Annotated in this window: 57 protein-coding genes (1 of these 57 running past the window's edge); 42 read left to right on the top strand and 15 right to left on the bottom strand. The window is 36.5% G+C overall.

What is annotated here, in order from left to right:
* A protein-coding gene (locus tag MHB65_RS22860; RefSeq protein WP_342441834.1) for a hypothetical protein crosses the window boundary here: on the bottom strand, nt 1-297 show its 5' portion. Its footprint begins 249 nt before the window's first position; only the first 297 of its 546 coding nucleotides appear in the window; it begins with the start codon at nt 295-297; its stop codon lies beyond the left edge, outside the window.
* A 340-nt stretch (nt 298-637) separates the two neighbouring features.
* Between MHB65_RS22860 and MHB65_RS22855 the strand changes: the two genes are divergently transcribed.
* The 8 genes from MHB65_RS22855 to zupT all read left to right on the top strand — a co-directional run bounded on the left by MHB65_RS22855 (nt 638) and on the right by zupT (nt 7,758).
* On the top strand, nt 638-1,540 hold the full coding sequence (locus MHB65_RS22855; RefSeq protein WP_342441833.1) for a polyprenyl synthetase family protein: 903 nt from the start codon (nt 638-640) through the stop codon (nt 1,538-1,540).
* Nucleotides 1,541-1,552: 12 nt separating this feature from the next.
* Nucleotides 1,553-1,711 carry a competence pheromone ComX gene (gene comX, locus MHB65_RS22850; RefSeq protein ID WP_205445934.1) on the top strand — a complete coding sequence of 53 codons (159 nt, stop codon included), beginning with the start codon at nt 1,553-1,555 and terminating at the stop codon, nt 1,709-1,711.
* On the top strand, nt 1,702-4,005 hold the full coding sequence (locus tag MHB65_RS22845) for an ATP-binding protein (protein ID WP_342441832.1): 2,304 nt from the start codon (nt 1,702-1,704) through the stop codon (nt 4,003-4,005). The genes comX and MHB65_RS22845 overlap by 10 nt, the downstream gene beginning before the upstream one ends.
* Nucleotides 3,989-4,600, top strand: a complete 612-nt coding sequence (locus MHB65_RS22840) for a response regulator transcription factor (protein ID WP_225341057.1) — start codon at nt 3,989-3,991, stop codon at nt 4,598-4,600. Before MHB65_RS22845 ends, MHB65_RS22840 begins: the two co-directional genes overlap by 17 nt.
* A 423-nt stretch (nt 4,601-5,023) precedes the next feature.
* Nucleotides 5,024-5,923, top strand: coding sequence for a hypothetical protein (locus MHB65_RS22835; protein WP_342441831.1), 900 nt, complete (start codon nt 5,024-5,026; stop codon nt 5,921-5,923).
* Between the two features lie 39 nt (nt 5,924-5,962).
* Nucleotides 5,963-6,094 (top strand): hypothetical protein, encoded by a 132-nt coding sequence (locus MHB65_RS22830; RefSeq protein WP_279381312.1) that lies wholly within the window; start codon nt 5,963-5,965, stop codon nt 6,092-6,094.
* A gap of 86 nt (nt 6,095-6,180) precedes the next feature.
* A complete protein-coding gene (locus tag MHB65_RS22825) occupies nt 6,181-6,789 on the top strand; it encodes a phosphatase PAP2 family protein (RefSeq protein WP_342441830.1) in 609 nt (202 codons plus the stop codon).
* A gap of 159 nt (nt 6,790-6,948) precedes the next feature.
* Nucleotides 6,949-7,758 carry a zinc transporter ZupT gene (zupT, locus tag MHB65_RS22820; protein WP_205445931.1) on the top strand — a complete coding sequence of 270 codons (810 nt, stop codon included), beginning with the start codon at nt 6,949-6,951 and terminating at the stop codon, nt 7,756-7,758.
* Between the two features lie 57 nt (nt 7,759-7,815).
* On the opposite strand, the gene MHB65_RS22815 is transcribed toward zupT, so the two are convergent.
* From MHB65_RS22815 to thrC, 3 genes are all read right to left on the bottom strand, one after another.
* On the bottom strand, nt 7,816-8,502 hold the full coding sequence (locus MHB65_RS22815) for a 2-hydroxy-3-keto-5-methylthiopentenyl-1-phosphate phosphatase (protein ID WP_342441829.1): 687 nt from the start codon (nt 8,500-8,502) through the stop codon (nt 7,816-7,818).
* Nucleotides 8,503-8,601: 99 nt separating this feature from the next.
* Complete coding sequence (thrB, locus tag MHB65_RS22810; RefSeq protein ID WP_342441828.1) at nt 8,602-9,516, bottom strand: homoserine kinase; 915 nt, start codon at nt 9,514-9,516, stop codon at nt 8,602-8,604.
* Nucleotides 9,513-10,565 carry a threonine synthase gene (gene thrC, locus MHB65_RS22805; RefSeq protein WP_342441827.1) on the bottom strand — a complete coding sequence of 351 codons (1,053 nt, stop codon included), beginning with the start codon at nt 10,563-10,565 and terminating at the stop codon, nt 9,513-9,515. Before thrC ends, thrB begins: the two co-directional genes overlap by 4 nt.
* Nucleotides 10,566-10,769: 204 nt before the next feature.
* Here thrC and MHB65_RS22800 point away from each other — a divergent pair, with 204 nt between their 5' ends.
* Together MHB65_RS22800 and MHB65_RS22795 are read left to right on the top strand one after the other, a co-directional pair.
* Nucleotides 10,770-11,999 (top strand): MFS transporter, encoded by a 1,230-nt coding sequence (locus MHB65_RS22800; RefSeq protein WP_342441826.1) that lies wholly within the window; start codon nt 10,770-10,772, stop codon nt 11,997-11,999.
* A gap of 312 nt (nt 12,000-12,311) precedes the next feature.
* Nucleotides 12,312-13,178 (top strand): MurR/RpiR family transcriptional regulator, encoded by an 867-nt coding sequence (locus MHB65_RS22795; protein ID WP_342441825.1) that lies wholly within the window; start codon nt 12,312-12,314, stop codon nt 13,176-13,178.
* Nucleotides 13,179-13,281: 103 nt separating this feature from the next.
* On the opposite strand, the gene MHB65_RS22790 is transcribed toward MHB65_RS22795, so the two are convergent.
* Nucleotides 13,282-14,085: a GNAT family N-acetyltransferase gene (locus tag MHB65_RS22790; RefSeq protein ID WP_342441824.1), complete on the bottom strand. Its 804-nt coding sequence runs from the start codon at nt 14,083-14,085 to the stop codon at nt 13,282-13,284.
* Nucleotides 14,086-14,552: 467 nt separating this feature from the next.
* On the opposite strand from MHB65_RS22790, the gene MHB65_RS22785 reads away from it, so the two are divergent.
* Complete coding sequence (locus MHB65_RS22785; protein WP_342441823.1) at nt 14,553-15,479, top strand: manganese-dependent inorganic pyrophosphatase; 927 nt, start codon at nt 14,553-14,555, stop codon at nt 15,477-15,479.
* 38 nt (nt 15,480-15,517) lie between these two features.
* Here MHB65_RS22785 and MHB65_RS22780 read toward each other — a convergent pair whose 3' ends face one another.
* The gene (locus MHB65_RS22780; RefSeq protein WP_342441822.1) at nt 15,518-16,897 is read right to left on the bottom strand and encodes an FAD-dependent oxidoreductase; all 1,380 of its coding nucleotides are present in this window, start codon (nt 16,895-16,897) and stop codon (nt 15,518-15,520) included.
* A 125-nt stretch (nt 16,898-17,022) separates the two neighbouring features.
* On the opposite strand from MHB65_RS22780, the gene MHB65_RS22775 reads away from it, so the two are divergent.
* The 3 genes from MHB65_RS22775 (at nt 17,023) to MHB65_RS22765 (ending at nt 21,203) form a co-directional block, all read left to right on the top strand.
* The gene (locus tag MHB65_RS22775; protein ID WP_342441821.1) at nt 17,023-17,730 is read left to right on the top strand and encodes a DsbA family oxidoreductase; all 708 of its coding nucleotides are present in this window, start codon (nt 17,023-17,025) and stop codon (nt 17,728-17,730) included.
* A gap of 182 nt (nt 17,731-17,912) precedes the next feature.
* Nucleotides 17,913-18,539, top strand: a complete 627-nt coding sequence (locus MHB65_RS22770) for an FMN-dependent NADH-azoreductase (RefSeq protein WP_342441820.1) — start codon at nt 17,913-17,915, stop codon at nt 18,537-18,539.
* Nucleotides 18,540-18,842: 303 nt separating this feature from the next.
* Entirely contained in the window at nt 18,843-21,203 is a 2,361-nt protein-coding gene (locus MHB65_RS22765) for a bifunctional 2',3'-cyclic-nucleotide 2'-phosphodiesterase/3'-nucleotidase (protein WP_342441819.1), read from the top strand.
* A gap of 24 nt (nt 21,204-21,227) precedes the next feature.
* Here the strand turns inward: MHB65_RS22765 and MHB65_RS22760 are convergent, their stop codons facing one another.
* A complete protein-coding gene (locus MHB65_RS22760) occupies nt 21,228-21,599 on the bottom strand; it encodes a DUF2500 domain-containing protein (RefSeq protein WP_342441818.1) in 372 nt (123 codons plus the stop codon).
* 36 nt (nt 21,600-21,635) lie between these two features.
* Nucleotides 21,636-22,163 carry a YceI family protein gene (locus MHB65_RS22755; RefSeq protein ID WP_342441817.1) on the bottom strand — a complete coding sequence of 176 codons (528 nt, stop codon included), beginning with the start codon at nt 22,161-22,163 and terminating at the stop codon, nt 21,636-21,638.
* A gap of 359 nt (nt 22,164-22,522) precedes the next feature.
* Here MHB65_RS22755 and MHB65_RS22750 point away from each other — a divergent pair, with 359 nt between their 5' ends.
* The 14 genes from MHB65_RS22750 to MHB65_RS22685 all read left to right on the top strand — a co-directional run bounded on the left by MHB65_RS22750 (nt 22,523) and on the right by MHB65_RS22685 (nt 35,195).
* Entirely contained in the window at nt 22,523-22,828 is a 306-nt protein-coding gene (locus MHB65_RS22750) for a helix-turn-helix domain-containing protein (RefSeq protein WP_036119224.1), read from the top strand.
* A 219-nt stretch (nt 22,829-23,047) separates the two neighbouring features.
* On the top strand, nt 23,048-23,962 hold the full coding sequence (gene murB, locus MHB65_RS22745) for a UDP-N-acetylmuramate dehydrogenase (RefSeq protein ID WP_342441816.1): 915 nt from the start codon (nt 23,048-23,050) through the stop codon (nt 23,960-23,962).
* 52 nt (nt 23,963-24,014) lie between these two features.
* A complete protein-coding gene (locus tag MHB65_RS22740; protein ID WP_342441815.1) occupies nt 24,015-24,770 on the top strand; it encodes an exodeoxyribonuclease III in 756 nt (251 codons plus the stop codon).
* 109 nt (nt 24,771-24,879) lie between these two features.
* On the top strand, nt 24,880-25,065 hold the full coding sequence (locus MHB65_RS22735; RefSeq protein ID WP_342441814.1) for a hypothetical protein: 186 nt from the start codon (nt 24,880-24,882) through the stop codon (nt 25,063-25,065).
* 138 nt (nt 25,066-25,203) lie between these two features.
* Nucleotides 25,204-25,698 carry a hypothetical protein gene (locus MHB65_RS22730; RefSeq protein WP_342441813.1) on the top strand — a complete coding sequence of 165 codons (495 nt, stop codon included), beginning with the start codon at nt 25,204-25,206 and terminating at the stop codon, nt 25,696-25,698.
* Nucleotides 25,699-25,915: 217 nt separating this feature from the next.
* Nucleotides 25,916-28,285, top strand: coding sequence for a penicillin acylase family protein (locus MHB65_RS22725; protein WP_342441812.1), 2,370 nt, complete (start codon nt 25,916-25,918; stop codon nt 28,283-28,285).
* A 143-nt stretch (nt 28,286-28,428) separates the two neighbouring features.
* Nucleotides 28,429-28,800 (top strand): metalloregulator ArsR/SmtB family transcription factor, encoded by a 372-nt coding sequence (locus MHB65_RS22720; protein WP_004231987.1) that lies wholly within the window; start codon nt 28,429-28,431, stop codon nt 28,798-28,800.
* Entirely contained in the window at nt 28,781-30,904 is a 2,124-nt protein-coding gene (locus tag MHB65_RS22715) for a heavy metal translocating P-type ATPase (protein ID WP_342441811.1), read from the top strand. The genes MHB65_RS22720 and MHB65_RS22715 overlap by 20 nt, the downstream gene beginning before the upstream one ends.
* A gap of 164 nt (nt 30,905-31,068) precedes the next feature.
* On the top strand, nt 31,069-31,371 hold the full coding sequence (locus tag MHB65_RS22710) for a late competence development ComFB family protein (RefSeq protein WP_016992717.1): 303 nt from the start codon (nt 31,069-31,071) through the stop codon (nt 31,369-31,371).
* Between the two features lie 122 nt (nt 31,372-31,493).
* Nucleotides 31,494-31,913, top strand: a complete 420-nt coding sequence (mntR, locus tag MHB65_RS22705) for a transcriptional regulator MntR (protein ID WP_036119205.1) — start codon at nt 31,494-31,496, stop codon at nt 31,911-31,913.
* A 29-nt stretch (nt 31,914-31,942) separates the two neighbouring features.
* Nucleotides 31,943-32,800 (top strand): S1-like domain-containing RNA-binding protein, encoded by an 858-nt coding sequence (locus MHB65_RS22700; protein WP_342441810.1) that lies wholly within the window; start codon nt 31,943-31,945, stop codon nt 32,798-32,800.
* Between the two features lie 156 nt (nt 32,801-32,956).
* Nucleotides 32,957-33,871 (top strand): DUF1002 domain-containing protein, encoded by a 915-nt coding sequence (locus MHB65_RS22695; protein ID WP_342441809.1) that lies wholly within the window; start codon nt 32,957-32,959, stop codon nt 33,869-33,871.
* A 235-nt stretch (nt 33,872-34,106) separates the two neighbouring features.
* Entirely contained in the window at nt 34,107-34,388 is a 282-nt protein-coding gene (locus tag MHB65_RS22690) for a GNAT family N-acetyltransferase (RefSeq protein WP_205445909.1), read from the top strand.
* A gap of 498 nt (nt 34,389-34,886) precedes the next feature.
* Entirely contained in the window at nt 34,887-35,195 is a 309-nt protein-coding gene (locus MHB65_RS22685; protein WP_205445908.1) for a hypothetical protein, read from the top strand.
* 17 nt (nt 35,196-35,212) lie between these two features.
* Here MHB65_RS22685 and MHB65_RS22680 read toward each other — a convergent pair whose 3' ends face one another.
* The 3 genes from MHB65_RS22680 to MHB65_RS22670 all read right to left on the bottom strand — a co-directional run bounded on the left by MHB65_RS22680 (nt 35,213) and on the right by MHB65_RS22670 (nt 39,036).
* Nucleotides 35,213-36,379, bottom strand: coding sequence for an MFS transporter (locus MHB65_RS22680; RefSeq protein WP_342443781.1), 1,167 nt, complete (start codon nt 36,377-36,379; stop codon nt 35,213-35,215).
* A gap of 132 nt (nt 36,380-36,511) precedes the next feature.
* Entirely contained in the window at nt 36,512-38,032 is a 1,521-nt protein-coding gene (locus MHB65_RS22675; RefSeq protein ID WP_205445907.1) for a succinate CoA transferase, read from the bottom strand.
* A 353-nt stretch (nt 38,033-38,385) separates the two neighbouring features.
* Nucleotides 38,386-39,036 (bottom strand): LytTR family DNA-binding domain-containing protein, encoded by a 651-nt coding sequence (locus tag MHB65_RS22670; RefSeq protein ID WP_004232004.1) that lies wholly within the window; start codon nt 39,034-39,036, stop codon nt 38,386-38,388.
* Between the two features lie 505 nt (nt 39,037-39,541).
* On the opposite strand from MHB65_RS22670, the gene MHB65_RS22665 reads away from it, so the two are divergent.
* The 4 genes from MHB65_RS22665 (at nt 39,542) to MHB65_RS22650 (ending at nt 42,513) form a co-directional block, all read left to right on the top strand.
* Complete coding sequence (locus MHB65_RS22665; RefSeq protein WP_004232009.1) at nt 39,542-40,336, top strand: helix-turn-helix transcriptional regulator; 795 nt, start codon at nt 39,542-39,544, stop codon at nt 40,334-40,336.
* A 177-nt stretch (nt 40,337-40,513) separates the two neighbouring features.
* Nucleotides 40,514-41,275: a membrane protein insertase YidC gene (yidC, locus tag MHB65_RS22660; protein ID WP_205445906.1), complete on the top strand. Its 762-nt coding sequence runs from the start codon at nt 40,514-40,516 to the stop codon at nt 41,273-41,275.
* Nucleotides 41,276-41,330: 55 nt separating this feature from the next.
* A complete protein-coding gene (locus MHB65_RS22655) occupies nt 41,331-41,579 on the top strand; it encodes a hypothetical protein (RefSeq protein WP_342441808.1) in 249 nt (82 codons plus the stop codon).
* Between the two features lie 154 nt (nt 41,580-41,733).
* Complete coding sequence (locus tag MHB65_RS22650; RefSeq protein ID WP_342441807.1) at nt 41,734-42,513, top strand: M15 family metallopeptidase; 780 nt, start codon at nt 41,734-41,736, stop codon at nt 42,511-42,513.
* Between the two features lie 52 nt (nt 42,514-42,565).
* Here MHB65_RS22650 and cls read toward each other — a convergent pair whose 3' ends face one another.
* Both cls and MHB65_RS22640 read right to left on the bottom strand, forming a co-directional pair.
* Nucleotides 42,566-44,023, bottom strand: a complete 1,458-nt coding sequence (gene cls / locus MHB65_RS22645; RefSeq protein ID WP_342443780.1) for a cardiolipin synthase — start codon at nt 44,021-44,023, stop codon at nt 42,566-42,568.
* A gap of 342 nt (nt 44,024-44,365) precedes the next feature.
* Complete coding sequence (locus MHB65_RS22640) at nt 44,366-45,532, bottom strand: MFS transporter (RefSeq protein WP_342441806.1); 1,167 nt, start codon at nt 45,530-45,532, stop codon at nt 44,366-44,368.
* Nucleotides 45,533-45,897: 365 nt separating this feature from the next.
* Here MHB65_RS22640 and MHB65_RS22635 point away from each other — a divergent pair, with 365 nt between their 5' ends.
* Nucleotides 45,898-46,035: an Lmo0850 family protein gene (locus MHB65_RS22635; protein WP_004232019.1), complete on the top strand. Its 138-nt coding sequence runs from the start codon at nt 45,898-45,900 to the stop codon at nt 46,033-46,035.
* 57 nt (nt 46,036-46,092) lie between these two features.
* On the opposite strand, the gene MHB65_RS22630 is transcribed toward MHB65_RS22635, so the two are convergent.
* On the bottom strand, nt 46,093-47,280 hold the full coding sequence (locus MHB65_RS22630; RefSeq protein ID WP_205445902.1) for an FtsW/RodA/SpoVE family cell cycle protein: 1,188 nt from the start codon (nt 47,278-47,280) through the stop codon (nt 46,093-46,095).
* A gap of 352 nt (nt 47,281-47,632) precedes the next feature.
* On the opposite strand from MHB65_RS22630, the gene MHB65_RS22625 reads away from it, so the two are divergent.
* The 8 genes from MHB65_RS22625 (at nt 47,633) to MHB65_RS22590 (ending at nt 56,495) form a co-directional block, all read left to right on the top strand.
* On the top strand, nt 47,633-48,385 hold the full coding sequence (locus tag MHB65_RS22625; RefSeq protein WP_205445901.1) for a hypothetical protein: 753 nt from the start codon (nt 47,633-47,635) through the stop codon (nt 48,383-48,385).
* A 245-nt stretch (nt 48,386-48,630) separates the two neighbouring features.
* The gene (locus MHB65_RS22620) at nt 48,631-49,710 is read left to right on the top strand and encodes a D-alanine--D-alanine ligase (RefSeq protein WP_342441805.1); all 1,080 of its coding nucleotides are present in this window, start codon (nt 48,631-48,633) and stop codon (nt 49,708-49,710) included.
* An 11-nt stretch (nt 49,711-49,721) separates the two neighbouring features.
* Nucleotides 49,722-51,089, top strand: coding sequence for a UDP-N-acetylmuramoyl-tripeptide--D-alanyl-D-alanine ligase (murF, locus tag MHB65_RS22615; protein ID WP_342441804.1), 1,368 nt, complete (start codon nt 49,722-49,724; stop codon nt 51,087-51,089).
* 75 nt (nt 51,090-51,164) lie between these two features.
* Nucleotides 51,165-51,857 carry an alpha/beta fold hydrolase gene (locus tag MHB65_RS22610; RefSeq protein WP_342441803.1) on the top strand — a complete coding sequence of 231 codons (693 nt, stop codon included), beginning with the start codon at nt 51,165-51,167 and terminating at the stop codon, nt 51,855-51,857.
* 351 nt (nt 51,858-52,208) lie between these two features.
* Entirely contained in the window at nt 52,209-53,732 is a 1,524-nt protein-coding gene (locus tag MHB65_RS22605; protein ID WP_205445897.1) for a DEAD/DEAH box helicase, read from the top strand.
* A 137-nt stretch (nt 53,733-53,869) separates the two neighbouring features.
* Entirely contained in the window at nt 53,870-54,349 is a 480-nt protein-coding gene (locus tag MHB65_RS22600) for a PH domain-containing protein (RefSeq protein ID WP_342441802.1), read from the top strand.
* Entirely contained in the window at nt 54,342-55,811 is a 1,470-nt protein-coding gene (locus MHB65_RS22595) for a PH domain-containing protein (protein WP_342443779.1), read from the top strand. The genes MHB65_RS22600 and MHB65_RS22595 overlap by 8 nt, the downstream gene beginning before the upstream one ends.
* Nucleotides 55,812-55,919: 108 nt before the next feature.
* On the top strand, nt 55,920-56,495 hold the full coding sequence (locus MHB65_RS22590; RefSeq protein WP_205445895.1) for a GNAT family protein: 576 nt from the start codon (nt 55,920-55,922) through the stop codon (nt 56,493-56,495).
* A 68-nt stretch (nt 56,496-56,563) separates the two neighbouring features.
* Here the strand turns inward: MHB65_RS22590 and MHB65_RS22585 are convergent, their stop codons facing one another.
* Entirely contained in the window at nt 56,564-57,187 is a 624-nt protein-coding gene (locus tag MHB65_RS22585) for a rhomboid family intramembrane serine protease (protein ID WP_205445894.1), read from the bottom strand.
* 64 nt (nt 57,188-57,251) lie between these two features.
* Here MHB65_RS22585 and acpS point away from each other — a divergent pair, with 64 nt between their 5' ends.
* Nucleotides 57,252-57,605, top strand: a complete 354-nt coding sequence (acpS, locus tag MHB65_RS22580) for a holo-ACP synthase (protein ID WP_342441801.1) — start codon at nt 57,252-57,254, stop codon at nt 57,603-57,605.
* The last annotated feature ends 66 nt before the right edge of the window (nt 57,606-57,671 follow it).

The raw sequence follows: 57,671 nt of genomic DNA, 5'->3' as shown, positions 1-57,671 counted from the left end.
TGACATACTAGATATGCTTTCGTTTGATATTCTTATAATGCCATACTGCTCAATATAATAATCTCGTTTTTGTTGGAATGTATCCTCAAATCCAGGAATATCACTAATAAAATTTGAAAAAGTTGAAATGTTTTTATACGCAGCTAAAGTTTCTTGATAGGCTTTTAATTCTGATTGAATAATGATTTGTTCAATTCGTCGTTGGTCATTGTTAGGCTGTTTAATTGTAATTTCTTCAGCTGAGACAGAGATATTACATGAAAAAGTAGCCGTAAGTATGAAAACAGTATCATTCAATTTAAGTCACTCCCAGTACAAAAAGATTTCATGTTCATCAATCTATCCTGACTATAAAAATATGATTTTATTATTAATCTAAGCGTAACATCTGTTAGAACGCCATTTCAATGGTAAGTTTACGCCACTTTAATGGCGGTGCTTGGTTCTCTACCGCCATTTTTTTAGTAATTATTAACAAAAATCTGGCGTGATTTGCATGAATAACGCCATTTTTTGGCGGTCTTTCGCTTTATAAAGGAATTAATGGTATTTAATGTATCATATAATTGTATGACTAGTATTAATTCCCACTAATCTATATAATATCTAGTAATATACTAGATAGGGGAGAGGACTATTGAAGGGTTTAGATGCACACATCAATGAATCATTAGACATCCTTATAGAAAATGAGTTATTACTTGGCTCTGAGCTAAAAACAATGTTAAAAGGCTTTATAGAAGAAAAAACAGCTGTAGGTTTTTCCTTTGGTAAATTGTGTTTTTGGCATTATGAAGCATTTTCAAAAAGCATAAATCAAGATATCTACAAGGTAGCTGCTGCAATTGAATTTCTAATACTATCTTTTGATATTATTGATGATCTGCAGGATAAGGATTCGGACTATAGTTGGAACAAAACTCCTGAATTATCACTAAACGTTGCTTTAGCTATGCTGGTCATGGCATCTAAAACAATAGATGAAACTTCTTTTGAACATAAAAGAGCGGCTATCAAGCTTCTTGAAGAATACGCTTTAAAAAGTATAAATGGGCAACAATTAGACTTACTAAATAATTGCCGTGATGAAGATTCCTATATACAAATGATTACGTTGAAATCTGGTTCATTAACAGCAATGGGTTGTTTGATTGGTGAAGTACTTGCAAGAGGAGAAATATCTCAAGAAATAGAGGAGTATGGGAAATACATAGGCATCATCCAACAAATTAAAAATGATATACAAAGCTTAAAGGCGTGGGGCCCTAAAAATGATTTGCTAAATAAAAGGTATTCTTTGCCTATTATTTATCTTCTATCAAAGAAAAATGATGTTTCAAAATCTGTTTCTAGCTATTATAATAATGATATAGTTACAGATTTGGATAATAATGCAACAGAAGACGAGTTGACAAATGGTGGTGCAATACGTTATGCCATTACGATAAAAAACGTCTACAAGTTTAAAGCATTGAATTATCTTGAAAATGTAGCTATAAATGAGTTAGGTAAAGAATACCTACAAAAATTATTGAGATGAGGAGAGATAAGAATGATTAATGTAATCCAATATTTAGAACAAAATCCAAGCCTAGTTGCACTATTAAAGGAACAAAAAGCCTCATTAGTAGGAGTTTCATCTGTAGAACAAAAAGCAATTTTAGAAGCTTTTAGCGGTGAAATGAATGCAGAAAGTGATATTTGGAACTAAAAAAATTGCGTAGTAAGTTGTTTTGGCCCGCTATAATTCTCTATTTAATTATTGGTTTTTATTTAAATTATGTGAATTATAGCGAGCCTTATATACAGATTGGTGTAGAAGAAGAGAATGACAAATGGGTCATTTCTCAACTTTATTATAAAGACTGGGCAGAGGGACAAAATATTTCTGTTGGTGATGCGATTTTAACTGTAGATAATGAACCCATCAACGAATTAAATCAACTGAAGTATAAATCAAAAATTTTATCTGCTAATGAAATAACAATACTGAAGCCCGATGGAGATCTAATCAATATACATATTAAGCATTTGGATATCCCTCAACAATTTATCTATGTTTTAATCATTCCGGCTTGTTATTATTTATTAACATTATTTGTTGCATTTTATTTACATTTCAAACAAAGGAATACTAAGTTAGCTGATTTACTAATTCTTTTTATGTTAACGGTTTCTTTGGCTTATGTAAGCAGTGGTGTCTCTGGTAGGATGGATACGATTGGCATTATCGTAAATCGAAGCAGTATGCTGTTATGTTTAGTCATACTATTACATTTTTTGAGAAATTATTATTCATTTGTGAAAACAAATTGGGTATTTACAAATAATATCAAGCTCTTTTATATACTACCCTTCATAGCTTTTATATTAGGGTGTGTCGGCACTATTTATCCTGCTTCAAATGATATTCTTTCCAATGTTATATTGGCTATTTTCTTTATTCTCCTTGTGATCATCCTTAGTATTTTATTAATAAGCTATTTTAAATACAGCTCACCTCAGTTGAAAATTTTATTAAATAGTATATTAATACCGTTTCTACCATTTCTTTTTTTATATGCACTCCCTAAAATCCTTTTTCACACGTATATACTTTCATCTGAGATAAGCTCATTATTTTTATTGCTTATACCTTTTAGCTTTATTTTTACACAATTAGCAGAAAGATTATTTGATATTGAGTACCATATTACAAGATTACGTTATTATGTTATATTCTCTTTAATCTTTACTGTATGGTTCACAGTGGGACTATATTTTATTGCAGGTCGTTATTTAACAATGACTGTCATGTCGGGGGTAGCTTTCTTTACATTTTCTTCATTAGTTATACTTTTTTACGTAAAAGAGAAGGTCGATTATCGAAAACGGAAAATATTATTTTCAACAAAGGGCGACTATATTCATCAGCTATATACAGCCGTAGATAAAATTGGGAAAACAATTAAAATCGACGAACTTCTAGAGAAGTTTGCTTACGAGGTTTCCATACATCTTGAGTTAGAGGACGTTTTTGTCTTAACATATAACTATGATAAAAATGAATTCATAACAATTGCTGGAGAAAGTATTGTGATTGATCCTGAAATAATGGAAGAAATCAGATTAGGTGAAATAAGAAAAATTGACAAAGTTTATATAGCATTTCTCCATCAGGATGCACATTTTAAAAGAGCATTAGTGCTAGGGCATAATAATACGATTCATTTAAAAGATGAGGAGCTTTTATGGCTTGAATTGCTCTTATTGTATGTGAATAATTTTATTGAGAATACAAAAATGGTGGAAGAACTGTTAGAGGAACTGAAGCATATGAAGCAAGCTGATGATGGTCAGTTACCATGGCTGAACAAGCTTTTATGGCTAAGGTTTGAAGAAGAAAAATACCAGTTAGCTCAAGAGTTACATGACACCAATTTACAGGAGCAACTACATATAGCCCGTGAGGTGGATGTCCTTGTAAATGCAAAAAATACAACAGATATACAGGACAAGCTTGCAAAAATTCATAAGCAAATGGTTGCATCCTTACATGAATTACGTACTTATTGTGAAAACCTAAAACCTCCGTTACTAGATACACTAGGTTTAAATGCTGCATTAGAAAAGTTAATCCGGAAAGTTCAGGAGAGAGCTAACTTCGTGCTAATTTACACAATTGATCGTCTTTATTTAGAGGATGAACGCATGAATTTAATGATTTATCGTTTGTTCCAAGAACTACTTAATAATGCGTTAAAGCATTCCTATGCAGCATCTGTTGAAATTCATTTAAAAGAAATGAACGATGGTTTCGAAATCATTTATAAAGATGATGGTGTAGGATGTAATGTAGAGGACATTATAGTAACAGAATCGATGGGCATTCAAGGCATGCAGGAGCGTGTAAAAGCGTTTAACGGACAATTTGCTATTGACTCAAATATCAATGAAGGGATGTTTATTAGAATAATGGTGAAAGAAGGGAGTGAAACACTTGATTACGATGCTCATAGTGGATGATCACCCTATAGTGTTAGAGGGAACTAAAAATTTATTTCAAGAGAATGAAGATATTATCATCGATACGGAAAGTGATGCAACTTGTGTCATTCAAAGGATAAAGAATAAACCATATGATATCTATCTGATAGATATCAATATGCCATTAGAGAATGGAATTAACCTAGCCCGTAATATTAAGGCTATTCAGTCAAATGCTTCTGTCATTCTTTATACAGGTGATGATATCACAGATTATTATCCACTCATTTTAGAAAGAAAAATAGAAGGCATTTTAGCTAAAACAGCTTCTAAAGAGCAAATTTTAAGAACAGTCAGGGCCATTGCAAACGGTGAAATTGTTTTACCAAAAAATTTCTTAGATTTTCTGGATGATAAATTTAAACTGCAAGGTGCCAAAGATATACATTTAAATGAAAAGGAAAAGAAAATTTTAAGACTCATTGCAGAGGGCCATACAAATAAAGCCATCGCTATTGAATTGAATATTCCTCAGCGAACAACAGAGAGATATTTAACGCAACTCTTTTCTTTGTTAAATGTTGATTCACGAACAGAAGCTGTAAATCTTGCTGAGAGAATGAATTTACTCTAAACAACTTCTATGTTATACTGTTGGTATATTTTTCAATTAATAGGGAGCATTTTGGGAATTGAATATCCTATATATTACCTTAGTAAAATAAATCCATATTCCTATACTAAATAGCCTATAAAATATTAGAGACACCGCCAAAAAAGTGGCGGTGTTTTTTTATACCCGCCAAATCACGCCAAAAATTTGTCTGAATCACGCCATAAAATTGGCGTAAACCCGAAGTTGAAATAACGGTATAAGTACTGGTACGCTTAAATTAACAGTGGTTAAGTAGATTTGCTATAGTCAGTAATATACAAATCATTTTATTAAAATAAGCAGCCTGACTATCTATGAATAAAGTAGCGTTAGTAGATTGTAGAATGTTACTAGCTAGTCAATATACTTCACCATAAAACTTTATAAAGGTAGGCGTGTATTGTGAAAGTAGAACTTGAAAATTTGTTTTCCATAGATGAAACTAGTCAAGATCAAGTTATTAACGTTTATAATCGTCATGGTATTGCTATTGGTGCGCCTGAAATGAGAAAAAGAAATTTGAAAACAAAATTTAATCCTATTTTTACATTAAATGAGGATGTAACATACGAGCAGGTAACAGCTTTATATGCGTCGTTAGAACGTGAATTTGGAATCGTTTCGATTGGAGAACGTTTTTATTTTGAATTTTCAGATATAGAGTATGAACGAGCACCATTATTTACTTTAAATTCAACAGGTAATTCACCAGAAATGTTCTTAGAGGATAAGGGGACATTATTTTCTTTGAGTACACATTGTAAGTATTGTGGGCTCATGGATAAAGAGCAGCTATCACCGATAGTTATTGATACTACGCAGATGAAAGATCGTCATTTAGTCCATGTAAATGGTTACTGGGTAGCTTCTGAGGAACTAGTATTACTAATGAAAAGAGAAAAACTAGAAGGCTATGAGCTTTTAGAGGTTATCCATCAAGGGCCTATAGAAGATAAACAACCAGCTTATCAAATTATTCCTATACAAATGCTGCCTGAGTGTAGTAAGGATAGAGTTAAATTATACTTTGCAACTGAACAACCACCGTGCAGTTGTGGCTTAAATGGAGTCATTAATGGTCCTGATATTTATCATCATGAAGATTTAGAGAACTTAAAAGGTGATGTTTTTTACTCTGCTGATTGTAGTCATGATGGAAGATATTTATATAGGAAGACATTGTTTAGCAAAAGATTTAGAGAAACTATTATAAAATATGGTATTTCTCGTGAGGTTAGAGGAGAAAAGGATGCAAACTTTGGTCCAAAAGATTGGCTATTTGATCCCGTGTTAATCAAGTAGTTAAATTTGGAGCAGTAAAAGAATAAGGGAGTGTTTAGGATGTTTAGAAGAATACTACCTATAGTAGCCATTTTATTTATTGTTGCATTGGCCGTTTCCAATTACTTTAACAAACCAGAAGCAGAAACGATCACTATTTATCAAGAGGTTAAGGGTGTAAACCTTTCTTAAAATGAAGGCCTATATTTCATTCAGAATAGACCTATTTATGTTATGATGTGAAGACCATAGCATGAATGTTTTTTGAGGTGAAAAAAATGAAAAAATGGGCATATCCTTTAGCCATTGTAACGTTAATTGTCTTTATCGTATTAAGAGTCACTTATCAAAGTCAATTGATGAATACATTTGATGCAAAGATGGCAGAGATTCTTTTCGGCAATCGATTTATTGAGATCTTTCATTATATAGGGGAGCCAATATTTGTTGTCGCTGTTGCAGTAGTTTTAATGGTGTATTTAGCTTGGAAGGTAAAAAATTATCGAGGGATGCTATTTGTTGTACTAACTTTTGCAGCAGGTAATGTTCTGAATCAATTATTAAAGAAATGGGTGCAACGTCCAAGACCTGAAATTGAGGACCAGCTGACATCCTTTAGCTTTCCATCTGGACATTCGATGACAGGTATTTTGTATTTATTTTCACTTGCTTATATTTTAGCGGAGAATCGTAATAAAAGCCGTAAAATCCTTCTGTGGCTTGGCGCAACGATCTTGATGGTGCTTATTGGTTTATCACGTATTGCAGGAGCTCGACATTTTGCTACAGATGTACTTGCTGGTTGGAGCATCGGCTATACTTGGTTTATCATTTGTGTCATCTGGTACGAACGTCGAAAACGCTTATTTCCATCCAATCATAAATAAAAAGGCAGGCAGTATCTATTTCATATGAATAGATACTGCTTTTTTACGTTTTATTGAGACATTGTAAAGAATGATATTTGCCTTATAAAAAAGAATTGCGTATAGGAAACTTCTACGTTAAGATGAGTACAATAAGAAAAAGAGCAAAGGAAGAAGGGAATGGACGGAAATGTTTTACTGGCACTAGGACTAACTCTTTTTGCCGGACTTGCAACAGGCGTAGGTAGTTTAATAGCATTTTTTACATCAAGAACAAATACAAAATTTTTATCATTAGCATTAGGTTTTTCAGCAGGGGTAATGATCTATGTATCCCTGGTAGAAATTTTTGTTAAAGCGAAAGATGCTTTAACCAATGCATTAGGTACAACAAATGGCTATTGGATGACAATCCTAGGATTTTTCGGTGGGATGTTATTTATTGCCTTGATCGATAAATTTATTCCAAAGGCTACTAATCCTCATGAAGTAAAGCTAGTTGAGGATGTAAATGCCATCAAACCACAGGTCAATGAAGAACATTTGATGAAGATGGGGGTTTTTACAGCTCTCGCGATTGGCATTCATAATTTTCCAGAGGGTATTGCTACATTTATGTCAGCTATTAATGACCCGAATGTGGGGATTGCTATTGCCATTGCAGTAGCTATTCACAATATTCCAGAAGGCATTGCTGTATCTGTTCCTATTTTCTTTGCGACGGGTAATCGAAAGAAAGCCTTTAAATTATCCTTTTTATCAGGATTAGCAGAGCCTGTCGGTGCATTAGTAGCATTTTTGCTCCTTATGCCATTTTTAACCGATGTCATGTTTGGAATTGTTTTTGCTGGGGTTGCAGGAATAATGGTCTTTATTTCATTAGATGAGTTGTTACCAGCAGCACAAAGATACGATGAAACACATTTATCGATGTATGGTCTAGTAGCAGGAATGGCGGTCATGGCCATTAGCTTAGTGCTATTAGCATAAATAAGTAGGGAAAGGGAGTCATCTTTGTAAAAGTGGCTCCCTTGTCTTTTTTCTACATTAAATTGAAAGAATAGCCTTTTTTGATTCCACTAGTTCTTGAACAATATTTAGACAATCATGAAATGTGGTAAAGGGTCTATATGGAACATGAAGTTCTTCACAGCGTTGGATAAGATGATCTCTAGCAAGAACGATATCGGCCAGTTTAGCGGCCTCGAAATCAGATAGAGAATCACCAATTACGATTTTATAATGATCTTTCTTGGCAACTTTTCGCATAACACTAGGCTTACAGCAGCCGCAACCTTGTGTGCTATATTTAGCGCATTCCTCATCACAGCTATTTGGGTAAATCAGTTGTATTTGCTCACCAGAAAAATCTGCTTTATTACAGTAGATGCCTGAAAATGGACCAAATTTTTCAACTAAAGGCTCGATGAAGAAATCGACTCCGCCACTTACAATATAAAATGGAATATTGTTGTTTTGAGCATAGCGAACAAAATCTCCAAAACCCTCACGTATTACTGCCGAATCCATTAGGTATTGAATGACTTCATCTTTTTGTTGACTAGAAAGTAGATGAAACATAGCTGATAGGCCATCTTTAAATGAAATGGTTTGTTCCATCATCGCTTGTGCAATTTTTTCAGATTCCTCTGGTACAAATTCAGTCATAAGTGAAAAGATATTATCTGTTTCTGTTATCGTGCCATCGAAATCACAGAAAATAATGGGTTTCAAAATAGTCCCTCCTTAGAAAAGCAAGTATAGAAAGTCTAATTCTATACTTCTATAATATTAGTTTTATACGTACTTGCTTTCAAGAAAAAACGCCTACTGTTATAGTAGACGTTTCATACATTCATTGACTTGTACACCATGTTCATCAGCTTTTGTTAAAATAATTTGGTGCTCTGGGAATTGCTTTGTCATTAGCTGAACGAAGTCAGAAGCAATAGCAGAGGGAATAATGGATATTAATGTTGGACCAGCTCCGCTTAAAGCTGTACCGTATGCGCCGTTAGCTTTTGCAGCAATACGAATTTCTTCATATGCAGGAATTAGCTTTGCACGAAACGGTTCATGGAATAAATCAGCCTCCATATAACGTCCAGCACGTTCAAAATCTCTTGCCATTAAAGAAGCCGCTAGCATATTCGCATTTGCTGAAGCATGAACTGCATAGGATCGGTTAAATTGCTCTGGTAAAACCGAACGAGATTCGCTTGTTTTTAATTCAACATCTGGTACATATACCACAAAGGAGGCATCGATATCATTGATATGAAATGTATCAACCATTCCTTTGTCATCCATTGAAGAAATCGTTAAACCTCCCAAGACTGAAGCGGTTGCGTTATCTGGATGTCCTTCAATTTGTGAAGAGAGATTAAGTTTATCTTGAATCGTTAATCCAAGCTTGCATACTTGGTTAGCAAGTTCAATACCTGCAACAATAACTGCTGCACTGCTACCAAGACCACGTGCCAACGGAAGTTCACTGACCATCTCTACACGACAAGCAGGTAGCTGTTGACCATATTGATCTGCAGTTTTTTTAGCAATGACGTATAGTAAGTGTTCTTCAAGCTCAAACTCTTTAGGACCATTATCATCAAGATGGATAATTTCCCATTGTTCTTGTAAAGTAACAGAAAGCTTTAAGTAAAGAGACAAGCCAAGTCCTATTGAATCAAAGCCAGGCCCTAAGTTGGCTGTGCTTCCAGGAACTGAGATTTGCCACATTTTACTCATAGTACACCCTCAATATATGCACGAATTTCTTCTTCATCGTTTTTAAGAGATACAACCTCTACAGTGGATACATTCATAGCTGTATCAGGATCTTTCAGTCCATTCCCTGTAAAGATAGTTACAACCTTAGCGCCTTGAGGGATTTTTCCATTTTCAACAGACTTCATAACACCTGCTAAAGAAGCAGCAGAGCCTGGCTCAACGAAAATACCTTCTGTACTTGCGATTAATTTGTAGGCTGCTACAATTTCTTCATCTGTAACAGAATCAATGATACCACCAGATTCATCGCGAGCCGCTTCTGCTAATTTCCAACTAGCAGGATTGCCAATTCGAATGGCAGTTGCCACTGTCTCAGGGTTAGCAATAGGCTCTCCTTTAACGATTGCTGCTGCACCTTCCGCTTCAAAGCCATACATTTTTGGTAGACCACAATTTTTTGCAGCGTGATATTCTTTAAATCCTTTCCAATAGGCAGTGATATTACCTGCATTACCAACAGGAATACACAGATAATCAGGTGCTGAACCTAAGGCATCTACAATTTCAAACGATGCCGTTTTTTGACCTTCGATACGGTATGGATTTACAGAGTTAACAAGTGCAACTGGTGTTGTTTCACTTACTTGGCGAACGATATTGAGAGCATCATCAAAATTACCATCAATTTCAATGATTTTTGCACCATACATTGTAGCTTGTGCAAGCTTACCAAGAGCAACTTTTCCTTTAGGAATAACAACGATTGATTGAATCCCTGCACGAGTTGCATAAGCTGCCGCAGCAGCAGAAGTGTTTCCTGTAGAAGCGCAAATAACGCATTGACTTCCATCCTCAATAGCTTTTGCAACAGCAAACACCATTCCTCGGTCTTTAAATGAGCCAGTTGGGTTTGCACCTTCAATTTTTCCGTAAAGCTCAATGCCTAGTTTCTTAGATAAATTCACTAAATGTATAAGAGGCGTATTGCCTTCGTTTAAAGTTAAAGCAGGTGTATTTTCAGTTACGGGTAAAAATTGTTTATATTCTTCAATAAGGCCTTTCCACATAACGTAACGATCTCCTTTTGTTCTTATAGAAAGAACAGTTGTTTTTGTATAAAAGACATTTTAACGCAAATGGCACTATTATTTCAATAGCATTTCATTAATTGTCGAAACAATTCGGTAATTTGAATAGTACTTGTCACTTTCTTGAAACAACTGTATAGTAATCTTGTAATGTAAAGTCATGTGTAAAGACAGGTGGTTGAGATGACAATAAATACAGCAGCGACAAATAAACCTCAGCAATCCATTTCTAGAAATAAGCTTTTGGGTGTAGCAGGGGTAGGATGGCTCTTCGATGCAATGGACGTTGGTATATTATCCTTTGTCATTGCAGCATTGGCCGCTGAGTGGGGATTATCACCAAGTCAATCTGGTTGGATTGGTAGTATTAATTCTATCGGGATGGCTGTAGGAGCTCTCTTTTTTGGTGTTTTTGCTGATAAAGTAGGGCGCAAGCAAATTTTTATGTGGACACTTGTCCTCTTTTCTATTGCAAGTGGTTTATCCGCTTTTACAACAACATTAACTGCATTTTTAATTTTACGCTTTTTAGTAGGGATGGGGCTAGGGGGAGAATTACCTGTAGCTTCAACACTAGTATCTGAAAGTGTGGCTGCCAAAGAAAGAGGGCGCGTTGTTGTTTTACTAGAAAGCTTTTGGGCAGCAGGCTGGTTAATTGCAGCACTCATTTCGTATTTTATTATTCCTACATGGGGATGGCGAGTAGCCCTTATACTAACGGCACTTCCAGCGTTTTATGCTATTTATCTTCGTTGGCATTTACCAGATTCACCTCAATTTACTGTGAAGGAAGAAGCAAAAAAACGTAGCATTGGCCAAAATATGAAAGAGGTTTGGTCGAAAAAGTATGCTCGTTCTACATTTATGCTGTGGCTATTATGGTTTACAGTTGTATTTTCGTATTATGGCATGTTTTTATGGTTGCCAAGTGTAATGGTAGGGAAGGGCTTTGATATGATCACAAGCTTTAAATATGTTTTGATCATGACTTTAGCTCAATTGCCAGGTTACTTTACAGCAGCTTGGTTTATAGAAAAGTTTGGACGCAAATTTGTCCTTGTTTCCTATCTAATTGGTACTGCAGCAAGTGCTTTCATTTTTGGGAATGCAGATACTTTAGGCGTATTGCTAACTTCAGGAATGTTTTTATCTTTCTTTAACTTAGGGGCTTGGGGTGCATTATATGCTTATACACCTGAGCAATATCCTTCCATTATTCGAGGAACAGGTGCTGGTATGGCGGCAGCCGTTGGACGAATTGGGGGTATTTTTGGTCCGTTGCTCGTTGGTTTTTTATTGACGGCAGGCTATGATATAGGCTATATCTTTGCCATTTTCTGCGGAGCAATTATTATCGGTGTTGTGGGTGTCATCTTCCTTGGGAAGGAAACGAAGCAGCTTGAATTAGAATAAAATAGAATGTCCTGGATCAGAAGAAGTGATCCAGGACATTTTTGTCTGAATTCGCTTAAAAAATACATAAAAATGAGGAATTATTAATTTTTATTCGATTTTACAGATTTTTTTGTTAAAATGACAAATCAACATAAAATGGTTAAAGCTTAAATCAAATTGTTTTATTAGCAGGTTAATGCGATGAAGATTTTTCAGAAAAGTCATTGTATTCAAATTGTAATCGTGATACTGTATTTTTAATCGAATTTTGAGTCAGTAGGAAACAATCTCCCATTCGTGATAAGGTCATTGAAAGAAAGGTTGTTAGGAATGAGTATTCATGAGGATATAAAAAAAAGATTTGTAAGATTGTCAAAGGGCCAGCGTAAAGTAGCACAATTTGTAATGGATAATCCCACTACAGTTATTGCTAATGGAGCAGCAGAGGTTGGCAGATTGGCTAATGTAAGTGAATCAACAGTGATTCGTTTTTGTTATGCTATGGATTTATCAGGGTATGTAGAACTGCAAGAGGAAATTAGAGGCTATATTATGTCTCAAGATGTGGGGGCAAATCTACAGCCTGCTTATACTGCTAAGAAGCTAACTAATTCTAGCTTTGGTAAGGTAATGCAACGGGATAGCCAAAATATTCAAGAAACCATTCAATTGATTAACGATCAGCAAATTCAAAAAAGCTCAAAATGGATGCATGAAGCAGACAATATCTATATTCTAGGTACTCGTCACAATGCATCTGTTACAAATTGGCTATCTAATACATTGAAAACACTTCGTTCTAATATTAAGCAGCTTCGTTTAGACTCGGAGGATCTAGTGAACCAAATAAATAGCATGAGCGAACATACAACTTTAATTGTGCTATCTTTTGATAAACAGATAATGGATATTAAAACGATTGTTGAAATTGCAAAGGTAAAGAAAGTGAAAATTATTGGGATTACAGGTTCCGCATTTTCGCCTATTCGAGAATATGCCAATGCATTATTTACCCTTGGCACCAAAAATCATTCTTCACTAGAAATTGCGCCAGTCTTGATTTCTTTTTTGCATGCCTTGATAGAGGAAATGATGAGTCAGGACAAAGGGCACTATGAAAAATATCAGCAATCGTACGAGCAAGTAGAGAGTAATGTACTATTCTTAGATGCTATTAGAGAAAAGCAGGTTTTTTAATGTAACAACGCATAGGTAGTGTGTAATAACACACATGTCTATGCGTATTTTTGTTAATATAAAAAGATGCCCAAATAGTATTTAGACATCTAGGAAAAGTGAATTATAGAATTTTACTCAAGCTATATTCGTTCACATAAGTATCATTTAATTTAATCGCATTTTGTCGAATGCCTTCTTGATGAAACCCTAGCTTTGTAAAGAGATGTAAAGCTACATGGTTATGCTCCATAACAGATAACTCTAAACGAGAAATATCACGTTGTTTAGACCAACTTTCAACAGCCTTCATCAGTGCAGTGCCAATGCCCTTTTGTTGATGTTCTTCTTTCACAGCTAAGCGAACAGAGGCAACGTGCCTAGCTTTCGACTGTTTATATCCATGAATAACTGCATAACCTGCAAAAATCCCATTTAATACACATAGTAGTATTGTACGGTTTTTTAGATGCTTCCAATAGGTTAAATTTTTACGAAGTTGTTGGACAGTGAGATCCAACTCATTTTGGATATTATACATGAAGTCGGTTTCTTGAAATATCTCCTCTTGCAAATGAATGAATGATCTAGCATCGGACGCTTCAATCCCTCGAATTATGTATGCAGATGAATGCTCCTCATTGTTTGAAGTGTTGTTTTCAGTAGACTTCATTTGAGTACGTGAGAAAGATACACTAGTACCTAGTTTAACATCAATGACATAATAACCTGCATTTGTCCATGATAAATAATGTGAGAGTGGGGGCTTAGTTTTTTTCCACCAGCTTTTATTTAAGTAGGCGGCGTTCGGTAATGCTTGTCCCATAATGTTTTCTAATTCGCTAAAGGATAAAGTAATTTCTTGTTGTAAAGCTACATCAAAATAGTGTGCTAAAGGAATGTACTTTTTTTCTATCTTCTTTGTCATCGTAATCCCCATTTCCTGAATATCCAAAAATATAGACTATCTGATGATAGCATAAAATTACGATGACTTAAATATGAAAACCCAACTAAATATCTATATAATCTAAATGTTTTAAAAAAAAGATGCATTTTTACTATTGATTGTTAAAAATAGGTTGGTAAAAATAGATAATTTTACAGAAGTAATTAGACCCACTAAAAGTATACATAGCAACACAAGGTAGTTATAATGTATATATCTTATTTGAAAAGTATGTATTTGGAGGGCTTTCATTATTTTTATATATTAAAATTTAGACAGAAATGTTCTGTGTTGATTAAGCAATGTATTTTATACTGAAAGCGGGCATCAGTGGCATTTACACTAAGGCGAAATTGTTCCAAAGTTTCACTTTATCACTTGTCAGGCTATAAGGTATGATAAAATAAAATATAAATGTAAGTGCCATTTTAGGAGGAATTGATTCAATGAGTAAAGTATTAGTTTTTGGACATAAAAACCCAGATACAGACACAATCACGTCTGCTATTGTATATGCCTATTTAAAACAGCAAATTGGTGAACAAGCTGAGGCAGTACGTCTTGGAGATGTTAATAATGAAACTCAGTTTGCATTAGATAAATTTGGCTTTGAAGCGCCTCGTTTAATTTCTTCTGTTGTAGGAGAAGCGGACAAGGTAATCCTTGTCGACCACAATGAATTCCAACAATCAGCTGACGGTATTGAAGAAGTACAAATTACAGAGGTAATTGACCATCACCGTATTGCAAACTTCCAAACAGCAGATCCATTATACTATCGTGCTGAGCCAGTAGGTTGTACAGCTACAATTCTAAACAAAATCTTCAAGGAAAATGGAGTAGCGATACCAGCCAATATTGCTGGCTTAATGTTATCAGCGATTGTTTCCGATACACTACTTTTCAAATCGCCAACTTGCACAGAGCAAGATGTAAAAGCTGGCGAGGAGCTAGCAAAAATTGCTGGTGTGGATACTGCAGAGTATGGCTTAGCAATGCTAAAAGCAGGTGCTGATCTATCGGATAAATCATTAGAAGATTTATTATCGTTAGATGCAAAAGAGTTCCAATTTGGTGAGTACAAATCTGTTGTAGCTCAAGTGAATGCAGTTGATATTAATGATGTGCTTAATCGCCAAGAAGAGTTAGAAATCTTACTAAATAAAAATGTTGCAGAAAACGGCTTAGATCTATTCTTCTTCGTTGTGACTGATATTTTAAATAATGATTCAACTGCAGTTGCAATTGGGCAAGTAGCAGAAGCGGCAGCAAAAGGATTCGGTGCTGAGCTTATCAACAACCGTGTTGTATTACCAGGAGTTGTTTCTCGTAAGAAACAAATTGTACCAGTATTAACGGAAGCTCTAAAATAAGAATAGGAAAGAGGTTGTCTATTAAGACAGCCTCTTTTTTAATCGAGTTTTAATGGTTGTACGGCAGGGCCTTCAAGCACCTCACCCTTAGCATTAAAGCGGGAACCATGACAAGGACAATCCCATGTTTCATCAGCTTCATTCCATTTCGTTTTACAGCCTAAATGAGTACAGGTTGGAGCTGAGGCATTCTTCATATAACCCGCTATATATTCCTTTGCCACAAAGCCTCCTACTTTTAGCATTTGCATGAATTGGGCACCGAATTTTGTACGGGATGGTGAATAGAGAGCTAGGGCACCATCCTCAATCTTTGCGCCAGTTAAAAGAGAGGATAAGATATCACCAGCGACAAAGGAATTGGAGATTCCCCATTTACGGTAGCCAGTGGCAATTAGTACGTTAGGTAAGGAGTTTGTAATCCTTCCAACATAAGGGACAATATCCGGTGTTTCTATATCCTGGGCTGACCAGCGATAAAGTGGCTGTTGTTCAAAATGCTCCTTCATTTCATTGGAAATGGCCTCATAATAAGGCTCGGTATGAACGGTTTCCCCAGCGATGTGATTTGCCCCTCCCAATACTAAATAGTTTTCCTGATTAATCGTGGCTGTCCGTATCGAACGAGAAGGAAAATCAACTGATAGATATTGACCTTGCATGGTCTCAGAGGTTTTACTGGCAACCATATAGGAACGACTATTGGATAATTTAAAAAGTTTGAGTCCTTTAAATGCTTCAATGGGATAATGTGAACACAAAATAAGCTTATTATATTGAACCGACATATTTTTTTCGGTATGTAAGTTATTTTGTGGTATGTTTAATTGCTGAACGCGGGTATTTGTATAAAGTTTTGCTCCCATCTTCTGTGCCTCTTTAGCGAGGAAATTACTTACCTCAACAGGATTTATTTGAGCTTGTTGTGACATACATAATGCTTTTGTGATAGGGAATGGTAGCTCCGTGTCAGAGGTAAGGTTAGACTTAATATTTAAAACCTTATAGGCATTCCATTCTTTTAATAATTGTGCATAGCCTTCTTTTGTTTGACAGTATAATAGTGAATCCACCGATCGAACGCTGTCTGGTGGAAGTAATTGTCTAGCTTTATCAATGGCTTGTTGATTGAGTTGATAATAAAGCTGTGCCTCTTCTACAGATAGTTTTTCTAAAAGATTTGCATAGACAATGCTATGCTGGGCTGTTAATTTTCCTGTTGAATGCCCTGTCGTACCATGACCAAAATGGGTATTTGCTTCAAGAAGAACTACATCCACACCTGCTTTTGCTAAAGTATAGGCAGTATATAAACCAGTTAAGCCACCACCGATTATACATACATCACATGTTGTTGAGGAAGTAAGAGAAGATAACGAAACTGAATCAGTTGTAGCAAGCCAAAGAGATTGTGTCATATAGAAACCTCACATAGTTTTTATGTTCAGTATGTAGAAGAACTTGAAAAATTATGCAGTGAGGCATTAAAATTGCCTTGTGATTTCAACTATCGCTACAATGTAGCAAAAGGAGTGAGCAAGTAATGAAAATTGAAATTTGGTCTGACTATGTATGCCCATTTTGTTATATTGGAAAAAAACAATTAGAGAAAGCGATTGAGGATACTGGCTATGCGGGGCAGGTAGAGCTTGTCTATAAAAGCTACCAACTAGATCCAACGACTCCAGTAGATTCGCATAGTACTGTCTATGAATCATTGGCAAAGAAATACGGAATGTCATTAGAGAAGGCAAAGGAAATGACAATGGGTGTAACAGAACGTGCAAAAGAAGTAGGCTTAAACTACGACTTTAGCAATTTGATGGAAGAGAATACGTTAAAAGCACACCGTCTTGTAAAATGGGCTGAACAACAGGGAGATGTTACAGCACTTGTAGAGTCACTTTTACACAGTCATTTTATTGAAGGAAAGCGTATCGGCCAAGACGATGTTTTATTAGAGATAGCTGAACAAGTAGGGCTACAGCGTGATGAGGTTGCAAAGGTTCTTGCAGAGGATGTTTATAAAAACGAAGTAGAATCGGATATTCAAGAAGGTCTACAGCTTGGTGTTCGAGGAGTACCGTTCTTTGTCTTAAACCGTAAGTATGGTATTTCAGGTGCGCAACCACAGGAGGTATTTGAAGATACACTGCGTAAAGTTGCTGAGGAAGAGGGCCTACAACCAACGCTAAAGATGGCTGGTTCAGGTGATGTGGGTATTTGTACAGACGATAACTGTAAATTTTAGTTTACTAGAGAGGAGTAAAGCTTTAAACTCCTCTTGTTTGGTAGACGAAAGGATTTTAACATAATATTTCAGTCAAAAGTCTGAGGTAAGTAACATTGACATTTTAGATGAAATTTTTTAAGATAAACACATATCTTGAATTCGAGATATTAGATTCTGAAATTTAAGGGAGATTTTATATAATGAACGTTTTAGTAGTAAAAGCGAACAACCGTCCAGACGGTATTTCAACAAAAATGTATGATACTTTCATGGAAAATGTACAAGGTGCTAACGTGACAACTTTTGACGTATTCGCAGAAGATATGCCTTATTTTGGACAAGACCTTTTCAATGCATTTGGTAAAGTACAAAATGGTGGAGAGTTAACAGACATCGAATCACGTCTATTAGCTGCAAAACAAAAAGCAATGGATGCATTAACTGCAGCTGATTTAGTTGTATTTGCATTCCCACTATGGAACTTAACAATTCCAGCACCTTTACAAACATTTATTGACTACGTATACCAAGCAGGATTCACATTCAAATATGGTGAAAATGGTCAATTAATTAGCTTAATGACTGACAAAAAAGCGATTATTTTAAATGCTCGTGGTGGCTACTATTCATCATCAGAAGCTCAACCAATGGAAATGTCAGTAAACTATATTAAAAACGTAGTAGGTGGCGTATTCGGTATGGAAATTATCGAAGAAGTGATTATTGAAGGTCACAATGCTTCACCAGATAAAGCACAAGAAATTATTGCAAATGGCCTAGAAGAAGTGAAAAAAGTAGCTCAATCACTTCAAACTGTGAATGCATAAAAAATATTTTTTAATAAAAGTCCTCTCAATTTTGGGAGGACTTTTTTTATTTTTTCAACAGATGTATGGTGTGGTATGGAGGTCGGACATATTGACATTAACTAATTATTTAGAATTTACATTTACTAACATCCTATTAGATAGAGAATTAAAAAATGATAACAATTTATGATTTAGAGGGAAAGTGATTATCCATTCTTTTAAAAATACATATAATTAGGACTATTTATTCAGTAAAAATTAGAATGGTTTTAATATAATAGGATTTGTAGGAAAATACTAGATTATTAAGGAGGTTGTTGTATGAATAAGAAATTAATAACTAATTTCTTGGCGGTGTTACTAGTCCTTTTCGCGTTTATACCATTTGGAGTTTCTGCTGAGGCTGCTTCTAATGATGTAACACGCGCAGACTATGTAAAAGAATTAGTAGAAAGCTTAGATGTAGAGATAGGTGACGGCTCTTCTCTTGCCTTTACCGATGTCTCTAAGGATTTAGCACCTTATGTAGAAAAAGCTGTTCAATTAAAACTTATTAAAGGTAAAACAGCAACTACATTTGGTCCAGCTGATAAATTAACACGTCAACAAGCATTTGTAATCTCTGCTCGTGGACTAGTTAGTGAAAACGCTTCCCTAACTGTTTTAGAGCAATTTAAGGATGTAGATCAAATTGCAGAGGCATATAAACAAGATTTAGCGAATGCTGTTGCAGCAAATATTTTGCAAGCATTTGAGGATAATACTATTCGCCCTCGTGACTATGTGACACAGGAACAAATGGAGAGTATTGTGGAACGCTTTGTAGCAGAATACAAAGCACCTTCAACTGGTGTATCAGTAGATCTTCAAATTTTAGGAACAACAGATATTCATACCAATTTAGCTAATTATAATTACTATTTAGATGCTCCATCATCTGAGGTTGGTTTGGCTAATACAGCGACATTAATTGAGCAAGCACGCGCTAAAAATCCAAACACATTACTATTCGATAATGGAGATTTAATTCAAGGTACACCACTTGGCTCTTATAAAGCATTAGAAAGTGTATTGAAGCCTGGTGAAGTTCATCCAGCTATTGCAGCACTTAACGCATTAAAATATGATGGTGGAACTTTAGGAAACCATGAATTTAACTATGGTCTAGACTTTTTAGGTGAAGTTTTAAACGATGCAAAGTATCCAGTTGTAAATGCTAATACTTATGATGCAAAGACAAAAGAACGTATGTTTACACCTTATGTTATTCTTGATAAAGAAGTGGTCGATAGCACTGGTAAAAAGCATACACTTAAAGTTGGTGTAACAGGGATTGTACCAACAAAAATTGTTGAATGGGATGCCATTCATTTAGCAGGTAAAGTTGAAATGCAAGAGCCAGTCGAAGCAGTGAAAGAGGTAGTACCAGAAATGCAGAAGGCTGGAGCAGACGTGATTGTCGTTCTGTCACATTCAGGTATCGGTGAAGATACTTATGTGAAGGGTGCTGAAAATGTTGGTTACCAACTAGCAGAAATCGAAGGCATTGATGCTTTAATTACAGGGCACTCTCATTTAACATTCCCTGGTGACTATAAGGATTTGAAAGATGTCGATCAAGAAAAGGGTACAATTCATGGTGTGCCTACTGTTATGGCAGGTAGCTATGGTAGTCATCTTGGTGTAATTGATTTAAAACTGGAACAGCAAGGATCAGAGTGGGTAGTGGTAGATGGTAAAGGTTCATTGCAATCCATCAAGCAAGAAGGTTTACAACCATCCACAACAGTTTTAGAGGCTATTAAAGAGGCACATGATGGCACATTAACGTATATCCGTCAGCCTGTTGGAGAAACAACTGCTCCAATCCACAGTTATTTTTCAATGGTGCAAGATGATCCATCTATTCAAATCGTAACACAAGCTCAAAAATGGTTTATCGAACAAGAGTTAAAGGGCACTGCTGATGAAAAGACACCAATTCTTTCAGCTGGCGCACCTTTCAAAGCAGGCTCTCGTAATAACCCATTAGATTATACAAATATTCCTGTGGGACCACTTGCCATCAAAAATATGGCGGACATTTATCATTACGACAATACTGTTGCAACAATTAAAGTAACAGGTGCTCAAGCAATTGAATGGCTAGAGATGGCTGCAGGTATTTTTGCAACGATTGATCCGACTAAAACAGAAGAGCAAAATATTATTGATGCAGAAGCGCGTTCTTATAATTTTGATGTGTTAGATGGCTTAACATATCAAATTGATGTCACATCGCCAGCAAAATATGACCGACGTGGTAATCTTACTGATGAAAAGGCAAATCGTATTAAGAATGTACAGTATAATGGTAAACCGATCGATTTAAAACAAGAATTCATCATCATCACAAACAATTACCGAGTTGGTGGATCATATGGTGCGACATTTAAAAATGCAGATGGCTCAAATATAACTAACTATGCTTATGAAAATCGTCAAGCTGTTGTTGATTATATTATGACGAATAAAACAATTAACCCTGCTGCGGATAATAACTGGTCATTTGTACCGTTCCCAGCCAATACAAAGGTTATTTACTTATCTGCGAAAGATGCGCAAAAGTTCATTCCAGCAGGTAGTGGCATTGAATATTTAGAAGATACAGAAGCTGGTTTTGCTAAATATTTAATTAAATAAAGGTATATGAAAGGAGAGTACGATTCAATCAATACTCTCCTTTTTATGTCTGTTGAATGAATGATACCGTGTACCTTGATAGGTTAAAATGCCGAAATCACCTTCTACAAGCTGACCATAATCGTAGCCATTCATCTTTAGTTCATGCCGCTCTCCGTTTAGTTCTTCAAACGTAACATAATAGGACGTAGATGCCCCAGTATTATTAGATCCCCCACGTATATTCGTACGCTTAGTCACAACCTTAGTGGGTACAGTTAAAATTGGGGAACGGTTATTTTTAGACCATGTGATAATGCCGTTCACAATTATAAAGGCTATGCTGCCAAAAACAATAAAGAAGATGATGGTAATAAAAGCGGAACCAAATAAAAATTGATTATCAAACCAAAACAAATAAATTCCCCCCTTCCTTTGAGATAGAAACTACACTTAAAGAGGATTTAATTCAAGATCTACTAGTACGTCTATTTCGTCGCTAATTAATACACCACCTGATTCTAAAATCGTATTATAGACTAAATTAAAATCACGGCGATTAATTTGTGCTTTGGCTTGGAAGCCAAAAACTTCTTGTGCCCATGGATTCACACCTTTTCCTGTATATACTGTTGTAAATACGATAGGCCTTGTTATGTTTTTGATGGTTAAATCACCATGAATCGCAAAATTTTTATCATCTAGTTTATCAATATATGTAGAGGTAAATACTATTTTTGGATAGACGTCTGCATCAAAAAAGTCAGGAGACACAAGGTGGACATCACGATCATGATTCTTGGTGGAGACACTAGCCACTATAATGGTAATCGAAATGTTTGCATCCTTCATTTGTTCGATATTGGCTGCAACTATTTCACCGCTGTACGATTCAAATGTACCGTGAATACGAGAAATCATCATATGTCGTACAGAAAAGCCGATCGTTGAATGACTGAAATCAATAGTAAATTTTTTCATTTGAAAACCCCCTAAACAGCATTCTACAACGAATGATAAAGTAAACAAATTGCATATTCAATGAGTTTTTCATAATTGTGGAAGTATTTCCCTCTATAAAAGTGTAATCTGTGAACATGAAACAAAACATATTTAAAATGAAATAGGCATATTATTGGAAATATGTGCATTTTATTGTGATACCGTTTAGGCTAAGACATTTTTTTGTTTCTTTGATAGTTAGGTCCATAATTGAAATTTAAAGTTACTTTTTGTAATTAAATATATAAAAGTTAATAGATTATTTTACGTAAATAAGTTACTTCAAATTTACATTTACTGCAATAATCGTTACAATAGTTACATAGAGGTGAAAAATTATGAATGAGACAACTTTGTGTCCTCGTTTAGCTAAAGCAATGGATTTAATCGGAAAACGATGGACGGGGTTAATATTATATCAATTACTAGATGGACCACAGCGCTTTAATGAAATCGAATCTGCATTACCTGTCAGTGGACGTTTATTATCAGAACGTTTAAAGGAGCTTGAAAAAGAGGGGCTTGTTGAACGTAAAGTATATTCTGAAGTGCCAGTGCGTGTTGAGTATTCATTAACAGATAAAGGTCGAGCACTTGAAGGTGCTATCCGCAATATTGAAACATGGGCAAGTAGCTGGCTCTAAGGTGAATGGATTATTTTACTAGGTAATTCAACTTAATAGTGTGCTAAAAACGACACTTGGAATGACTGTCAATTTTCTTTATAATATTCATCATCTCTGCACAGGTCTTACCTGTCTTATAATATGAGATAAAAATACCCTTCATTTTACTTGTCAAATTGGGGTTCTAAATCCATACTGGTGTAGAGTAAGAAGGACGTTAGAAAGGAATTAGCTCTCATGACAAAAGAACAATGGGCGATGGATTTAGCAAAAAGTATTAATCCTGCCAATATTAAGTTAGATGAATCATTACAGCAATACACAATGACAAAATTAGGTGGCAAAGCAGATGTTTTTGTTCTTCCTGAAACAGAAGAAGAGGCAGCATCCGTTATTCGCTATGCATATATAAATAATATTCCTTTATTAATGTTAGGTAACGGCTCTAATATGGTTGTTCGAGATGGCGGTCATAGAGGAATCGTTGTAACATTTTCACGCTTAAATGAGATTCGGATTAATGGTGAGCATGTTTATGCACAAAGTGGTGCACTGATCAAAGATGCATCAAAACTATCAGCGCAAGCTTCTTTAACTGGTTTTGAATTTGCATGTGGTATTCCAGGGTCAATTGGTGGCGCAATGGCTATGAACGCAGGTGCTTATGGCGGCGAGATTAAAGATATTATTGTTTCATCAAAGGTGTTAACAAGAGAAGGAGACATTTTAACATTAGGTAAAGAAGAGCTTGAGCTTGGATACCGTCAAAGCATTATTGCCAAAAAAGGTTATTATGTGTTGTCCTCTGATTTTCAATTAGCAGTAGGCGTGCAGGAGGAAATTGATGCGAAGATTGCTGATTTAACCTTCCAACGCGAATCGAAACAGCCTTTAGAATATCCGTCTGCTGGAAGTGTTTTTAAACGCCCACCAGGTTATTTTGCAGGAAAACTTATTCAAGATAGTGGTTTACAAGGCAAAGGTGTTGGTGATGCAGAAGTCTCTACCAAGCATGCAGGGTTTATTGTCAACAAAGGAAATGCTACAGCTTCAGACTATATTGAGACAATCCAAATGGTTCAACGTGTAGTGAAAGAAAAATTTGGCATTGAATTAGAGACGGAAGTCAAAATTGTTGGTGACGATCTATAATAGGATGCCCTTCGCATAAGCCGAGGGGCGTTTTTTTAGGAGTGTGGATAAAATGAAATTTATATCATGGAATGTCAATGGAATACGAGCATGTCTGGGTAAAGGTTTTTTAGCGTTCTTTCATCAAATAGATGCTGATTTCTTTTGTATCCAAGAAACAAAATGTCAAGCTGGACAAGTAGAGCTGTCCCTCGAAGGTTATGAGCAGTATTGGAATTATGCCCAGAAAAAGGGGTATTCAGGAACGGCCATCTTCACTAAGCACACACCGTTGTCTGTTAAGTATGGAGTGGGCGATGAAGATTCTCAGGATGAAGGCAGAATCATAACACTCGAATATAAGAATTTCTATTTAGTGAATGTTTATACACCAAATGCACAGCGTGATTTAGCGAGATTACCACTACGTTTACAGTGGGAGGATCGTTTAGCTAGCTATCTACAAGAGCTAAATAGCCAGAAGCCTGTGGTTTATTGTGGTGATCTAAATGTTGCCCACATGGAAATTGATTTAAAAAATGCAAAATCGAATATTGGAAATTCAGGCTTTACATACGAAGAGCGAGCGAAATTCTCGGCGTTATTGGAAAGCGGATTTGTAGATTCTTTTAGATACAAGCATCCCGAGGAAACGGACCACTACACATGGTGGTCCTATATGAATAAAGTGCGTGAACGCAATATCGGGTGGCGTATTGATTACTTTGTTGTATCAAGTCAATTGAAGGATCAAATTGAAAGCGCAACAATTCACCCACACATCATGGGCAGTGATCATTGTCCGATTGAATTGCAATTACAAGGCTAGTACTGAAATCGTATTTTCTAAATGAAAATACGATTTTTTGTTTTTGAAAATTAATAAGGGTGACTTTTGAAATTGGGGTTTTTGCAACACAGAGTAGGTAGCTCCATGTGTGAGGGAACCGTATCAAATAGATGTCGAAACGCTCATTCTAAGTGAGAATCCGCTCCAAAGAAAGGAAGAAGCGCTCCAACCACGAGAGCCCCCGCTCCAAAGTGAGGAAGAAGCGCTCCAACCACGAGAGAATCCGCTCCAAAGAAAGGAAGAAGCGCTCCAACCAAGAGAGAGTCCGCTCTAAAGTGAGGGAGAAGCGCTCCAACCACGAGAGAATTCGCTCCAAAGTGAGGGAGAAGCGCTCCAATCAAGTGAGAATCCGCTCCAAAGAGAGGGAGAAGCGCTCCAACCAAGCGAGCCCCCGCTCAAAAGAAAGGAAGAAGTGCTCCAATCAAGCGAGAATCCGCTCCAAAGAGAGGGAGAAGCGCTCCAATCAAGTGAGAGTCCGCTCCAAAGAGAGGAAGAAGCGCTCCAACTAAGCGAGCCCCCGCTCAAAAGAAAGGAAGAAGCGCTCCAACCACGAGAGAATCCGCTCCAAAGTGAGGAAGAAGCGCTCCAACCAAGCGAGCCCCCGCTCAAAAGAAAGGAAGAAGCGCTCCAACCACGAGAGAATCCGCTCAAAAGAAAGGAAGAAGCGCTCCAATCAAGTGAGAGTCCGCTCCAAAGAGAGGAAGAAGCGCTCCAAATAAGCGAGCCCCCGCTCCAAAGAGAGGAAGAAGCGCTCCAATCAAGCGAGCCCCCGCTCCAAAGAAAGGAAGAAGCGCTCCAACCAAGAGAGAATCCGCTCCAAAGAGAGGAAGAAGCGCTCCAACCAAGCAAGATCCCGCTCCAAAGAGGGACAAAATTAATTAGATTGCAAGAAAATCCGCCCTTATAGAATCGTAATATCTCTATGAACATACGAATTTTTAACATTACTCAGTAGCCTTCATAATTCCTATTGTTTATACTATTCTAATAGCGAATAAATATAAAATTTTGTATTTAAAGACAATTTTATATACATAAAATAAGAAATTTCGCTAAAAAATTTGCGTGACAAAACGGGTTTGGGAAGGTAGTAAGGGAATATAGTGCAAAGAGGGGGTAATTCAATGGGAAAGAGAAAGTTTAAATGGAAAAAGTGGCTCATTGTCATTGCTGGTGTAATAGCTGCTTTGGCTATCGTGGCTTTTATTGGGTTTACATGGTTTATGAATAAATCCAAGCCAGTGATTGATGGTGAGTTGGCTGTTACAATTCTGGATCAGGATGTGACAGTGACGAGAGATGAAAAAGGGGTTCCGCATATTTTGGCCAAGACAGATGCCGATTTGTATCGTGCGCAAGGTTATGTCCAAGCGCAGGATAGACTTTTTCAAATGGACTTGGCGCGAAGACAGGCAAGTGGTCGATTATCTGAAATTATTGGAGAAGCAACCATTAATACAGACAAACACTTCCGTACATTTAGCTTACGAGATGCGGCGGAGAAATCATTAGCTGCCTATGATGAAGAAAGTAAGCAAGTACTTGAATGGTATGCTGAAGGGGTAAATGCTTTTATTGCACAGGCAAAGGAAAACAATACACTAAGTTACGAATTCGCTTTGTTAGGCTATGAGCCAGAGGAGTGGACAGTTGTTGATTCCTTAACAATTGGTAAATATATGGCCTATGATTTGGGTGGAAATTGGAATACATTAGCTTTTCGTCATTGGGCATTACAAAACTTTAATGAAGAAAAGGCAAAAGAATTATTTATTAAATATCCAGAAAACGCTTCGTCGATAATCGAGGCCAATATCCAAAATCCTGTTGTTGTGGCTGGGCAATTCAGTGCGGAAATGCTACCAAACGAATTTAACGGGAGTAATAACTGGGTTGTTTCTGGTGATAAAACGAAATCAGGAATGCCTATTTTAGCAGATGATCCACATTTAGGGTTAAGTACCCCTTCTATTTGGTATCAAATGCATCTGCAATCACCACAACAAAACGTTAGTGGCGTTATCTTTGCAGGGATTCCAGGTATTATTTTAGGTCATAATGATGAGATTGCTTGGGGTGTGACAAATGTGGGTCCGGATGTACAGGATTTATATATTGAAATACCCAATCCGGATAATCCAACACAATTCCGATACGATGGTCAGTGGGAGCAAGCAGAGGTGCGGGATGAGTCGATTAAAGTGAAGGATGGGGAAACAGTAGATTTTGAAGTCGTTGTTACACGTCATGGCCCTATAATGACAGATTTGGCTTTCAAAGATACGGAGCCAACAGCACAATTTTCGATGCAATGGACAGCACTACAACCTACCGCTGAACTGAGAGCAGTGCTTGGTTTTAATAAGGCAAAAACTTGGAATGACTTTGAAAAAGCATTAGAAGACTTTAAGGCACCAGCACAGAATTTTGTTTTTGCATCAAAGGACGGTACGATTGCCTATAAAGCCAATGGTCAAATACCAATTCGTAAGCAAGGTGAAGGTCAATTACCAGTTCCAGGCGATTCGAGTGACTATGGCTGGGATGGCTTTATCCCATGGGATGAATTACCGACTCTAGTAAATCCAAAAGAAGGTTTTATTGCCACGGCGAATAACCAAGTAATAGGAGAGGACTATCCTTATCACATAACCGATTTCTGGGCACAACCTTATCGTTTCGAGAGAATTAAAGAAGTGCTAGAGGCAAATGATGCGATTACAGTAGAAGATATGATGGCTTTGCAAATGGATCAGCACAATCTTTATGCAAGAGAATTTCTGCCTGATTTATTAACGTCGATAAAAGAGAAAGATCAGGATGGGAAGTACGCCGAAATTATTGCCATGCTAGAGAATTGGGATATGGTGGACGCAAAGGAATCAGGTGCACCACTTGTGTTCCATACATTAATGATTAAGTTACAGGAAGTTTTGTTTAAAGATCAAATGCCTGAAGATATGTATGGCATTATGTATGGGAAGTTTAATATTACAGACCAGCTCTTACGTACGGCATATGCTGGTGAGAAAAGTATTTGGATTGAGGAGCAGGGTGGCATTGATGAAACAGTATACAAGGCATTTGAGCTAACAATTGCACAATTAGGAGATCAATTCGGTAAAAATGCCTCAAAATGGCAATGGGGTGATTACCATCAGCTTACTTTTGATCATACATTAGGAAGTGCATCACCTATTCTTGCAGCCTATTTTAACGCTAAAAAGGTTCCAATTGGTGGATCGAAAGTTACCGTACAAGCAGCAGATAATGATTTAGCTGGTAAGGTAGATCACGGTGCATCTTGGCGTTTTGTGGTGGATGTAGGTGATTTAAGCTCAGCCTATCATATTGTTGGTCCTGGTCAAAGTGGGCACGTAAAGTCTGATTGGTATCAAGATCAGGTATTGGATTGGGCAAATGGTGATTACCATCAAACATTTATCAAACAGGAAGAGATAAAAGGGAAAACATTACAATTAAAAGCGAAGTAATAAAAGGTTGGCGTACATAATTCAGTACGCTAACTTTTTTTATTTAAGGATATACATCCTAACATTCAAATATTCGTTTGAATATGATGGAATAATATGTTACATTGAATACAATCAAACGAATATTTGAATGAGGTGAGAAAATGCCAAAAGAAATATGTGAGGTGACGCATGTACATGAAGAAGCGGTCACAAAGGTGAAACAACAAATGCCCGATTTATCAGGTGTAGCCAAATTTTTAAAGGCGTTATCCGATGAAACTAGACTTAAAATTGCCTATGCTTTAACGGTGGAAGATGAACTATGTGTTTGTGATGTTGCGACTATTATTGGTTCTTCCGTTGCTACAGCATCACATCATTTACGATATTTAAAAGATAATAATTTAGCAAGATCACACCGTAAAGGTAAGCAAATGTATTACTCTTTAGCGGATGAGCATGTATATCAAATTGTAACAATTGCCTACGAACATGCGAAAGAGGGGATTGCGAATGGCAGCGACGCCAATTAAACAAGAATACAGACTACAAAATTTATCCTGTGCTAGTTGTGCTGCAAAGTTTGAGAAAAATGTGAAGGCTATCCCAGAAGTACAGGATGCACAAGTCAATTTTGGTGCTTCAAAAATTACAGTAATCGGTGCTATTAGTGTAGACCAAATTGAAGAAGCAGGTGCCTTTGATGGCATTAAGGTTACGAAATCAGCAGCAAAGGCACTTGAAAATACTACACCCTTTTACCGTAAAAAGGAAAATGTTCTAGCAGGAATATCATTGCTTTTTGTCATTCTAGGCTATCTATTTGCTGGTATGCGTGGGGAATCGAACCCGCTACCGATTGCCATGTTCATTATAGCTATCCTTGTGGGTGGAGTAGGTATTTTTAAAATCGGCTTCCGAAACCTGGCTCGTTTTGAATTTGATATGAAGACGCTTATGACAATCGCCATTATAGGAGCTGCTATTATCGGTGAATGGGAAGAAGCGGCAGTGGTTGTATTTTTATTTGCTGTAAGTGAGGCACTTGAAGCGTATTCAATGGATAAAGCACGTCAATCTATTCGTCAATTAATGGATATAGCACCACCAACAGCGCTTATCAAAAGAGCCCACGGTGAACACTTCCATGAGCTTGAGCTACCTACTGAAGACATTGAAATAGGAGATATTTTGATTGTAAAGCCTGGGCAAAAGATTGCGATGGATGGCATTGTCATTAGTGGATTGTCTGCGGTTAATCAGGCAGCTATTACAGGTGAGTCGATTCCCGTTAATAAAACTGTAAATGATGAAGTATTTGCTGGGACGTTAAACGAAGAGGGTGCTCTTGAAGTACGTGTGACAAAGCGAGTAGAAGACACTACCATTGCTAAAATAATTCATCTAGTGGAAGAGGCACAAGCAGAAAAAGCACCTTCTCAGCAATTTGTAGATCGCTTTGCAAAATATTACACACCAGCCATTATGATTATTGCTTTTTTAGTAGCTGTTATTCCACCTTTACTAGTAGGCGATTGGCAGCATTGGATTTACCAAGGTCTAGCTGTTTTAGTGGTAGGATGTCCTTGTGCGCTTGTTGTCTCTACACCAGTTGCCATTGTTACAGCCATTGGTAATGCAGCAAGGCAGGGTGTACTGATTAAAGGTGGTGTTCATTTAGAGCAGTTAGGACACATTGAAGCTGTTGCCTTTGATAAAACAGGTACATTAACGAAAGGGCAGCCTGCAGTAACAGATATCGTAACGACTGAAACTTGGTCAGAAGACTATGTGTTGCAACTAGTGTCAGCGGTAGAAAAACAGTCACAGCACCCTTTAGCTAAAGCTATTTTAAATAGCTTGCACGATAAAAACTTACCTGAGTTAGTGCCAACAGATTTCCAGTCAGTAACAGGCAAAGGTGCCTATGCTACCGTTGATAATCAGATTATTTATGTAGGTAGCATGAAATGGGCTACTACATTAACTTCTGTAGATAAAAATATAGAAAGTCAGGTTAAGAATCTACAAGAACAGGGTAAAACAGTAGTAGCAGCAGTTTCGAATAATCAACTTATTGGACTGATTGCAATTGCTGATCAATTACGTCATGAAAGCAAGGACGTATTGAAAAAATTACATGCCTTAAAAGTAAAACATATGGTGATGTTAACAGGTGATGCAGAGCCTACTGCGCAAGCTATTGCTACTTCATTAAAGATGACAGATGTGCGCGCTGGTTTATTACCAGAAGAAAAATTAATGGCGATTAAGGATTTACGTGCACAATTTGGTGCTGTAGCGATGGTTGGAGATGGTGTAAACGATGCACCAGCATTAGCCACTGCTAACGTAGGAATTGCCATGGGTGGAGCAGGAACAGATGCAGCTCTTGAGACGGCAGATATTGCCTTAATGGGTGATGATTTAACAAAGCTTCCTTACACTATTGGCTTGAGCAGAAAAACATTACGTATCATTAAAGAGAATATTATATTTGCCCTAGTCTTAAAGTTAATTGCATTGCTGCTTGTCATACCAGGATGGTTAACATTATGGATAGCAATTTTTGCGGATATGGGTGCAACACTATTAGTTGTGTTTAATTCATTAAGACTAATTAGAGCAAAAAAGTAGTAAGTAAGGTGTAGAACGATCTGAAAAGGTAGGAAATTAATCTTGCTTTGCCATGATGGATTTTATGCGAATAGATGCTACTTGTGATTCTTGAAAAAGACTTTTTTTAAGGCTATTATAGTTTCAGGAGTAATGTAACAATTAAATATAAATGAGGCGAAAGTTTGAATATGTCAGATCCTATTTTAGTAAATGTTACAGAAGAAATTGTGCGTGGTTTAGTAAGCTTTTTACTACGAGGACCAGAATATCAAACATTTTGTAAATGCGAAATCTGTGAATTCGACACGGTGGCACTTACACTAAATGCATTGCCAAGTAAGTATGTTACATCTATGGAAGCTAGAGATGAGGCATTTAAAGAAATGAATACTCCTGGAAACATTGAGCGCATTAACAAAGAGATTATTCATGCGTTACATGTGGTAAATAAGTATCCTCGACACAAAGTAGAGCCTACTTCTTAATAGAAGAGGCTCTATTTAAGTTGTAAAGGAAGTGTTTTTCTAGGCTATGTATTTTCAGTTAACTTTTAAGCCAAGCTTGTAGTAAACTAGAGAGTAAGAAAAGGAAAGAGAGGGAAAAGGATATGCCAACACCTAGTATGGAGGACCATATCGAACAGATATATTTATTAATTGCCAACAAAGGATATGCGCGAGTGTCTGACATTGCTGAAGCATTATCTGTTCTTCCTTCTTCTGTTACAAAAATGGTTCAAAAATTAGATAAAGATGGTTATTTAGTTTATGAAAAATACCGTGGACTGACATTGACGCCTAAGGGCGAGAAGCTCGGAAAGCGTCTTGTGCAGCGTCATGAATTGCTCGAGCAGTTTTTACGAATGATTGGTGTGGATGAAGAACGTATTTATGATGATGTGGAGGGAATTGAACATCATTTAAGTTGGAATTCAATCGATCGTATTGCAGATCTTGTGCAAGTAATGGAAGAAAATCCAGACATCGTGAAAAAATTAGAGGCATCTAAGACACAGCACAATCTTTAAAATGATGGTGTGAAGGAAAGGGAGACAATATGAACGCATTAAAATCAGGTGAAGTCGTTACATTAACGGTATTAGAGCAACAAGCATCGAAATGGATTTTAACAAATGGAGTTGAAGAACTACCTTTAAATGCTTCAGAGGTAACAGAGCCACTAACAGTAGGTGACCGCCTTGAAGTATTTTTATTTGCAGACCGTCGTGGTGATTTAGCTGCAACAACAGCTATTCCAGCTTTTACACAAGGTGAATACGGCTGGGCACGCGTCTTGAAAGTAGTGGAACGTGAAGGTGCTTTTGTGGATATTGGTACATCTCGTGAAGTATTAGTAAAGGCAGAGGATTTACCTGCATTAAAAGAGGTGTGGCCAGAACCAGGCGATCATTTATTTATGACATTACGCACAGATCGTAACGGTGATTTATTTGGTCGCTTAGCAACAGAGGAAAAAATTTCGGAGCTATATGAAGGTGCATTTGAAGATATGCACAATAAAAACATCCAAGCACGTCCATATCGTTTGTTACCGATTGGCACATTTTTACTAGGTGTAGAAGTTCCTTACCGTATTTTCGTGCATGAATCTGAGCGAAATGTAGAGCCTCGATTAGGACAAGATGTAGTTGTTCGTATTATCGATGTAAAAGACGATGGTTCGATGAATGGCTCTCTTTTACCAAGAAAACATGAGCGTCTTTCAAATGATGCGCAACAAATATTGAATTATATACAGGATGTGGGTGGTAAAATGCCATTTGGTGATAAATCATCTCCTGAAGAGGTTCAAGAAATGTTTAATATGAGTAAAGGGGCATTTAAACGTGCCTTAGGAACATTAATGAAAGCTGGTAAAGTGAAACAACAGGATGGTTGGACTGAAGAAGTTTAGTGGATGATTAGTTTGACTTGCTAGATTAACATTTCAACAGGAAAATGACGAGAGACATCCTTGAAACCTTCTCGTCTTTTTTTCGTACTAATAATTGTATAGTGGCATACATTATACTTGCTAATTATGAAGTTTTAGCGAAAGGGGTCACACGATTTGAAAAAAACATGGATTAAAATACTAACTGCTACAATGTTGGTATTTGGAGTGATGGCACCAGCAACAGGATTTGCATCTGATAATACGCCTCCGAAAGCAATTGATGAAAAATTAGGCGTACCGATCGTCGTGTATGGCGCAAATTTATCTGAGGCTGAAAAAGAATCTGTCAAAAAATCATTAAAAGTAAGTGAAGAACCTGAAATCGAAGAAATTACTGTGTCTGGTGAGGATCTAGTAAAATACATTAAAAATAGTAATTCAAGCTCCCGTATGTACTCTTCTGCAAAAATTACACGCAGAGATGCAGGAGAAGGCCTAGTAATACAAATTGTCACACCATCTAATATTACGCAGGTAACTTCAGAGATGTACGCCAATGCGATGTTAACAGCAGGAATTCAGGATGCATCCGTACAGGTAGCTGCCCCGAAAGCCGTTACAGGGCATTCAGCGTTAGTAGGTATTTACAAGGCATATGAGGTCACTACAGGTGAAACACTGGATATTGATCGTACAGATGTAGCAAACGAAGAATTATCAGTAGCAACATCCATTGCAGAATCTGCAGGAGTAGACGATGCAAAAGTAGCGGAATTACTGACAGAAATTAAAAAACAAATTGCAGAATTAAAGCCAGCAACACGTGAAGATGTTGAAAAAATTGTACAAGAGCAATTAAGTAAGCTTGAAATTAATTTAAGTGAAAAGGACCGTCAATTGCTAGTAGATTTAATGGATAAAATAAGTAAGTTGGACATTGATTTTAGTAAATGGTCTGATCAATTAAATGATATCAGTAACACGATCCAAGAAAAATTTGGCTCACTTATGGAAGATAAAGGTTTCTGGGAAAGTGTGAAAGGTTTCTTTGCTAATTTAAAAGATACTATTTCTTCATGGTTTAACTAAAATTTATAGTTGATAGAAAAGAATCTGTCATGCCTTCTCACTTTGCTAGAGTAGGTGTACAGATTCTTTTTTTGATTCAGCTGGTGATAGATTTTGAAGTGAGATGTTCTTGACACAGGAAGTTAACCGATTTTCTAGTCTGGATATAGCTTCATTGATTGGATAAAAGAAGGGTACACAAATTTTGTGAAAATATAAAAAGCTATGGTACTATGAATAAAAGGAGTGGTGAGAAATGGAATTCCAATTACAACAACTAGCGGAAAATAAGTTTGCATTTTTGAATGAGCAAGAAGGGGAAAAACTAGCAGAAATTACTTGGCAGCAAAATGGCTCAGTAATGGTAATGGATCACACATATGTATCAGATAAGCTCCGTGGTCAAGGTGTGGCCAAACAATTACTCGATCAAGCAGCATCGTATGCACGTGAAAATGGCTATAAGATGGAGGCCGTTTGTTCCTATGTTGTGGCAGCATTTGAAAAATCAGATGCATATAATGATGTGAAACAATAAAAACTAAGGCAATCTGCTTTTAATTAAGCGGATTGCCTTTTAATTACTAGAGCAAATCATTTAAGCAGCTCCTTATAGTAGAATAACGCTATAAATTAGTACTGTTAAGAAGCCAGCCCCGCCAATTAATGAAGCTATATCTATCCAATCATATGCTAAATCGAAATCTTTCATCCTAACCACTCTCCTATTTTTAGTATTAATTCATTAATTCCCTTTACTTGCCTTTTATAATCATAAATAGTTACAAAATTTTGGTGAATGCAAAAATTGAAGGTGTGAAAGCTGGATTTTAATGGGAGGTTGAGTGAGATTGTCTGCATTAAAACGAGACGAACTGCATTGAATTGGTAGAATGATTACTAGATAAAAGAGCAAGTATTAGCCTTACATTGATATATATGCTAGAAGGTATAAAAAAATAATGTTTATTCTTTTAAGAATAGGGAAAAACTATACTACAGAGCTAGTTTCTATATTTTTAGGAGGTAATAAACTATGGCAAAACGAAAAGGAACAGGTGTTGTCGTTGCAGGATTAGCAGGATTAGCAGCATCTTATTTCAGTAAAAAAGAGAATCGTGATAAAGCACTAACGATGTTTAATAGTATGAAAACAAAATTTGAGTCGTATCTTACAACAGGTCCTGATATGCACGACAATATTGCTGAACGTGTAGCAACAGAGGTAGCAACAGAGGCTGGTACTTCACCAACTAAAATTGCCTCGAATGAAATGGTAGCTGAAGGTGGAGGACATACTGGTGTCCATTTCTATAATGAAGAAATTCAAGATAAGGAAAAATAATTACAAAACCTTCTCATCTAAGCATGAGAAGGTCTTTTGTGTGGGATAAGAATAAAGCCTGCAAAGAGCAATAATACGATGCCAGTAAATACAAAGCCACTGACAGTACCAAGTGATAGCCAACCCAGTAAAGAAGAGCCTAAAACTACACCAAGAGAGAAAAATGCATAGAAATAACCGTATGCTTTTCCTCGTACTTCAGCAGTTGTAGAGTCAATTAGCAGCGAATTGACTGAAGGGAAAAGGAAACCAAATCCTATTCCATAGCAAGCCATCGCTATATAAAGTAAAGAGCTAGAATCTGCTTGGCTAATTAATAATTGACTTATTCCCATTAAACCTATCCCAAAAGACAATGTTTTGAGTGGATTGACCTTATCAAAAATACGATTAGTAGGTAATAGGAAAACAAGGACAGCAATAATACCAAATGTACTCATTAAAGTGCCGCTTAAACGAGAATCAAAGCCTAAGGAGTGTACTTTCAGCGGAAGTAGATAGGCAATGACACCTTGAGAAAACATTAAGAAAAAGGCTCCTGAAAATGCCTTTAATGTTCCTTTGTTATTAAAAAAGACACTAATCGGAATGTAGTTACTCGGTTCAGCCTTCTCTTTTTTTACTTGATTTGCTTTCAATATAAAGAACGCAAGTATCCCTAACAGAAGCATAAAGCTTGCTGTGATATTGAAAACAAATGGGACACCTGTTCGGCTAGCTAAAATACCACTAAATGCAGGGCCTATAATCGCTGCTATACCAACAAAAGCACCTGAAATAGCACTGCCCTTTCCTCTTTTTTCCTGATCGGTGGCGTTTGCTAGAAATGTAAAGGCAGCAGGAACAATGAAGCCTGCAACAAGACCATGGATAAAACGTACAATTAATAGTGCAATTGGCTCTTCTACTAAATTATAAAATGTTAACGCTAAACCTGTTGTTAGAAGACCTACTATTAATATGATAAAAGGTCCTTTGCGATCCGTTAAAAAGCCAGAAATGATATTACCGAACGTATTGGAAAGCGAATACATGCCCACTGCAAGACCAGTTAGAAATGCCGATGCACCTAAAGACTCAGCATAAGTACTCATAACAGGAAGCTGGGTAAAAAGGTCAAAAAACGAAAAGAAAATGATAGCATAGATAAATTTCTTCATAGCTCCTCCGATGAAATAGAACATTATAGTCAATAAGATTGATATAGTCCTATTATAGCATTTTCTAATTGATTATACTTATCACTGATGTTTTGCTTTTACGCAAAAAAAACGTCTAATAAGTATTAACTTATTAGACGCACGAGAATTCTGTAATTAAGCTTTTGCAACTTCTTTTTTCATTGTTTTGTTTTTAGCAAGATTTACATGCCAAGAAAGTGCTTCCTCTAAAAGATGAGGAGTTTGGTGGTTGCCAGTTGCTTCCACTGCACGGTTGTAGTAATCCCATAATTGCTCTTTGTAATCTGGGTGTGCACAGTTTTCAATAATTAAAGGTACACGTTCTTTTGGTGCAAGACCACGTAAGTCAGCAATACCTTGCTCTGTTACGATTACATCAACATCATGCTCAGTATGGTCAACATGAGAAACCATTGGCACGATAGATGAAATTGCTCCACCTTTTGCATATGATTTTGTAACAAAAATACCAAGACGTGCATTACGTGCAAAGTCACCTGAACCACCGATACCGTTCATCATGCGTGTTCCAGATACATGTGTAGAGTTTACGTTACCATAGATATCTAATTCTAGAGCAGTGTTGATTGAGATTAGTCCCAAACGACGGATAAGCTCAGGATGGTTAGAAATTTCTTGTGAACGTAAGCAAATTTTATCAGCATATTTCTCTAAATTGCCGTATACTTTTTTCTGTAATTCTTCAGTAAGTGTGATTGAAGTTGCAGCGGCGAATTTAACTTTACCTGCGTCGATTAAGTTAAATACAGCATCTTGAAGTACTTCAGATGCAACAATTAAATCTTCAAATTCTGAATCTGCAAAGCCATCAAGTACAGCGTTTGCTACAGAACCTACACCAGATTGTAATGGCATTAATTGTTTTGTTAAACGACCTGCTTTAATTTCATCACTGAAGAAGTCTAATAAAATGTTAGCCATTGTTTGTGTTTCTTCATCAGGTGGTACGATTAATGAAGGAGCATCTGGCTCTTCAGAAATAACAATTGCTTTAATTTTAGCTGGATCAACTTTGATACCAATATCACCAATGCGTTGCATAGCATTTGTCATTGGGATTGCTTCACGGTTACCTTGCTCACCTGGTACATAGATATCGTGGATACCGATTAAAGCTTCAGGATGTGAAATATTTAACTCGATAATAATGTTCTCTGCATATTCTGCAAAAATTGGTGAGTTACCTACAGAGTTTGTTGGAATGATTAATCCATCTTCAGTAATTGCAACAGCTTCAAGAATTAAATAGTTAATTGGTCCGATGATTCCTTGGCGTACTAGCTCAGCATTATGAGAAAGATGAGCATCTACATATAAGATATCCCCAGAATTAATTAAATTACGGATACCCGCGTCTCCTTGGAATGGTCCACGTTTACGAATTGCACCAGCTTCTGCTAAGTACTTATCTACTTCTGGTCCTAATGATGCACCTGTATATACATCAATTTTGAATTCTTCATTTTTAGCGCGCTCAACTAATGCCATTGGAACAACTTTTGCATCCCCAGCACGAGTAAAACCACTCATCCCAACTACATCACCATTAGAAATAAGTGCTGCTGCAGCTTCAGCAGTTACAATTTTACTCTCAAGTTCTTTTAAACCTAGGCGTTTTTGAACATTTGCATCCATAAAAAAATCCTCCCCTAAATAATTTTGATGGAAACCGATTACAAAACTAGAAAAAACATTTAAGAATTTTCTGTTTATTCAGTTGTAGTATGACTCCAACCATTTGAATAATACTATCACCAAATTGTCACAAAAACTTTAGAATTAGCATTAAATTGAGTAAAAAAAGGAAAATCGAGCATTAGCATGTTTTTTCGACAGAGAAAACGTTTTATTGTAGAACTGTATAAATTTAGATGTTTTCTACATTAAAAATAGTGTAAAAATAGTTAAACGAGGGGCCAAATGTGGCTAATTTGTGTACAAAAAAGAACAGCGAACAATTAATCAAATTGTTCGCTGTTCTTTACAAATTAGAAACCTAAAGAACGACGGAAATAGCTTGCATAGCGTTGGCTAACAGGGATGCGTGTACCATCTTTCATAATTAATAAAAACGTTGAGTGTGAATCTGGTTGAATTTCATCGATGTAGTCAATGTTAACGATATAAGAGCGGTGACAACGAATAAATGAGTCAGGTGCTAAAAATAGCTCTAAATCACTTAGGTTTAAACGGTGATAACCTTCACGAGTCATTGTTTTAACAAATGTTTTACGGAGTTGAGTTTCTAAATAAATAACTTGATCATGTTTGATTGGGTACCAGCAATCATCAATTTTGATTGTAATGTAGTTTGTTAAGAATGCTGATGGTTTTTGCGGGAAGATAGCAGTAATAGCTCCTTTTGTTTCGCCTTCCTCCATTAAAGGAATACTCATGCCATAATAAGCGACACCGAAGACATCGGGTTCAATGTAAGAGCTGATTTTTTGACCATAGCTTAATGCTTTGTGTGCGGCTGAGCCTTCTTTAATAGGGTCACCAGGTTTAATTTTTAAATCAACTTTCTTGCTTGGCTGGTAATACAAATATTCATTTGTATCAGAGATAGCAATGGACGTATTCTCAGGGAAGAACTCCTTAATGATCTCCATAATCTCTTCTATTTGTTTTGGATCCACTTTAAACACCTCGTCTAAACTTTTAAAAATAGTATTATCATCTATTTTACTACATATTCATATAAATTATATAGAGAAGATTTAGGAATAAAATAGAAAAATGTCGAATGATCCATTAGAATGATGTAAGATGTTTTGTATAATTTGTAAATAAATTTATAAAATGACTAATTTATTTTGATATGTATATGGTAAAATTTAATTGTTAGGAATAAGTTTACGAGGTTTCTACTATGCATATGTGATAAATTAGAACTAGAGTAGCAAGTAAAATGTGGTTGAAAGGAAATCGCAGAATATGGTAAAATTCACTGTATAGTCTATTTTTTTTAGATCTGGTGTTTTAGTAGGGTTATTTTTGATTTATTTGTTAATAAAATTTGTGAAATAGGACTCAGTTCTTATATTGAATAAGTAAATACTATTTTCTTATTTTTAATTCGTCGGGATTGGTGTCAAATATTGTCATGCAATTCGTGCACTCTGAGGAAAGATGGGGAAGATTATGCAACTACATCAACATTCTATGTCAGAAACGATATCCAAAAGATACTTCCAAGAAATCGATAATATTAATCAATATATCGGTGTCGAAGAATTTTTTAATATTGAGTCGAAATTAATTTTTGAAATTTACCATTTAGAATCTGCAAAAGCGAAAAAATCTTTGCATGAGTTAATTGATATTCTCTCAATTCGTTTTGGCAAACAGGTCATTAAAATCGTTCGAAGTTATTTTTCTGTTTTGTCATCAATTGTTGCTCGTAAATTGCTGGACAATCAAGTACCTTCGAAAAAAGCATTTGCTTTCAATATTGCGTGTAACGATATGATAGAAAATCAGATGAAAGACGCAGAGTTTTTACAATTTGCTGATGATTTAATTGATTTCTTTGTTTACTTTATTGCAGATCGCAAACAACCGACTTTCCGACATCAAACTGTTAACAAAGTGATAATGTATATAAATGACGAGCTTGAAAATGATTTAACTGTAGAAAGTATCGCAAATAACTTTCATATAAGTACTAGTCACTTATCACGTATTTTTAGAGAACATGTAGGTATTACATTGGTTGAGTATTTAAATGTTAGACGTGTAGAAGAATCACAATACTACTTACGACATACAAACAAAAGTATTACTTCTATCTCAGATCAATTCCATTTTTGTAATCAAAGCTATTTTACTCGGATTTTCAAAAAATATACGGGAGTTACGCCAAAACATTTCAGAGACGAACTTCATCATGAATTTTATCGTTTTGAAATGGCAGAGACTGAATTACAAAATGTCTAGATTTTGAGCATAGAGAATGAGAAGGTGCGAACATATTAGCGTTGCTAAAGCTCGCATCTTTTTTTGATGAATCATCTGAGGAAACAGCTTAAGGAATGAGTAGCACTTGCTATTTGATAAAGAGAGACCCTATAAGGTATACTTCACAGTAGTTGATAAATAATAGTAGGTGGAAAAATGAAAAATTTGAAGCTATTTTCAATGCTTGGTCTTGCCGTTTTTGTTCTTAGTGGCTGTCAAGCTGTGCAAAACAAAGAAGGTTTTTTCTATAGTATCTTTGTAAAACCTATGGAATTTTTATTGGAGTTTTTCGGGAATGATATCTTTTCAGGAAGCTATGGTTTAGCAATCATTGCGATTACGGTTCTAATTCGTTTAGTCTTAATGCCGATTATGTTAAAAAACTATCGTCAGCAGCAATTAATGAAAACGAAGATGGATGCTTTTAAACCTGAAATGGAAGCCGTTCAGAAAAAAATGAAGGAAGCTAAGACAAAAGAAGAGCAAACGCAATATCAACAAGAAATGATGGCTCTATATCAAAAGCATGGTATTAATCCTCTTAATATGGGTTGTTTACCGATGTTAATTCAAATGCCGATTATTATGGGTCTGTATTTCTCGATCTTGTATTCTGCAGATGTGAAATCCCATGAGTTTTTATGGTTTAGCTTAGGGTCACCTGATATTGTAATGACTATTGTGGCAGGGATTGTTTACCTAGTCCAGGCTCGTGTATCTTTATGGACTGTACCTGAGCAACAAAAAGCTCAGATGAAAATGTTTATTTATATTTCACCAATTATGATTGTCTTTATCTCCATGTCTTCTATGGCAGCACTACCTTTGTATTGGTCTGTCAGTGGTGCATTGTTGATTATTCAAACATATATTGGGCGTAAATATTATTCGGAACATCCCGAGAAAGCAAAAAAATAAATTCATCGATGTCGAGGCGCCTTTGTTGCCTCGATTTTTTTAGGAGGACAGCAAGATGAACAGAAAATGGCTATCATCTATTCTTGTCGCAATTTTTAGTATTGCGGCACTCATGTTTATTATTTTAGGGAAATTTAATTTTGCCGTACTTGCAATGACAATCATGTTCGCCTTATCAAACGGGTTTAGAGCGAAAAGCTTTAAAGAGCAAGGCTATGTAAAAGAAGCGAAGTGGATGCAGTATATGGCGATTTTTTTCGCAATTGCGTCTATAGTCGTATTTGCCATCGTTCTAACAGATTAATTGAATATTTAGGTAGGAAATTTACACCTGAAAATGTGAACAGTGCTAAAATAAGAGTATAACTAGTAATACAATAAAATAGGTATTTTCAAGGTGAAAAGCTATAAGAACATCATCCTTTTAGATACCTGATATTTTAAAAGGGGTATAAATAGTGAAAAACAATCGTCTTCCGCTTATCGTTGGTGCTTTCATATCTATCGCGTTAATCGTCGCAATTTTTGTCGTCTACAACTATAAGAATAATCAAGCAAATAGTGCAGCTGATGAGCAACCAAAAACAACAGAAACAAACAAAACAACTGAACAAGATACTACAGCAACAGAGAAACCAGACAATACAGAAACACCCGCAAAGCCAGAGCCACAACCAGACGAAAATGGCTATCTTCCAAATCAAACATTACCTACCGAACCAACTTATATCAATGGTATTCTGCTAGCCAATAAAATTTATCCGCTTCCTTCTACCTTTGCACCTGAAGAAAATCCAGAAGCAAGAGAAGCGTTAAATCAAATGTTAGCGGCTGCCAAGCAGCAAGGATTTGATTTAGTTGCATTTAGTGGTTACCGTTCTTTTGAATATCAAACAACACTTTATGATAACTATGTTAAACGTGATGGGCAGGCGGCAGCAGATCGATACAGTGCCCGTCCTGGCTATTCGGAACACCAGACAGGCTTAGCGTTTGATATAGGAGAGCGTGGAAAAGAAGACGTGTGGCTGACAGAAGAGTTTGGCGAAACCCCAGCAGGGCAATGGCTATTTGCGCACGCACAAGAGTATGGTTTTATTTTGCGTTTCCCTCAAAACAAAGAAGAGATAACAGGTTATATGTATGAGTCTTGGCATTATCGTTATGTGGGCAAAGAGGTTGCAAAAGACATTACAAAGAAAAATATTACGTTAGAAGAATATCTAGGCGTGAAATAATAAAAGGAAGAGAAGCGGTTCTTCTATGAACAGGCTCTCTTCCTTTTTATTTTTATAAAATGGGTGTTAATAAACGGGAAATAGATTCTTTAAATTTAATCAGTGTTGAACGGTTTTTATACATTTCCCAGGTTAATTCCGTACAATCAAAAATATCCTTTTCAAACAGCTCTGCCAGTTGGTGCGATATATTGGCATCATATATGAAGGCATTGACTTCAAAATTTAGACTGAAACTTCGTACATCGATATTCGCTGTTCCAACAGTGGATGCCTCGTCATCAATAATAATAGCTTTCGCGTGAATAAAGCCCTTTTCATAAATGTAGACTTTGGCCCCTGCACGTAATAATTGACCCACATAAGAATAAGTTGCCCAATAAACAAACATGTGATCAGGCTTGTTAGGAATCATAATACGTACATCAATGCCTGACAAGGTTGCAATTTTAATGGCGTCTAAGAAACTAATATCTGGGATGAAATAAGGTGTTTGAATATAAATATATTTTTTAGCCATATTAATCAGCTTTAAGTAACCGATCTTTATTTGCTCCCAGTCTGAATCTGGTCCACTTGAAACAATCTGCAAACCAACGTCACCCTTCTTCGGAATGGCAGGGAAATAGCGATCGGAGTACCCCATTTTTTGTTGAGCACTAGCTTGGTTCCAATCGAGTAAAAAGCGTGTTTGTAATGGATGTACAGCACTACCTTCAATACGTAAGTGTGTATCCCTCCAATAACCAAACTTTTTTTGTAATCCTAAATATTCATCACCGACGTTAAATCCACCTATATAGCCAATTCGGCCGTCAATGACAACGATTTTTCGGTGATTTCTAAAATTTAAACGAGGATTAAGAAGTGGCAAAATGGATGGGAAGAAAACTTCTACTTCACCACCAGCATGCAGCAATTCTTTAAAATGGCGCCTTTTTACATTACGAGAGCCCATTTCATCATAGAGAAGACGTACCTTAACGCCTTGCTTTGCTTTTTTTATCAATGCATTGACGATACGTGTACCTAAGTCATCAAGTCGGAAAATATAATACTGAATGTGGATATGATCTTTAGCTACTTCAATGTCTTTAAGGAGTTGTTCAAACTTATCGGCGCCATCATCAAAAATATCCAGATGGTTGTCCTGCGTTAAAACCGCATTGTTTGTTCTGAGGTGCATATAAATCATCTCTTGATAATTTTCTGCATTGGCAATGCGAAATTCAAATGTCTCATCACGAATAGCATCCATCTGATAGTTGATGAGATTATCAATCCCAATATCCTTGCGTCCTTCCCAACGGAATAAATGCTTTCTTCGTAATTGTCTTCCAAGTAATAAGTACAAAATAAATCCAGCTAATGGCAGGAAAAATAATACGAGAATCCATGCCCATGTAGAGGTAGCATCTTTACGTTCTAAGAAAATGATGGTCAAGGCTAATAAAATATTAAAAAACAAAGTTAAAGGAACTAAATATTCTATATCTGTAAAAATGCTCATTCCTACACCTGCCTTTACTATTGTTAACAACATACTTAGTATAGCCTACTTCAAATGAGGAAAGAAGATATGAAATGGCTAGATAGCATGGAAAAGGATTATCCCTTAGACATATCAGAGATAATCCGATGGTTTAATTAGTAATTTCTCATTGAAATAAAATATCAGAGAAGAAGCTTTTCTAGGCTAACGAAAATTGCCCCAACACATAAGGCCCTATATTAAATGTTTGATAATTGGGAAGTTAGGGTTCACAGGAAATTTATTTTCTGTGAACGCAGTTGAAAGTAACATCTCTCCGATTTTCACTTATGCCTCCTGAAAGCAATAAAGTGCAACATGTTATATATTTTCATGACGCAATGATTTACTGGATGCCTTATATATATAAATCAGACTTATAGAAAGGAGGGCTATCGCTGCCGAAATATAATAACCGAGACTTGCTTGTACGGTAAATAACCATGTGAAAAATAATGGGCCAAGAATACGTCCTAAGTTATCCATTGAATAGGACAGCCCTGCGGCAGTTCCATATTGTCCTCCAGATTCTTTAGAGGAGAGTGATACTACGCATGTTCTTGCGATTGCATTACCTGCTGTAAAGACACAAAGGGCAAGCCCAGCGATAAAAAGATTAGCTGTCAATGTGAATAAAAGCATGCCGATAGCAGTTACAATTTGTGCACTGATTAACCATGTCGTCTCACGGCCATTTTTTATGCGTCGAACGACCCCGCCTTGAATGGCTGCATCAACAAGGCCACTAAACATGAATAAGTAACCAATTTGTAATGGTGTAATGTGAATTTTTTCGATTTGAAATAGTTGGAATGTAGCTTCAACGCCCGCTAGCATAAATGTTACTAAAAATGAAAACATAAATAGATAGCGCACACGGTATTGTAGCATGGTTCCAGCACCTTTTGGCACGATAGCACGTTTATTTGAATCTTTTCGTTTTTCAGGTTCTTTTAGGACGAAACTTGCATAAATAAATAATAGTGCAATTAATGAGGCGGATGCAATAAATGGTAATTGCAAGCTATAATGACCTAACATCCCACCGATTGCTGGACCAAAAATAAAACCAAGACCAATGGACATGCCCATAAAGCCCATATATTTATTGCGATCCTCTTCACTGGACATATCAGCAATAAATCCTGTTACTGCAGTATATAATGCTCCAGAAAATAAACCACCAATTATACGTGACACATACAATATAGCTAGATTATCTATAAATAATGAAAAAATAACAAAACTAAGGCTAAAGCCAACTAGACCTGTTAGGATCAGTTGTTTACGCCCTACCTTATCTGATAGCATACCCCAAAATGGAGCTGTGAAAAAACTTGCAAGTGAATACACGGTCAGTAAACCACCTACGTGGAGATCATTCCAGTTTTGCTGCACAATTACCTCTGGTAAGACGGGAATAATAATGCCGAACCCTAGATAAACGAGGAATTGAACAGACATCAATAATAAAATAGCCTTTTTCATACAGTTCCCTGCTTTCATACATATTTCAATATGTATATTCTAACCTTCTTGTTCTTGCGATTACAAGAATAGGGAAGGAGAAGCTTGGATTAAGAGGAATTATTCAGTAAAGAAATAAAGCGTTTTAAGATTTTTTAAACCTATGTTCTGATCAGTGAATAATATGTAGCCATTTTGGGTAATTTAAATATGTTTGGTGGTAAAGTTAGATGGGTGTGAAAAATTTACAATGTAACAAAATTGAAAAATTTTAAAGGTAAGTTAAATGGTATGATAAATTTGTCAGACATCATACGCGTAGAAAAATGAAACTTTTTCGTAAATAAAACGTTATATAAAATCGAGGAAAGATTGAGGTGGAATGTATGACAAAAGAAGTAGATTTGAAAAAGATTGTTTCGAATTTATCTAAGTTGGGTGTAACAGCCACTGTAACAAAGTCTCGACTAGAACTTTTAAAAGTGCTCACACCACCAACGCAAACTCCGCAAGTTCAAGCTTAACTCGTTTCCAATAGAAAAAGGGAAGTCTCGCACATAGAGACTTCCTTTTTTCTATATTTATTCATCTTCATCATGTGTTGTAAACATATACGTTCGATAATGGAATCGCATACTAAAGACCAGTCCAATGGCTAAGGCATTTCCCATCAGAGAACTTCCTCCGTAGCTAATGAACGGAAGTGGAATACCTGTGATAGGTAATAATTGAATAGTCATTCCTATATTTTCGAAAACGTGGAAAGTAATCATGGCGATAATCCCAGCACAAACATAGGTCGAGAAGGGATCTTTCAATAAGAGTGTTGTCTTTGTTAGATGATAAATTAATAAGAAGAAAATACAAATAACAATACTAGCGCCAATAAAGCCCCATTCTTCACCTATTACGGTAAAAATGAAATCGGTGTGGTTCTCAGCTACATATACCTCTCGATTTCGGAAACCCTTACCAAAAATTTCACCTGATCCAATCGCATTTAAAGAAGTAATTAAGTGATAGCCATCACTAGATGAATAGGAATAGGGATCTAGCCATGAATAAATACGCGCAAATTGATACGCCTTAAAACCAAATGTTTTCTCTAGGAAATCTTGCATATAGAGTGCCATCCACAGTAGTGCGCCACCTGCTACCATGCCACCTAAAAATGTCGGTAGAATTATTTTCCAAGAAATTCCTGCTACGATAATAAGAGCAGCAGTAATGGCAAAGAATACAAGAGCTGAACCTAGGTCAGGCTGCTTCAAAATGATAGCCAAAGGTACAATTAAAGTGATTGCGATTTTACCTAGTAGCAAAAAGTCTGTTTTAATAGACCTTAATGAATAAACTTCATGGTGCTTACTAATTAATCGTGCTAGTGCTAAAATGTAAAAAGTTTTCATAAACTCAGAAGGCTGAATATTCCCAATCGGCGTATGATACCAGCTTTTAGCACCATTTACAGGTGCACCGATTTGACCTTCTCCTTCAGGCATAAAAATAAGCAGTACCAGTAAGGCAATCCCTGCTCCATACATATACCATGACATTTTTTTATATTGATCTGGCTCAAAAAACATGACGATACCAATAATTACTGCACCAATCACATACCATTGCATTTGCTTTGGTACGTAGTTAATGCCATACTGACCTGATGTTTGGGCAGATGCAATAGCTAACAAACTAATGACTAGAAAAGTGAAGAGAATAAAAGCAAGGGTCCAGTCAAAACGATTTGCGAAATTTCGTTTATTTTCCATAAAAGCCACCTAAATTAAAATAGTATCTCAATATGAGTAAATGTGATGCGATTCTTCCTATTTCGTTTATAATTGGTCAAAGAAGAAAGCAAATTATCATCCAACAGTGGTGTAAGAATAGCTCATATCTATTGATAAGCTTGCAATTTGCTTTGAATATTGTCAATGGAATTTTAAGCAAATACTTGAACTCATTGAGTAATCTAAAATTTATATGCAAATGCATGTTTAACATTCCTAATTATAACGCAAAAAACACTTTTATGCCTGCGTATATAGTAGTGACGACAATTAACATAAAATGTTTCAAAAAATTCATGTTTAGACTTATAATGTAGTGAAGAGTGGGGTGATGGTTGTGGCTAAAAAATTAAAGTCAGCTGATGATTTTATGTATCATATTTATGTTCATATGAATGATGTCGATAAATTTGTCATTTTTAGCGGGTTAAAATTCTCGCAATTTGTGGCTGCACTTGAACCACTGCATCACTTACTGTTATTAAAACATTCCTATGAAGACGGTTCTTTTAATATGCATACACAATTTGAATATGTATTGGAAGAAGATGTTCCTCGTTTTGTGAAAAAATCAGCTGAATCAAAAGAATTATGCTGGATTGATTTTATGGACGAGAAGAGGCTAGATCATCTAACACCGATGGAACAAGGAGAATTGCTTTACATAAGTCATAAAAAAGAACCGATTACGTCAGCATTTTTTAACAAATTACAAAATAGATTCGTCTATTATTCTTCAGATTTAGAGAAAATGACGAAAGTTTATTTTCGTCATTTAAGTGATTCGGATTTATTGGTTGCCAATGTATTTAATAGTTTAATTCGTGAAAAGGAACGGAGCACTGGTTTTTGGCGTCGAAAAGTAAAATCGAGTATTCCTGCTGTATCTCCAGATTTTTTACGTTCTTACCGATCCTTTGCGAAAGATGGAGCATTACTATCTTTGTATCGGATTGAAAAACCAAAGGCAGCGTATGGAATAGAAGTTCGTAATTTGTCTGAATATTCTTTTCCCGATGAAGTTTGGGATGACTTAAGTACGATTTTAAAAACGGAGCACGATGAATTGATATATATTATTTAATCTTCATTGCAGCACAGTCTAAGAGCATTCACCTCTCTAAAATGAAGATAGGCCATTGGTAGATATTACGCATATTGAATTGTGTCTGTACAATTCAATGACAGGAAGTAATGATGTCAAGGCATAATTGATGAAATGTACACGCAAAATCTCACCGTCAAAAATACGGTGAGATTTTTATGTCATTTGTCAAGACGTTTCATGATAAACTAATAGTACTCAAGAAGTATGTGGAGGGCACAAAAATGAAAAAAAGAATCGGTTTATTATACGGCGGAAAGTCAGCGGAGCACGAAGTGTCATTATCAACAGCACGTGCAGTCACTGGAGCTTTGAATTTCGAGGAGTATGAAGTATATCCGATTTTCATTACATCTGACGGGGAATGGCGACGTGGAGAGCGTTTAGAAAAACCTGTAAGTGCAATAGAAGAATTACAATTTGGTGATGATACAACAATTTTAGAAAATAATATTACTGATTTTTTGATCGATGACAATGGCAATGAGGTACAGTTCGATGTCATTTTCCCATTGTTACATGGTACTAATGGCGAGGATGGAACGGTGCAAGGTTTACTTGAGGTTCTGAATTTACCGTATGTAGGAAATGGTGTATTAGCATCCTCTGCTGGTATGGATAAAGTGGTAATGAAGCAATTATTTGAAATTGCAGGGTTACCACAAGTGCCCTATACGTATTTTATTCGTAGTGAGTGGAAGAATGAGCAACAGGTAATCATTGAACGTTGTGAAAGCAATTTGAGTTGGCCAATGTTTGTGAAGCCTGCAAACTTAGGATCGAGTGTTGGGATTAGCAAAGCAACAGATCGTGAGGAATTAGTCAAAGCAATTGAAGTTGCTTTGCAGTATGACCGTAAAATCGTTGTTGAGCAAGGAATTGTCGCTCGTGAAGTTGAATTAGCAGTGTTAGGTAATGACTACCCTGAAGTTTCCGTGCCAGGTGAAATTAAACCAGTTACTGAATTTTATGATTATGATTCTAAATATAAGGACGGCTCTACAGCACTTATTATTCCAGCTGAGCTTCCAGTAGAAACTGTTGAGAGCTTAAAGGAACTGGCAAAGCGCGCATTTAAGGCTATAGATGGCAGCGGCTTAGTTCGTGCGGACTTTTTTGTAACAGCTGAGAATAACGTTTACATTAATGAAGTGAACACAATGCCAGGTTTCACGCCTGTAAGTATGTATCCATTATTATGGCAGCATACAAATGTGAGTTATCCAGAGCTGATCGACCGTTTAATTACCTTAGCAATAGAACGTTATGAAGAAAAACAACAGCTTCACTATAAAAAAGACTGAGTGGGATTATTGTGAAAAAAACATTAAAACAATTAGCTGCATGGTTAAATGAGGATATGGCGGCTTTTGGTGACACGGTTGTGTCAGGAATTTCTATTGATACAAGAACAATTCAACAAGGGGACCTATTTGTACCATTTCGTGGTGAGCATACAAATGGGCACAAGTTTGTGATTCAAGCATTTGAGAAAGGTGCCGGTGCTTCTCTTTGGCAAAAAGATGAGCCCAATCCACCAGAAGGTTACCCTTTATTATTTGTGGATGATCCAGAATTAGCTTTGCAAGAAATGGCTAGAGCCTATCGTAATGAACATAAAGCAAAATTTATTGGCATTACAGGTTCAAATGGTAAGACATCAACAAAGGATATTTTAGCTGGGACACTTGCTCCATTCTTTAAGGTACAAAAAACGATTGGGAACTTTAATAATCAATTAGGCCTGCCGATTACAATCTTACAGCTTGACGAAGATACGGATGTGGCCGTCCTTGAGATGGGCATGAGTGGATTTGGTGAAATTGAATTTTTAACTAAGCTTGCTCGTCCTCATATGACAGTTATCACAAATATTGGTGAGGCCCATATGCAGGATTTAGGGTCACGTGCAGGTATAGCAAAAGCGAAGTTTGAAATTATTCAAGGAATGCAACCAGATGGTCTATTATTCTATGATGGCGATGAACCTCTGCTTCAGGAATTAGTGGCAAAGGAACAGCACTTACAGGCAGTGCCGTTTGGATTAGAGTCAGATAATCTTTTATACGTAGAAAATATTCACGCTAATGCGGATGGTAGTCACTTCACTACACACGGTATGATAGAGGGTGACTTCTTTATTTCAGTGCTTGGCAAGCATCAAGTGAAAAATACACTTGTGGCCATGTTAATTTCTCATAAGCTAGGTTTAAACAATGAACAAATTCGTACATCCTTAGAGCATGTGGTATTAACAGATATGAGGATGCAACAAGTGCAAGGAACGAATGGTGCATTGTTTATCAACGATGCCTATAATGCAGCACCAACCTCGGTAAAAGCTGCCATTCAATTTATGGCTTCCTCTACAATTCGTCCTGAAAAATGGCTTGTGTTAGGAGACATGCTGGAGCTTGGACCAAATGAGCAAAGTTTCCACGAAGGGCTAGCAGAATATATAAATGAGCATGAAATCGATTATATCTGCTTATTTGGCCCTCGGATGGCATATCTTTATCAAGTATTAAAAGAGCGCTTTGAGGCAGAACGTTTATTGTATGCGGAAGATGATTATACGGCGATTATTGACAAGCTAAAACAAGCGAATGACGCATCTATTGTTTTACTTAAAGGCTCACGTGGTATGAAATTAGAGACGATCTTAAAGGCATTTACGTCATAGTATCAATGAAATCGGTGGGATATACGCTCACCGATTTATTCATGTAGAGTTATCTTGTTAAATGAGGTGAGGACGTTGTCAGTAGGTGTACTATGTATTCACGGTTTTTCAGGTGGACCTTATGAGGTAGAGCCATTCACAACATACTTGCGTGCACATACAGATTGGGTCATTGCAGAGCCGACATTGTCTGGGCATGGAGAAGAATTGCATATGAGTGGTTTTAAGGCAAAGCATTGGTTAATGGATGCAGAGTTAGCCTTCCGATCATTAGTAAAAAAAGTTGACGAGGTAATCGTTGTCGGTTTTTCAATGGGAGGAATCATAGCACTATACTTAGCTAAACGCTATAAAGTAAAAAAACTTGTATTACTGAGTGCTGCTGCAAAGTATGTGAGCCCTAAGCAGCTAGTCAATGATTTCAAAATGTTAGCTACTGAAGCATATCACCATAATTTGACTAATAACGAACTCTATTTACGATATCATCATAAGTTTAACAATGTGCCTCTTGCATCAACGGTAGAATTTATGAAGTTGGTAAGGATGGTGGCGCCGTATTATCAGCATATTCAAATTCCTGTATACATCGTGCAAGGTAAGTTGGATGGGATAGTGCCCTATCACACGGCACAATTTCTTTTTGATGAATTAGCCTCAAAAGACAAAGTTTTGTATTTTTCTGATAATGGCAAGCATCATATATGTTTTGAGGAAGATTGCTCTGAATGGTTTCCACAGGTTTTAATGTTTTTGAAGAACGAATAAAGTAGTCAGATTATTACGACTCATGCGTTATCGTTGCATAGGATTTAAAGCCATGTTAGACTAGTGTAAGCAATGGATACATTTTGTGCGAAGACTCTTCATATTTGGTTGAAGAGTACTTTTTTTTGAACACAACGGTTTTATTCTAAAGTTAATAATTACGACAGAATCGAACCGCTCGGTAAAGACCGGGCTTTCCTTTTCATATAAGAGAGCTCTATATGAACTATCATGTAGAGAAAATTTTTAAGTAACGGAAACGTTCCACTACACAGGCTCGAATTTGCCGACAACTTCATCTGAAAATGTAACCATTTGTCAACTTAAAAGGAAAAAAGGAGATTGAGAAGTTTGACAAATTTTTCAGAATTAAATATTAGCGAATCTACATTACGCTCAGTAAAGCGTATGGGATTTGAAGAAGCAACACCAATCCAAGAAGGTACTATTCGTTTTGCGATTGAAGGCCGTGATGTATTAGGTCAAGCACAAACAGGTACTGGTAAAACTGCCGCTTTCGGGATTCCACTAATCGAAAAAATCGATCCAAAAAACCCAAATATTCAAGCATTAGTCATTGCTCCAACTCGTGAGTTAGCGATTCAAGTTTCAGAAGAGCTATATAAAATTGGCTATGACAAACGCGTAAAATTATTATCAGTATACGGTGGTCAAGAAATTGGCCGTCAAATTCGTGCACTGAAAAATAGACCTCAAATCATTGTTGGTACGCCAGGTCGTATTATTGATCATATTAATCGTCGTACGTTAAAATTAGAAGATGTTCAAACATTAGTATTGGATGAAGCAGATGAAATGTTAAACATGGGCTTTATCGATGATATTAATTCAATCTTAGAAAACGTGCCTTCTGAGCGTCAAACATTACTGTTCTCAGCAACGATGCCACCAGCAATCCGTAAAATTGCAGAAACATTTATGCGTGATCCAGAAATCGTGAAAATTAAAGCAAAAGAATTAACAGTTGATAATATTGATCAATATTTTGTTAAGTCTGCTGAACGTGAAAAATTCGATGTTTTATCTCGTTTATTAAATGTTCACCAACCAGAGCTAGCTATTATTTTTGGTCGTACAAAACGTCGTGTAGATGAGCTTGCACAGGCCCTATCTATTCGTGGCTATTTAGCTGAAGGTATTCATGGTGATTTAAGCCAAGCGAAGCGTATCTCAGTATTACGCCAGTTTAAAGAAAATAAAATCGATATCCTTGTTGCGACAGATGTAGCCGCTCGTGGACTTGATATTTCTGGTGTAACACACGTTTATAACTTTGATATTCCTCAAGATCCTGAATCTTACGTTCACCGTATTGGACGTACAGGTCGTGCAGGTAAATCAGGTCTTGCCGTAACATTTGTAACACCACGTGAAATGGGTTACTTACGTATTGTAGAAGAAACTACGAAAAAACGTATGACACCTCTTCGCCCACCAACAACTGATGAAGCATTAGAGGGTCAACAACGTTTAGCTGTGGAAACACTGGAAGGTCTTATTGCTAATAACAATTTAGGTGATTACCGCACATTTGCAGCAGAATTACTAGAGAATCATGATGCAGTGGATGTTGTTGCAGCTGCTCTACGTTCATTAACGAGAGAGCCAGACGATACACCAGTAACAATCACAGAAGAACGTCCATTACCAATGCGTCGTGAACGTTCTAGCAATAACCGTGGTGGCGGTGATCGTGGCCGTGGTAACCGTAGCTTTGGCGGCGGACGTCGTGACAATGCTCGCAGTGGAGAACGTCGCAGTAGCAGTAGCCGTCGCGAAGGTGGACGCCGTGAAGGCGGACGTCGTGAAGGCGGACAAGGTCGTACTCGCTCTCCAAGACGTAACGAGGGATAATTTTTCAACCGAAATAAACTTAATCTTTATAGTAAACCTTACAGTCATGGTGGCTGTAAGGTTTTTTTTCGGCTATAGTTGAAACAAAAAGGTGAATGAATCCGTATACACCTAATGAAGAAAGAGGGGGAACGACAATGAGAGCACAACCGATTCATCAAATTTCTCGTAAAGGGCTAACTGTGTGGCGTTTATATGGGGTTATACAAACTTTGGTGCTATTAATTGTAGCGGGGCTGGTAAGCTATGGTACTTATTATTTTGAATGGCCGTCATTTATTTACTTCATAGCTGGTGCAGTTGTAGTACTAAGTGCGATACTGTCTATTTTTATATTCCCGAAAATAAGATGGGAAAGATGGCGTTATGAGGTACGTGAGCATGAAATCGAAGTACAACATGGTCTATTTGTAGTGAAACGCACATTAATACCAATGGTGCGTGTTCAGCATGTTGATACGACACAAGGGCCGATATTAAAAAAATACGATTTAGGTAATATCTCTATTTCAACAGCAGCAACTGTACATACCATTCCTGCACTTGTTATGGACGAAGCAGACGTACTGCGTGCTCGTATCTCTGATTTAGCAAGGGTGGCGGAAGATGATGTCTAAGGAAATTAATCGTTTACACCCAGTGTCTGCAATTATAACGAGTGTAAAAGCATTGAAAAGTATGATATTACCAATTGCCATTGTTATCATAAGTAACGGCTTTAATTTTTCTTTAAATTTTCGTAGTGAGCATTTTTTTGAGACTATTTTACTTTTCGGTGTATGGGGAGTTGCAGCACTTCTTGCACTCATTGGGGGAATCATAAAATGGCGGACATTTGTATACTGGTTTGAAGATGGGGAGTTGCGTGTAACATATGGATTATTTGTTAAAAAGAAACGTTATATCCCTTTTGAACGTATTCAAAGTTTAAATTACAATGAAGGTGTTTTTCATCGTATTTTTGGTTTAGTGAAAGTTCAGGTGGAGACGGCTGGTAGTAAGGGCGGAAAACCTGAGGTTGAGCTGACAGCCATTCGCAAAGCTGCGGCAGATGTTATTGAATTAGAAATGCGTCATGCTAAAAATGAAGTGGTTCAACAACAAGATCAAGCACAAGTAATAGAGGAAGCCGTATCAACCCCAATGATTTACCATATGTCTATGCGTGATTTACTGGTATTGGCAACAACATCCGGGGGAATTGGTGTCGTGCTATCAGGTCTTGCAGCTGTTGCTTCACAATTTTCCGATATTATTCCTTATGAAACAGTATTTCATGAGTTAGCTGATTTTGTGAAAATCGGAGCATTTTTAGTGGCGTTAACGGTGATGGTGGTTTTAATTGTGGCTTGGATTGTATCGGTGATCATCACACTCATTAATTATTATGATTATACAGTCCGCATTGAAGAAGACAAACTGATTATCACAAAGGGTCTATTAGAGAAAAAGCGTATTACTTTGCCGTTGAATCGAATTCAGGCAATTCGTATTGTGGAAAATCCATTGCGTCAGTTAACAGGCTTTGCTACAGTGGTCGTGGAAAGTGCTGGAGGCAACGGTGAAGATGGAAATGATAAAAAAATTACGCTATTTCCACTCATTAAGAAGCCAGATTGTATGCAAACATTAGAACAGCTTTTCCCAGATATGAATTGGCATCCTACATTTATTCGCTCACCAAAAAGGGCAAGACCATTTTTCTATCGAATTGATTTTATCTGGCTAGTTCCGATTATTGGTGCATGTAGTTATTTCTTTTACCCATACGGGCTATTGTCATTGCTGTTAATTCCATTAACGATTTTGCTTGGTATTTGGCAGCATAAAACTGCAGGCTATCAAATTGATGGGAAGCAACTGGCCATGCAGTATCGAGTTTTTAGTCGAATTACATTAATCATGGAGAAAAAACGCATTCAATCTATTGAAAGTACACAATCGTACTTTCAAAAAAGAAAGAATGTTATGTCTATAAAAGCAACCGTCATGTCAGGAGCAACTGGCACTACGGGAAGTGTATCCAGTTTAGAGCAACGAGATGCTGAAACAATCTTAACGTGGTATGAACATTCATGAACTAAAAAGCTAATCCTTTCAATTTTATGGAAGGATTAGCTTTTTTAACTATAAAAAAATAGAAATGCTGTTTATAATATAGTAAATAGAACAGAAGGGGTGAAGACATTGTTTAAATATGACATTAATGAAAGCGCTTATTTAAAGCTTCTGGATTTAAGTGATGTAGATGAGTTGTTTGCTTTAACCGACCGTTCGAGGGATACATTACGTGAATGGTTGCCATTTGTAGATGATGTCAAAACAGTAGAAGATACGGAGCAGTTCGTAAAAAAGGCTATGCAACAATATGCTGATCACAATGGCATACAAGCAGGGATTTACTATGATGGAAAGCTTGCTGGTGTAATTGGTTATCATCAAATCAACTGGCAACATAAGTGGACAAGTATTGGCTACTGGCTAGGAAATGAATTTGTGGGTAAGGGGCTCGTAACCAATTCAATGAAAGCGTTAATTGATTATGCTTTTAATTATTTAAAGTTAAATCGCATCGAAGTGCGTGTCGCAGTAGGAAATATTCGCAGTCGTACAATTCCAAAAGTATTGGGTTTCCATGAAGAAGGGCGTTTAAGGGATGCTGAGTGGCTTTATGACCATCACGTAGATCAGGTTGTTTATGGTTTAACAGCAGCTGAATGGAAAAAAATTAAGATGTCAAATGAAGCTACAGTAGTTTTATAATGGATGTCATTCTAAGGAAAGAGGAGCCGCTCTATAGGTGAGCAGCTCCTCTTTTAATTTTTAAAATTTTATAGTTTACCTGCCATCTTTTGTTTACGCCAACTTACAATTCTTTTTGGATGTAAATAGACAAGTCCAAGGATAAATCCTGTTACTAAACCGCCTAAATGGGCAAAGACATTCACATTTGGCTGAAGAAAAGTCATGATGACACTGATGACGATGATTGGTAAAATGAGCTTACGAAGCATTGGCATTGTACGACGAGTATAGTAAACTAATGCCCCAAATGCACCAAAAATGCCAAAAATAGCCCCACTTGCACCAAGACTCGCATAACTACTATCATAGAATATATAGGTTGCCATGTTGCCTACAATACCTGATACTAAATAAATTGTAATAAAGCGTGCTTTACCTGCGATTTTTTCTAACTCTGGTCCAAAGAGATATAAGGAAAACATATTAAAAAACATATGCAAAAAACCTGCATGTAAAAACATGGCAGAAAATACACGCCACCATTCACCACTTTGAATAAGGAAATTTGCCTGAATTCCGTAATTCCACAAGAGTGTTCCTATGCCGGGTATGAGAGACAATACATAAAGAATTAGATTTATGGCTATTAACGTTGAAACAATAGGGTAATACTTTGTATATTGGTTAAAATTTTCCGTTCTACTAAACATGGCTCCACCTCAATTTACAATTATTATACATGCCTTGTTGGAAATAGGTAAAGGAGAAGGTCACATGATTAAGGGAATTGGTCTCGATATTGTAGAAATGGATCGTATTGAAAAGGCTATGAAACGAACAGATAAATTTAAAGACCGCATTTTAACGGCAAGAGAAAGAAAAATATTTGACGGTTATTCAGAAACTCGTAGAATAGAATTTTTAGCTGGGCGATTTGCCGCTAAAGAAGCATTTTCAAAAGCTCTGGGAACTGGGCTTGGGGAACAATGTAAGCTGCATGATATGGAAGTATTAAGAGGAGAGGCTGGTAATCCTGTTTTATATTTTAAGGATGAACTTGTCAATGGATTTGTTAGTATTACGCACTCTAAGCACTATGCAGCTGCTCAAGTAATCTTATTAGAATAATACTTAACTTGTCTAAAAGGGTTGCATGTAAATTTAAATATATTGCTCTTTCTTCAAATGACATAA

The organism is Lysinibacillus sp. FSL K6-0075 (assembly GCF_038592945.1).
GTDB classification, from domain to species: Bacteria; Bacillota; Bacilli; order Bacillales_A; family Planococcaceae; genus Lysinibacillus; species Lysinibacillus fusiformis_F.
Note: the sequence above shows the minus strand (reverse complement) of the source record. Positions and strands in the feature narration are given on the sequence as shown.

What these genes read in the sequence shown, in the direction of transcription:
- comX (WP_205445934.1), top strand. Translation starts at nt 1,553, where the DNA reads ATGATTAATGTAATCCAATATTTAGAACAAAATCCAAGCCTAGTTGCA.
- MHB65_RS22840 (WP_225341057.1), top strand. Translation starts at nt 3,989, where the DNA reads ATGCTCATAGTGGATGATCACCCTATAGTGTTAGAGGGAACTAAAAAT.
- MHB65_RS22830 (WP_279381312.1), top strand. Translation starts at nt 5,963, where the DNA reads ATGTTTAGAAGAATACTACCTATAGTAGCCATTTTATTTATTGTTGCA.
- MHB65_RS22825 (WP_342441830.1), top strand. Translation starts at nt 6,181, where the DNA reads ATGAAAAAATGGGCATATCCTTTAGCCATTGTAACGTTAATTGTCTTT.
- zupT (WP_205445931.1), top strand. Translation starts at nt 6,949, where the DNA reads ATGGACGGAAATGTTTTACTGGCACTAGGACTAACTCTTTTTGCCGGA.
- thrB (WP_342441828.1), bottom strand. Translation starts at nt 9,516, where the DNA reads ATGAGTAAAATGTGGCAAATCTCAGTTCCTGGAAGCACAGCCAACTTA.
- thrC (WP_342441827.1), bottom strand. Translation starts at nt 10,565, where the DNA reads ATGTGGAAAGGCCTTATTGAAGAATATAAACAATTTTTACCCGTAACT.
- MHB65_RS22800 (WP_342441826.1), top strand. Translation starts at nt 10,770, where the DNA reads ATGACAATAAATACAGCAGCGACAAATAAACCTCAGCAATCCATTTCT.
- MHB65_RS22795 (WP_342441825.1), top strand. Translation starts at nt 12,312, where the DNA reads ATGAGTATTCATGAGGATATAAAAAAAAGATTTGTAAGATTGTCAAAG.
- MHB65_RS22790 (WP_342441824.1), bottom strand. Translation starts at nt 14,085, where the DNA reads ATGACAAAGAAGATAGAAAAAAAGTACATTCCTTTAGCACACTATTTT.
- MHB65_RS22785 (WP_342441823.1), top strand. Translation starts at nt 14,553, where the DNA reads ATGAGTAAAGTATTAGTTTTTGGACATAAAAACCCAGATACAGACACA.
- MHB65_RS22780 (WP_342441822.1), bottom strand. Translation starts at nt 16,897, where the DNA reads ATGACACAATCTCTTTGGCTTGCTACAACTGATTCAGTTTCGTTATCT.
- MHB65_RS22775 (WP_342441821.1), top strand. Translation starts at nt 17,023, where the DNA reads ATGAAAATTGAAATTTGGTCTGACTATGTATGCCCATTTTGTTATATT.
- MHB65_RS22770 (WP_342441820.1), top strand. Translation starts at nt 17,913, where the DNA reads ATGAACGTTTTAGTAGTAAAAGCGAACAACCGTCCAGACGGTATTTCA.
- MHB65_RS22765 (WP_342441819.1), top strand. Translation starts at nt 18,843, where the DNA reads ATGAATAAGAAATTAATAACTAATTTCTTGGCGGTGTTACTAGTCCTT.
- MHB65_RS22755 (WP_342441817.1), bottom strand. Translation starts at nt 22,163, where the DNA reads ATGAAAAAATTTACTATTGATTTCAGTCATTCAACGATCGGCTTTTCT.
- MHB65_RS22750 (WP_036119224.1), top strand. Translation starts at nt 22,523, where the DNA reads ATGAATGAGACAACTTTGTGTCCTCGTTTAGCTAAAGCAATGGATTTA.
- murB (WP_342441816.1), top strand. Translation starts at nt 23,048, where the DNA reads ATGACAAAAGAACAATGGGCGATGGATTTAGCAAAAAGTATTAATCCT.
- MHB65_RS22740 (WP_342441815.1), top strand. Translation starts at nt 24,015, where the DNA reads ATGAAATTTATATCATGGAATGTCAATGGAATACGAGCATGTCTGGGT.
- MHB65_RS22725 (WP_342441812.1), top strand. Translation starts at nt 25,916, where the DNA reads ATGGGAAAGAGAAAGTTTAAATGGAAAAAGTGGCTCATTGTCATTGCT.
- MHB65_RS22720 (WP_004231987.1), top strand. Translation starts at nt 28,429, where the DNA reads ATGCCAAAAGAAATATGTGAGGTGACGCATGTACATGAAGAAGCGGTC.
- MHB65_RS22715 (WP_342441811.1), top strand. Translation starts at nt 28,781, where the DNA reads ATGGCAGCGACGCCAATTAAACAAGAATACAGACTACAAAATTTATCC.
- mntR (WP_036119205.1), top strand. Translation starts at nt 31,494, where the DNA reads ATGCCAACACCTAGTATGGAGGACCATATCGAACAGATATATTTATTA.
- MHB65_RS22700 (WP_342441810.1), top strand. Translation starts at nt 31,943, where the DNA reads ATGAACGCATTAAAATCAGGTGAAGTCGTTACATTAACGGTATTAGAG.
- MHB65_RS22690 (WP_205445909.1), top strand. Translation starts at nt 34,107, where the DNA reads ATGGAATTCCAATTACAACAACTAGCGGAAAATAAGTTTGCATTTTTG.
- MHB65_RS22685 (WP_205445908.1), top strand. Translation starts at nt 34,887, where the DNA reads ATGGCAAAACGAAAAGGAACAGGTGTTGTCGTTGCAGGATTAGCAGGA.
- MHB65_RS22680 (WP_342443781.1), bottom strand. Translation starts at nt 36,379, where the DNA reads ATGTTCTATTTCATCGGAGGAGCTATGAAGAAATTTATCTATGCTATC.
- MHB65_RS22675 (WP_205445907.1), bottom strand. Translation starts at nt 38,032, where the DNA reads ATGGATGCAAATGTTCAAAAACGCCTAGGTTTAAAAGAACTTGAGAGT.
- MHB65_RS22665 (WP_004232009.1), top strand. Translation starts at nt 39,542, where the DNA reads ATGCAACTACATCAACATTCTATGTCAGAAACGATATCCAAAAGATAC.
- yidC (WP_205445906.1), top strand. Translation starts at nt 40,514, where the DNA reads ATGAAAAATTTGAAGCTATTTTCAATGCTTGGTCTTGCCGTTTTTGTT.
- MHB65_RS22655 (WP_342441808.1), top strand. Translation starts at nt 41,331, where the DNA reads ATGAACAGAAAATGGCTATCATCTATTCTTGTCGCAATTTTTAGTATT.
- cls (WP_342443780.1), bottom strand. Translation starts at nt 44,023, where the DNA reads ATGAGCATTTTTACAGATATAGAATATTTAGTTCCTTTAACTTTGTTT.
- MHB65_RS22640 (WP_342441806.1), bottom strand. Translation starts at nt 45,532, where the DNA reads ATGAAAAAGGCTATTTTATTATTGATGTCTGTTCAATTCCTCGTTTAT.
- MHB65_RS22635 (WP_004232019.1), top strand. Translation starts at nt 45,898, where the DNA reads ATGACAAAAGAAGTAGATTTGAAAAAGATTGTTTCGAATTTATCTAAG.
- MHB65_RS22630 (WP_205445902.1), bottom strand. Translation starts at nt 47,280, where the DNA reads ATGGAAAATAAACGAAATTTCGCAAATCGTTTTGACTGGACCCTTGCT.
- MHB65_RS22625 (WP_205445901.1), top strand. Translation starts at nt 47,633, where the DNA reads ATGGTTGTGGCTAAAAAATTAAAGTCAGCTGATGATTTTATGTATCAT.
- MHB65_RS22620 (WP_342441805.1), top strand. Translation starts at nt 48,631, where the DNA reads ATGAAAAAAAGAATCGGTTTATTATACGGCGGAAAGTCAGCGGAGCAC.
- MHB65_RS22600 (WP_342441802.1), top strand. Translation starts at nt 53,870, where the DNA reads ATGAGAGCACAACCGATTCATCAAATTTCTCGTAAAGGGCTAACTGTG.
- MHB65_RS22595 (WP_342443779.1), top strand. Translation starts at nt 54,342, where the DNA reads ATGTCTAAGGAAATTAATCGTTTACACCCAGTGTCTGCAATTATAACG.
- MHB65_RS22585 (WP_205445894.1), bottom strand. Translation starts at nt 57,187, where the DNA reads ATGTTTAGTAGAACGGAAAATTTTAACCAATATACAAAGTATTACCCT.
- acpS (WP_342441801.1), top strand. Translation starts at nt 57,252, where the DNA reads ATGATTAAGGGAATTGGTCTCGATATTGTAGAAATGGATCGTATTGAA.